The 57,671-nt window shown below is 52.5% G+C and carries 52 protein-coding genes and 1 rRNA gene (1 of these 53 running past the window's edge); 16 read left to right on the forward strand and 37 right to left on the reverse strand.

The window, feature by feature from the left end; all coding sequences use genetic code 11:
* Positions 1–10: 10 nt before the first annotated feature.
* Positions 11–1,552, reverse strand: a 16S ribosomal RNA gene (locus OGX89_RS02670).
* 369 nt (positions 1,553–1,921) lie between these two features.
* Complete coding sequence (gmhB, locus tag OGX89_RS02675) at positions 1,922–2,488, reverse strand: D-glycero-beta-D-manno-heptose 1,7-bisphosphate 7-phosphatase (RefSeq protein WP_003829138.1); 567 nt, start codon at positions 2,486–2,488, stop codon at positions 1,922–1,924.
* A gap of 189 nt (positions 2,489–2,677) precedes the next feature.
* Between gmhB and metN the strand changes: the two genes are divergently transcribed.
* The 6 genes from metN to proS all read left to right on the forward strand — a co-directional run bounded on the left by metN (position 2,678) and on the right by proS (position 8,272).
* Complete coding sequence (gene metN / locus OGX89_RS02680; RefSeq protein ID WP_003829140.1) at positions 2,678–3,709, forward strand: methionine ABC transporter ATP-binding protein MetN; 1,032 nt, start codon at positions 2,678–2,680, stop codon at positions 3,707–3,709.
* Positions 3,702–4,355 carry a methionine ABC transporter permease MetI gene (locus OGX89_RS02685; protein ID WP_003018471.1) on the forward strand — a complete coding sequence of 218 codons (654 nt, stop codon included), beginning with the start codon at positions 3,702–3,704 and terminating at the stop codon, positions 4,353–4,355. The genes metN and OGX89_RS02685 overlap by 8 nt, the downstream gene beginning before the upstream one ends.
* A 44-nt stretch (positions 4,356–4,399) precedes the next feature.
* Positions 4,400–5,215 carry a methionine ABC transporter substrate-binding lipoprotein MetQ gene (metQ, locus tag OGX89_RS02690; protein WP_003829145.1) on the forward strand — a complete coding sequence of 272 codons (816 nt, stop codon included), beginning with the start codon at positions 4,400–4,402 and terminating at the stop codon, positions 5,213–5,215.
* A 116-nt stretch (positions 5,216–5,331) separates the two neighbouring features.
* Positions 5,332–5,736, forward strand: a complete 405-nt coding sequence (gene rcsF, locus OGX89_RS02695; RefSeq protein WP_003018477.1) for an envelope stress sensor lipoprotein RcsF — start codon at positions 5,332–5,334, stop codon at positions 5,734–5,736.
* The gene (tsaA, locus tag OGX89_RS02700; RefSeq protein ID WP_003829147.1) at positions 5,733–6,440 is read left to right on the forward strand and encodes a tRNA (N6-threonylcarbamoyladenosine(37)-N6)-methyltransferase TrmO; all 708 of its coding nucleotides are present in this window, start codon (positions 5,733–5,735) and stop codon (positions 6,438–6,440) included. Before rcsF ends, tsaA begins: the two co-directional genes overlap by 4 nt.
* 113 nt (positions 6,441–6,553) lie before the next feature.
* Positions 6,554–8,272, forward strand: a complete 1,719-nt coding sequence (gene proS, locus OGX89_RS02705; protein WP_003829149.1) for a proline--tRNA ligase — start codon at positions 6,554–6,556, stop codon at positions 8,270–8,272.
* Positions 8,273–8,316: 44 nt separating this feature from the next.
* Here the strand turns inward: proS and nlpE are convergent, their stop codons facing one another.
* The 3 genes from nlpE to OGX89_RS02720 are packed head-to-tail and all read right to left on the reverse strand — an operon-like array spanning position 8,317 to position 10,010.
* Complete coding sequence (gene nlpE, locus OGX89_RS02710) at positions 8,317–9,015, reverse strand: envelope stress response activation lipoprotein NlpE (protein ID WP_085951559.1); 699 nt, start codon at positions 9,013–9,015, stop codon at positions 8,317–8,319.
* Between the two features lie 30 nt (positions 9,016–9,045).
* Entirely contained in the window at positions 9,046–9,468 is a 423-nt protein-coding gene (gene arfB, locus OGX89_RS02715; protein WP_003829151.1) for an alternative ribosome rescue aminoacyl-tRNA hydrolase ArfB, read from the reverse strand.
* Positions 9,465–10,010 carry a YaeQ family protein gene (locus OGX89_RS02720; protein ID WP_003018497.1) on the reverse strand — a complete coding sequence of 182 codons (546 nt, stop codon included), beginning with the start codon at positions 10,008–10,010 and terminating at the stop codon, positions 9,465–9,467. Before OGX89_RS02720 ends, arfB begins: the two co-directional genes overlap by 4 nt.
* A gap of 188 nt (positions 10,011–10,198) precedes the next feature.
* Between OGX89_RS02720 and OGX89_RS02725 the strand changes: the two genes are divergently transcribed.
* Positions 10,199–10,399 (forward strand): YaeP family protein, encoded by a 201-nt coding sequence (locus tag OGX89_RS02725; protein WP_126956847.1) that lies wholly within the window; start codon positions 10,199–10,201, stop codon positions 10,397–10,399.
* The gene (gene rof, locus OGX89_RS02730; RefSeq protein ID WP_003018503.1) at positions 10,386–10,646 is read left to right on the forward strand and encodes a Rho-binding antiterminator; all 261 of its coding nucleotides are present in this window, start codon (positions 10,386–10,388) and stop codon (positions 10,644–10,646) included. The genes OGX89_RS02725 and rof overlap by 14 nt, the downstream gene beginning before the upstream one ends.
* A gap of 42 nt (positions 10,647–10,688) precedes the next feature.
* Here rof and tilS read toward each other — a convergent pair whose 3' ends face one another.
* The 20 genes from tilS to rpsB form a co-directional block, all read right to left on the reverse strand.
* Positions 10,689–11,984, reverse strand: coding sequence for a tRNA lysidine(34) synthetase TilS (tilS, locus tag OGX89_RS02735; RefSeq protein ID WP_126956849.1), 1,296 nt, complete (start codon positions 11,982–11,984; stop codon positions 10,689–10,691).
* Positions 11,985–12,045: 61 nt separating this feature from the next.
* The gene (locus OGX89_RS02740; protein ID WP_008786273.1) at positions 12,046–12,435 is read right to left on the reverse strand and encodes a VOC family protein; all 390 of its coding nucleotides are present in this window, start codon (positions 12,433–12,435) and stop codon (positions 12,046–12,048) included.
* Positions 12,436–12,501: 66 nt separating this feature from the next.
* On the reverse strand, positions 12,502–14,640 hold the full coding sequence (gene ldcC, locus OGX89_RS02745) for a lysine decarboxylase LdcC (protein WP_003829162.1): 2,139 nt from the start codon (positions 14,638–14,640) through the stop codon (positions 12,502–12,504).
* A gap of 99 nt (positions 14,641–14,739) precedes the next feature.
* On the reverse strand, positions 14,740–15,699 hold the full coding sequence (gene accA, locus OGX89_RS02750) for an acetyl-CoA carboxylase carboxyl transferase subunit alpha (RefSeq protein WP_003829164.1): 960 nt from the start codon (positions 15,697–15,699) through the stop codon (positions 14,740–14,742).
* Between the two features lie 12 nt (positions 15,700–15,711).
* Positions 15,712–19,194 (reverse strand): DNA polymerase III subunit alpha, encoded by a 3,483-nt coding sequence (gene dnaE / locus OGX89_RS02755; RefSeq protein ID WP_008786271.1) that lies wholly within the window; start codon positions 19,192–19,194, stop codon positions 15,712–15,714.
* A 24-nt stretch (positions 19,195–19,218) separates the two neighbouring features.
* Positions 19,219–19,815, reverse strand: a complete 597-nt coding sequence (gene rnhB, locus OGX89_RS02760; RefSeq protein ID WP_003018518.1) for a ribonuclease HII — start codon at positions 19,813–19,815, stop codon at positions 19,219–19,221.
* On the reverse strand, positions 19,812–20,960 hold the full coding sequence (gene lpxB / locus OGX89_RS02765; RefSeq protein ID WP_063941139.1) for a lipid-A-disaccharide synthase: 1,149 nt from the start codon (positions 20,958–20,960) through the stop codon (positions 19,812–19,814). Before lpxB ends, rnhB begins: the two co-directional genes overlap by 4 nt.
* Entirely contained in the window at positions 20,960–21,748 is a 789-nt protein-coding gene (gene lpxA, locus OGX89_RS02770; protein WP_003018525.1) for an acyl-ACP--UDP-N-acetylglucosamine O-acyltransferase, read from the reverse strand. The genes lpxB and lpxA overlap by 1 nt, the downstream gene beginning before the upstream one ends.
* A 3-nt stretch (positions 21,749–21,751) precedes the next feature.
* Positions 21,752–22,207, reverse strand: a complete 456-nt coding sequence (gene fabZ / locus OGX89_RS02775) for a 3-hydroxyacyl-ACP dehydratase FabZ (RefSeq protein WP_003018528.1) — start codon at positions 22,205–22,207, stop codon at positions 21,752–21,754.
* Positions 22,208–22,310: 103 nt separating this feature from the next.
* Positions 22,311–23,336 (reverse strand): UDP-3-O-(3-hydroxymyristoyl)glucosamine N-acyltransferase, encoded by a 1,026-nt coding sequence (gene lpxD, locus OGX89_RS02780; protein WP_003018531.1) that lies wholly within the window; start codon positions 23,334–23,336, stop codon positions 22,311–22,313.
* Positions 23,337–23,339: 3 nt separating this feature from the next.
* A complete protein-coding gene (skp, locus tag OGX89_RS02785) occupies positions 23,340–23,825 on the reverse strand; it encodes a molecular chaperone Skp (protein ID WP_003018533.1) in 486 nt (161 codons plus the stop codon).
* A 122-nt stretch (positions 23,826–23,947) separates the two neighbouring features.
* A complete protein-coding gene (gene bamA / locus OGX89_RS02790) occupies positions 23,948–26,359 on the reverse strand; it encodes an outer membrane protein assembly factor BamA (protein ID WP_003829172.1) in 2,412 nt (803 codons plus the stop codon).
* A gap of 29 nt (positions 26,360–26,388) precedes the next feature.
* Positions 26,389–27,741, reverse strand: a complete 1,353-nt coding sequence (gene rseP / locus OGX89_RS02795; protein WP_126956851.1) for a sigma E protease regulator RseP — start codon at positions 27,739–27,741, stop codon at positions 26,389–26,391.
* 11 nt (positions 27,742–27,752) lie between these two features.
* A complete protein-coding gene (gene cdsA / locus OGX89_RS02800; protein ID WP_003829174.1) occupies positions 27,753–28,610 on the reverse strand; it encodes a phosphatidate cytidylyltransferase in 858 nt (285 codons plus the stop codon).
* A 12-nt stretch (positions 28,611–28,622) separates the two neighbouring features.
* On the reverse strand, positions 28,623–29,381 hold the full coding sequence (gene ispU / locus OGX89_RS02805; protein ID WP_126956853.1) for a (2E,6E)-farnesyl-diphosphate-specific ditrans,polycis-undecaprenyl-diphosphate synthase: 759 nt from the start codon (positions 29,379–29,381) through the stop codon (positions 28,623–28,625).
* Positions 29,382–29,568: 187 nt separating this feature from the next.
* Complete coding sequence (gene ispC, locus OGX89_RS02810) at positions 29,569–30,765, reverse strand: 1-deoxy-D-xylulose-5-phosphate reductoisomerase (RefSeq protein ID WP_003829176.1); 1,197 nt, start codon at positions 30,763–30,765, stop codon at positions 29,569–29,571.
* 183 nt (positions 30,766–30,948) lie between these two features.
* A complete protein-coding gene (gene frr / locus OGX89_RS02815; RefSeq protein ID WP_003018547.1) occupies positions 30,949–31,506 on the reverse strand; it encodes a ribosome recycling factor in 558 nt (185 codons plus the stop codon).
* A 139-nt stretch (positions 31,507–31,645) separates the two neighbouring features.
* Positions 31,646–32,371, reverse strand: a complete 726-nt coding sequence (gene pyrH, locus OGX89_RS02820) for a UMP kinase (RefSeq protein ID WP_003018549.1) — start codon at positions 32,369–32,371, stop codon at positions 31,646–31,648.
* Positions 32,372–32,516: 145 nt separating this feature from the next.
* Positions 32,517–33,368, reverse strand: coding sequence for a translation elongation factor Ts (tsf, locus tag OGX89_RS02825; protein ID WP_003018551.1), 852 nt, complete (start codon positions 33,366–33,368; stop codon positions 32,517–32,519).
* 136 nt (positions 33,369–33,504) lie between these two features.
* Positions 33,505–34,230 carry a 30S ribosomal protein S2 gene (rpsB, locus tag OGX89_RS02830; protein ID WP_003018553.1) on the reverse strand — a complete coding sequence of 242 codons (726 nt, stop codon included), beginning with the start codon at positions 34,228–34,230 and terminating at the stop codon, positions 33,505–33,507.
* Positions 34,231–34,679: 449 nt separating this feature from the next.
* Here rpsB and map point away from each other — a divergent pair, with 449 nt between their 5' ends.
* The 4 genes from map (at position 34,680) to OGX89_RS02850 (ending at position 39,612) form a co-directional block, all read left to right on the forward strand.
* A complete protein-coding gene (map, locus tag OGX89_RS02835) occupies positions 34,680–35,474 on the forward strand; it encodes a type I methionyl aminopeptidase (protein ID WP_003829182.1) in 795 nt (264 codons plus the stop codon).
* A 113-nt stretch (positions 35,475–35,587) separates the two neighbouring features.
* Complete coding sequence (gene glnD / locus OGX89_RS02840; RefSeq protein WP_003829184.1) at positions 35,588–38,260, forward strand: bifunctional uridylyltransferase/uridylyl-removing protein GlnD; 2,673 nt, start codon at positions 35,588–35,590, stop codon at positions 38,258–38,260.
* A 31-nt stretch (positions 38,261–38,291) separates the two neighbouring features.
* Entirely contained in the window at positions 38,292–39,116 is an 825-nt protein-coding gene (dapD, locus tag OGX89_RS02845) for a 2,3,4,5-tetrahydropyridine-2,6-dicarboxylate N-succinyltransferase (RefSeq protein ID WP_003829186.1), read from the forward strand.
* 109 nt (positions 39,117–39,225) lie between these two features.
* The gene (locus tag OGX89_RS02850) at positions 39,226–39,612 is read left to right on the forward strand and encodes a DUF3461 family protein (RefSeq protein ID WP_003018562.1); all 387 of its coding nucleotides are present in this window, start codon (positions 39,226–39,228) and stop codon (positions 39,610–39,612) included.
* Positions 39,613–39,705: 93 nt separating this feature from the next.
* On the opposite strand, the gene cdaR is transcribed toward OGX89_RS02850, so the two are convergent.
* From cdaR to dgt, 3 genes are all read right to left on the reverse strand, one after another.
* A complete protein-coding gene (gene cdaR, locus OGX89_RS02855) occupies positions 39,706–40,863 on the reverse strand; it encodes a DNA-binding transcriptional regulator CdaR (RefSeq protein WP_003829189.1) in 1,158 nt (385 codons plus the stop codon).
* A gap of 148 nt (positions 40,864–41,011) precedes the next feature.
* Positions 41,012–42,445, reverse strand: coding sequence for a serine endoprotease DegP (degP, locus tag OGX89_RS02860; RefSeq protein ID WP_003829191.1), 1,434 nt, complete (start codon positions 42,443–42,445; stop codon positions 41,012–41,014).
* A 129-nt stretch (positions 42,446–42,574) separates the two neighbouring features.
* A complete protein-coding gene (gene dgt / locus OGX89_RS02865) occupies positions 42,575–44,092 on the reverse strand; it encodes a dGTPase (RefSeq protein WP_126956855.1) in 1,518 nt (505 codons plus the stop codon).
* 83 nt (positions 44,093–44,175) lie between these two features.
* Between dgt and mtnN the strand changes: the two genes are divergently transcribed.
* From mtnN to OGX89_RS02880, 3 genes are read left to right on the forward strand one after another with little or no spacing between them, the layout of a single operon-like run.
* Positions 44,176–44,874 (forward strand): 5'-methylthioadenosine/S-adenosylhomocysteine nucleosidase, encoded by a 699-nt coding sequence (mtnN, locus tag OGX89_RS02870; protein ID WP_003829195.1) that lies wholly within the window; start codon positions 44,176–44,178, stop codon positions 44,872–44,874.
* Positions 44,867–45,667: a vitamin B12 ABC transporter substrate-binding protein BtuF gene (btuF, locus tag OGX89_RS02875; RefSeq protein ID WP_003829197.1), complete on the forward strand. Its 801-nt coding sequence runs from the start codon at positions 44,867–44,869 to the stop codon at positions 45,665–45,667. The genes mtnN and btuF overlap by 8 nt, the downstream gene beginning before the upstream one ends.
* A gap of 36 nt (positions 45,668–45,703) precedes the next feature.
* Positions 45,704–46,327 carry a TRIC cation channel family protein gene (locus OGX89_RS02880; protein WP_003829199.1) on the forward strand — a complete coding sequence of 208 codons (624 nt, stop codon included), beginning with the start codon at positions 45,704–45,706 and terminating at the stop codon, positions 46,325–46,327.
* A gap of 119 nt (positions 46,328–46,446) precedes the next feature.
* On the opposite strand, the gene erpA is transcribed toward OGX89_RS02880, so the two are convergent.
* The 3 genes from erpA to clcA are packed head-to-tail and all read right to left on the reverse strand — an operon-like array spanning position 46,447 to position 48,294.
* Entirely contained in the window at positions 46,447–46,791 is a 345-nt protein-coding gene (erpA, locus tag OGX89_RS02885; RefSeq protein ID WP_003829201.1) for an iron-sulfur cluster insertion protein ErpA, read from the reverse strand.
* Positions 46,784–46,849: a small protein YadW gene (yadW, locus tag OGX89_RS02890; RefSeq protein WP_122973801.1), complete on the reverse strand. Its 66-nt coding sequence runs from the start codon at positions 46,847–46,849 to the stop codon at positions 46,784–46,786. The genes erpA and yadW overlap by 8 nt, the downstream gene beginning before the upstream one ends.
* Before the next feature lie 23 nt (positions 46,850–46,872).
* Complete coding sequence (gene clcA, locus OGX89_RS02895) at positions 46,873–48,294, reverse strand: H(+)/Cl(-) exchange transporter ClcA (RefSeq protein ID WP_063941135.1); 1,422 nt, start codon at positions 48,292–48,294, stop codon at positions 46,873–46,875.
* Between the two features lie 168 nt (positions 48,295–48,462).
* Between clcA and hemL the strand changes: the two genes are divergently transcribed.
* Entirely contained in the window at positions 48,463–49,743 is a 1,281-nt protein-coding gene (gene hemL, locus OGX89_RS02900; RefSeq protein ID WP_063941134.1) for a glutamate-1-semialdehyde 2,1-aminomutase, read from the forward strand.
* Between the two features lie 113 nt (positions 49,744–49,856).
* Here hemL and fhuB read toward each other — a convergent pair whose 3' ends face one another.
* From fhuB to OGX89_RS02930, 6 genes are all read right to left on the reverse strand, one after another.
* Positions 49,857–51,839, reverse strand: a complete 1,983-nt coding sequence (gene fhuB, locus OGX89_RS02905; protein WP_126956857.1) for a Fe(3+)-hydroxamate ABC transporter permease FhuB — start codon at positions 51,837–51,839, stop codon at positions 49,857–49,859.
* The gene (gene fhuD / locus OGX89_RS02910) at positions 51,836–52,726 is read right to left on the reverse strand and encodes a Fe(3+)-hydroxamate ABC transporter substrate-binding protein FhuD (RefSeq protein WP_126956858.1); all 891 of its coding nucleotides are present in this window, start codon (positions 52,724–52,726) and stop codon (positions 51,836–51,838) included. The genes fhuB and fhuD overlap by 4 nt, the downstream gene beginning before the upstream one ends.
* Positions 52,726–53,523 (reverse strand): Fe3+-hydroxamate ABC transporter ATP-binding protein FhuC, encoded by a 798-nt coding sequence (gene fhuC, locus OGX89_RS02915; protein ID WP_003829206.1) that lies wholly within the window; start codon positions 53,521–53,523, stop codon positions 52,726–52,728. Before fhuC ends, fhuD begins: the two co-directional genes overlap by 1 nt.
* Positions 53,524–53,570: 47 nt before the next feature.
* Positions 53,571–55,745 carry a ferrichrome porin FhuA gene (gene fhuA / locus OGX89_RS02920; protein ID WP_126956860.1) on the reverse strand — a complete coding sequence of 725 codons (2,175 nt, stop codon included), beginning with the start codon at positions 55,743–55,745 and terminating at the stop codon, positions 53,571–53,573.
* A gap of 222 nt (positions 55,746–55,967) precedes the next feature.
* Positions 55,968–56,969, reverse strand: a complete 1,002-nt coding sequence (locus tag OGX89_RS02925) for a fimbrial protein (RefSeq protein WP_080470559.1) — start codon at positions 56,967–56,969, stop codon at positions 55,968–55,970.
* Positions 56,970–57,102: 133 nt separating this feature from the next.
* Positions 57,103–57,671, reverse strand: the 3' portion of a protein-coding gene (locus tag OGX89_RS02930) for a fimbria/pilus outer membrane usher protein (RefSeq protein WP_003829209.1). The gene runs 1,915 nt beyond the window's last position; only the last 569 of its 2,484 coding nucleotides appear in the window; its start codon lies beyond the right edge, outside the window — the gene reads right to left on this strand; its stop codon occupies positions 57,103–57,105.

Raw genomic sequence — 57,671 nt, forward strand, 5'->3', positions numbered from 1 at the left:
TTCTTTAAGGTAAGGAGGTGATCCAACCGCAGGTTCCCCTACGGTTACCTTGTTACGACTTCACCCCAGTCATGAATCACAAAGTGGTAAGCGCCCTCCCGAAGGTTAAGCTACCTACTTCTTTTGCAACCCACTCCCATGGTGTGACGGGCGGTGTGTACAAGGCCCGGGAACGTATTCACCGTGGCATTCTGATCCACGATTACTAGCGATTCCGACTTCATGGAGTCGAGTTGCAGACTCCAATCCGGACTACGACATACTTTATGAGGTCCGCTTGCTCTCGCGAGGTCGCTTCTCTTTGTATATGCCATTGTAGCACGTGTGTAGCCCTACTCGTAAGGGCCATGATGACTTGACGTCATCCCCACCTTCCTCCAGTTTATCACTGGCAGTCTCCTTTGAGTTCCCGGCCGAACCGCTGGCAACAAAGGATAAGGGTTGCGCTCGTTGCGGGACTTAACCCAACATTTCACAACACGAGCTGACGACAGCCATGCAGCACCTGTCTCAGAGTTCCCGAAGGCACCAAAGCATCTCTGCTAAGTTCTCTGGATGTCAAGAGTAGGTAAGGTTCTTCGCGTTGCATCGAATTAAACCACATGCTCCACCGCTTGTGCGGGCCCCCGTCAATTCATTTGAGTTTTAACCTTGCGGCCGTACTCCCCAGGCGGTCGACTTAACGCGTTAGCTCCGGAAGCCACGCCTCAAGGGCACAACCTCCAAGTCGACATCGTTTACGGCGTGGACTACCAGGGTATCTAATCCTGTTTGCTCCCCACGCTTTCGCACCTGAGCGTCAGTCTTTGTCCAGGGGGCCGCCTTCGCCACCGGTATTCCTCCAGATCTCTACGCATTTCACCGCTACACCTGGAATTCTACCCCCCTCTACAAGACTCTAGCCTGCCAGTTTCGGATGCAGTTCCCAGGTTGAGCCCGGGGATTTCACATCCGACTTGACAGACCGCCTGCGTGCGCTTTACGCCCAGTAATTCCGATTAACGCTTGCACCCTCCGTATTACCGCGGCTGCTGGCACGGAGTTAGCCGGTGCTTCTTCTGCGAGTAACGTCAATTGCTGCGGTTATTAACCACAACACCTTCCTCCTCGCTGAAAGTACTTTACAACCCGAAGGCCTTCTTCATACACGCGGCATGGCTGCATCAGGCTTGCGCCCATTGTGCAATATTCCCCACTGCTGCCTCCCGTAGGAGTCTGGACCGTGTCTCAGTTCCAGTGTGGCTGGTCATCCTCTCAGACCAGCTAGGGATCGTCGCCTAGGTGAGCCGTTACCCCACCTACTAGCTAATCCCATCTGGGCACATCCGATGGCAAGAGGCCCGAAGGTCCCCCTCTTTGGTCTTGCGACGTTATGCGGTATTAGCTACCGTTTCCAGTAGTTATCCCCCTCCATCGGGCAGTTTCCCAGACATTACTCACCCGTCCGCCACTCGTCACCCAAGGAGCAAGCTCCTCTGTGCTACCGTTCGACTTGCATGTGTTAGGCCTGCCGCCAGCGTTCAATCTGAGCCATGATCAAACTCTTCAATTTAAAAGTTTGATGCTCAATGAATTAAACTTCGTAATGAATTACGTGTTCACTCGTTGAGACTTGGTATTCATTTTTCGTCTTGCGACGTTAAGAATCCGTATCTTCGAGTGCCCACACAGATTGTCTGATAAATTGTTAAAGAGCAGTTGCGACGCGCTTTAGCGCTCTGTCGCGAGGTGGCGTATATTACGCTTTCCTCTTTCAGAGTCAACCCTCATTTTCAGGTTTTTCTCTTCAACCGAACCGGCTGTTTGTGTGAAGTGATTCACATCCGCCGTGTCGATGGAGGCGCATTATAGGGAGTCGACTCAGGAAGACAAGCGGAAAAATGCATTTTTGTTTCAACCGCTCACCTTTTATCCACAACGCTTACTTTTGCTGCTTTTTTATCGCCATTGGCAGGTCTGCCAGACTATTTATGACCAAATCTGCCGCATTTTCTGCTTCCGGCGTGACGGGTTTTCCTGTGCGCACCAATACCTTCGTGCCAACATTCGCAGCTGCCGCCGCCTGCATATCTTCAATTTTGTCGCCTACCATATAAGAAGCGGCCATATCGATGTGCAAGAAGTCTCGGGCGGAGATAAACATGCCAGGATGTGGTTTACGACAGTCGCAGACCTGACGATACTCTTCTACAGTACCCTGCGGGTGATGCGGGCAGTAGTAGATGCCATCCAGCTCAACGTCGCGATCGGCCAGCGACCAGTCCATCCATTCGGTCAACGTTTCAAACTGCGCCTCAGTAAATTTACCACGCGCGATACCAGACTGGTTCGTCACGATAATAAGCGCGTAACCCATCTTTTTAAGTTCACGCATGGCATCAATAACGCCGTCGATAAACTCAAACTCGTCGATCTCATGTACATAACCGTGGTCCACATTAATGGTACCGTCACGGTCGAGAAAAATTGCGGGTACAGACTTTGCCACCTTTTATAGCTCCTGAATAAGGCATGTGACTCTAGTATCGCATGTTTCAGCGGGCAAGAAAGTGCTCATCGTGCAAAGCCCGATTGATTTAGACGTCTGGATGCCTTAACATCCATCTTGTTGACGGCTTCGACCGTACCTGACAGACGAAAATGCCACGGCTAACTTAATTACGATAATAAATAACCAATGATTAAACTTTCGAATATCACCAAAGTGTTCCAGCAGGGGACTCGCACCATTCAGGCGCTAAATAATGTCAGCCTGCATGTTCCTGCCGGGCAGATTTATGGCGTTATTGGCGCCTCCGGTGCTGGTAAAAGTACGCTCATCCGCTGCGTTAACCTACTCGAACGCCCTACCGAAGGCAGCGTTCAGGTTGGCGGTCAGGAGCTGACCACGCTTTCTGAGTCGGAGTTGACTAAAGCTCGCCGCCAAATCGGCATGATTTTTCAGCACTTTAACCTGCTCTCTTCCCGTACGGTGTTCGGTAACGTCGCACTACCGCTGGAACTGGATAACACGCCAAAAGAAGAGATCAAACGCCGCGTAACAGAACTGTTGGATTTGGTTGGTCTTGGAGACAAGCACGATAGCTACCCGGCCAACCTTTCCGGTGGACAAAAACAGCGTGTGGCGATCGCCCGTGCGCTGGCAAGTAATCCCAAAGTGTTGCTGTGCGATGAAGCTACCAGCGCACTCGATCCGGCAACGACCCGCTCAATTCTGGAATTATTGAAAGATATTAACCGTCGTCTGGGACTCACCATTCTGCTGATTACCCACGAAATGGACGTTGTAAAACGTATTTGTGACTGCGTGGCGGTCATCAGTAATGGTGAACTGATTGAGCAGGACACCGTCAGCGAAGTTTTCTCTCATCCGAAAACGCCGCTGGCACAGAAATTTATCCAGTCCACGCTGCACCTGGATATTCCGGAAGATTATCTGGAACGTTTAAAAGCGGAGCCGGAAGCCGACAGCGTGCCGATGCTGCGTATGGAATTCACCGGCCATTCGGTCGATGCACCGCTACTTTCTGAGACGGCCCGTCGCTTTAATGTGAATAACAATATTATTAGCGCGCAGATGGATTACGCCGGCGGCGTGAAGTTCGGCATCATGCTGACTGAAATGCACGGCACACAGGAAGATACACAAGCAGCCATCAGTTGGTTGCAGGAACACCATGTAAAAGTAGAGGTACTGGGTTATGTCTGAGCCGATGATGTGGCTGCTGGTTCGCGGCGTATGGGAAACGCTGGCAATGACCTTTGTGTCCGGTTTTTTTGGCTTTGTGATTGGTCTGCCGGTCGGCGTGTTGCTGTACGTAACGCGTCCGGGACAAATTATTGAGAACGCGAAGCTCTACCGTACGCTCTCTGCGCTGGTGAACATTTTCCGTTCCATCCCGTTCATCATCTTACTGGTGTGGATGATTCCGTTCACCCGCATGATCGTAGGCACCTCTATCGGACTGCAGGCCGCTATCGTTCCGCTGACCGTCGGTGCCGCGCCGTTTATCGCCCGTATGGTGGAAAACGCGCTGCTCGAAATCCCGACCGGGCTGATAGAAGCCTCTCGTGCGATGGGCGCCACGCCGCTGCAAATTGTACGTAAGGTATTACTGCCAGAAGCGCTGCCAGGACTGGTCAATGCGGCCACCATCACCCTTATCACGCTGGTTGGTTACTCCGCGATGGGCGGTGCCGTCGGTGCCGGTGGTCTTGGACAGATTGGCTATCAGTACGGCTATATTGGTTACAACGCTACCGTAATGAATACAGTACTGGTATTGCTCGTCGTTCTGGTTTATTTAATTCAGTTATCCGGCGATCGCATCGTCCGGGCTGTCACGCACAAATAACGTTGCACACAACACTAAAAACTCATTAAGAAAAGGAAATAAGCATGGCGTTCAAATTCAAAACCTTTGCGGCAGTTGGAGCCCTGATCGGTTCTCTGGCACTTGTGGGTTGTGGTCAGGATGAAAAAGATCCTAATCACATCAAAGTGGGCGTTATTGTTGGCGCAGAGCAGCAGGTTGCAGAAGTCGCGCAGAAAGTAGCAAAAGAAAAATACGGTCTGGACGTTGAGCTGGTCACGTTTAACGATTACGTTCTGCCTAACGAAGCGCTGAGCAAAGGCGATATCGATGCTAACGCCTTCCAGCACAAACCATACCTGGACCAGCAGATCAAAGATCGCGGTTACAAGCTGGTTGCTGTAGGCAATACTTTTGTTTACCCGATTGCGGGCTACTCCAAAAAAATCAAATCACTGGATGAGCTGCAGGACGGTTCCCAGGTCGCGATTCCAAACGACCCGACTAACCTTGGTCGTTCCTTGCTGCTGCTGCAAAAAGTGGGCTTAATCAAACTGAAAGACGGTGTTGGCCTGCTGCCGACCGCGCTGGACGTGATTGAAAACCCGAAAAACCTGAAGCTGGTTGAACTTGAAGCACCGCAACTGCCACGTTCCCTGGACGATGCACAAATCGCACTGGCGGTCATCAACACCACCTACGCCAGCCAGATCGGCCTGACTCCGGCAAAAGACGGTATCTTTGTTGAAGATAAAGATTCCCCGTACGTAAACCTGATTGTGACTCGTGAAGACAATAAAGATGCTGAGAACGTGAAGAAATTCGTTGAAGCATACCAGTCTGACGAAGTGTACGAAGCAGCAAACAAAGTCTTCAACGGCGGTGCTGTTAAGGGCTGGTAATTTTAGGCTGTTTACAGAATCTGTAATATCATCAGGACGGGCGCTTGCCCGTCTTGTCATTTATGCAAGCACCTGATTCAATATCTGACGTTTAGATCATTCATTGAGGAAATATTATGCGTGCTTTACCGATCTGTTTAGTAGCACTCTTGCTGAGCGGCTGTTCTATGTTAAGCAGATCCCCTGTTGAACCCGTTCAAAGCACCGCAACCCCGCCGAAAGCGGAGCCGGAAAAACCGAAAGCACCGCGCGCTACGCCGGTAAGAATCATTACTAACGCTGAAGATTTAGTAGGCAAACCGTTCCGCGATCTTGGCGAAGTTAGCGGTGAATCCTGCCAGGCTTCAAACCAGGATTCCCCTCCGAGCATTCCAACCGCACGCAAACGCATGCAGATTAACGCATCAAAAATGAAAGCTAATGCGGTATTGCTGCACAGTTGCGAAGTGACCAGCGGAACGCCGGGTTGCTATCGCCAGGCGGTTTGTATCGGTTCTGCACTGAACATTTCGGCGAAATGAGCCATTTTCAGTTCGAGCAAATAGGCGTTATCCGCTCACCTTATAAAGAAAAGTTCGCCGTTCCACGCCAGCCCGGTCTGGTGAAAAGCGCCAGCGGTGAACTGCATTTGCTCGCACCTTATAACCAGGCCGATGCCGTTCGCGGCCTGGAAGCCTTCAGTCATTTGTGGGTGATTTTTGTTTTTCACCAGACAATGGAAGGTGGATGGCGTCCGACCGTGCGCCCTCCCCGCCTTGGCGGCAACGCCAGAATGGGTGTCTTTGCCACGCGTTCAACGTTTCGTCCTAACCCTGTTGGCATGTCGTTGGTTGAGCTACGGGGCATCCGCTGCCATAAAGAGCACGTGATCCTCGAACTCGGTGGGCTGGATCTCGTTGATGGCACGCCAGTCGTAGATATAAAACCGTATCTGCCGTTTGCCGAATCGTTACCCGATGCTCGTGCCAGCTATGCTCAGGATGCCCCCCAGGCCAGCGTAGACGTGACGTTCAGTGAAGATCTCGCGGAGCAGCTACCGAAGCTCGAACAACGTTACCCGCATCTTCGTCAGTTTATTGCCGAAGTGCTGGCGCAGGATCCGCGTCCTGCCTACCGTAAAAACGAGGAAGAAGGCAAAACCTACGCCGTCTGGCTGCTGGACTTTAACGTCCGCTGGCGCGTCACGCCGTCAGGATTTGAGGTCTTTGCTCTGGAAGCCCGCTAATTTGCGTCGCGTACTCTTTTGACATCCCTTTCTCGCTGGTAAACTAAACCACTTTTGTTTTGTGCCAGGCTCGTTTTGAGCCTGTTCGATCGTTCAACTGGAACCGTAACAACATGCGTACTAGCCAATATCTGCTCTCCACTCTGAAGGAGACACCTGCCGACGCCGAAGTCATCAGCCACCAGCTGATGCTGCGCGCCGGGATGATCCGCAAGCTGGCCTCCGGGTTATATACCTGGCTGCCGACCGGCGTGCGCGTCCTGAAAAAAGTCGAAAACATCGTGCGTGAAGAGATGAACAACGCCGGTGCGATCGAGGTGTTGATGCCGGTCGTTCAGCCTTCTGAACTGTGGGAAGAGAGCGGCCGTTGGGAACAATACGGCCCGGAACTGCTGCGTATTGCTGACCGTGGCGATCGTTCGTTCGTCCTCGGCCCAACGCATGAAGAAGTGATCACCGACCTGATCCGTAACGAGCTGAGCTCTTACAAACAGCTGCCGCTGAACTTCTATCAGATCCAGACCAAATTCCGTGACGAAGTCCGTCCGCGCTTCGGCGTGATGCGCTCCCGCGAATTCCTGATGAAAGATGCATACTCTTTCCACACCTCTCAGGAATCCCTGCAGGAAACCTACGACGCGATGTACGCTGCGTATAGCAAAATCTTCAGCCGTATGGGGCTGGATTTCCGTGCAGTACAAGCGGATACAGGTTCTATTGGCGGCAGCGCCTCTCACGAATTCCAGGTGCTGGCGCAGAGCGGCGAAGACGATGTGATCTTCTCCGATTCCTCTGACTATGCGGCGAACATCGAATTTGCCGAAGCCGTTGCGCCGAAAGAGCCGCGCGCGGCAGCAACCCAGGAAATGACGCTGGTAGATACGCCGAACGCTAAAACCATCGCCGAACTGGTTGAGCAGTTCAACCTGCCTATCGAAAAAACCGTGAAAACCCTGCTGGTGAAAGCGGTTGAAGGCAGCAGCTACCCGCTGGTCGCCCTGCTGGTTCGTGGCGATCACGAGCTGAACGAAGTCAAAGCAGAAAAACTGCCGCAGGTTGCCAGCCCACTGACCTTTGCCACCGAAGAAGAAATTCGTGCGCTGGTAAAAGCAGGTCCTGGCTCGCTCGGTCCGGTGAATATGCCAATTCCGGTGGTTATCGACCGTACCGTTGCAGTAATGAGCGATTTCGCTGCCGGTGCCAACATCGACGGTAAACACTATTTCGGTATCAACTGGGATCGCGATGTGGCCACCCCGGAAGTTGCTGACATCCGTAACGTGGTCGCCGGCGACCCTAGCCCGGACGGCAAAGGTACGCTGATGATCAAACGCGGTATCGAAGTCGGCCACATCTTCCAGTTGGGTACCAAGTACTCTGAAGCGATGAAAGCCGCTGTTCAGGGCGAAGATGGCCGTAACCAGACGCTGACTATGGGCTGTTACGGTATCGGGGTCACTCGCGTGGTTGCCGCGGCTATTGAACAGAACTTTGACGATCGTGGCATCGTATGGCCAGATGCCATTGCCCCGTTCCAGGTCGCTATTCTGCCGATGAACATGCACAAATCCTACCGTGTGCAGGAGCTGGCTGAAAAGCTGTACGCTGAGCTGCGCGCGCAGGGTATCGAAGTGCTGATGGACGATCGTAAAGAGCGTCCGGGCGTGATGTTTGCCGATATGGAACTGATCGGTATCCCACACACCATCGTGCTGGGCGACCGTAACCTCGATAACGACGATATCGAATACAAATACCGTCGTAACGGCGAGAAAGAGCTGATTAAAACCGGCGACATCGTCGACTTCCTGGTCAAAGCCATTAAAGGCTAATACCAACAAAAAGGCCCTGATTATCAGGGCCTTTTTTCTATCGATTAATTACACGCTTTACCAGGGATAAATTTCGCATCTTTATCCGCCATCAACGTTTTCACTTTCTCACCCGTATCCGGGTTTGACTCCAACGTGAAATGCGCCTCAAGCGTCAGCAGTACGGACTGTCCGTTTTCCGCACGAGCGGCTAAATAGTCGCGTTCAAGCTGAGCGTTATTCGCCACCGGCATCCGTTTACCCGTTGCGCAGTCGGTAAAGATTGCCGCGTCAGCCATATAGAAATACATGCCTCGCATCGGCATTGGCGTCACCGGTAAGCTGGCGGAAACCGGCTGGAGCGTGTAATTAAACTGTGACTCAATCGGGTTACCTTCACGATCGAGCATTTCCAGCGCCTCGCCTTTAGCCCGGTAGTACGACTTCTCACCTTTGCTGTCGGTCAGCACCAGTTTGTCGGCTGTACGCGCCCATGTGCCATAAGAGGCAAATGAAGACGGTTCATCCCGCACGCCCTGATAGCGTTCGTTCATCACCCATGTGCCGTCTTTTTCCAGAAACAGAGAGGTTTCAATCCCTTCGCAGTCCGCACAAGGTAAGATGCCACGCCAGCTTTGCTGCATCGGTTTTAATTCTGCCGCCCGCGTCGGCTGTAGTACTTCAACTTCAGTACGGTTATTACAGCCAATCAAGGAAAAAAGCGTGCATGCAGCGACCACGGACAATATTGCTGTTTTCACTATCAATTCCTTATTTATTTTTATTCCCGCTCGTCAGTCTTGCGTTCGACGAACTCTCCCGCGCAGTGCTTTCACTGTGGATTTTTGCGCCTTCGATGACAACCTGCGCTCTTTCGAGGCGCGCGTAGGACGAGTTGCCTGTCGGCTTTTTTGCACCGCGGTTAATTCTTTTATCACCGCCACCAGTCGGGAGATTGCCGCTTCCCGATTGAGCTCCTGGCTACGGTATTCCTGCGCCTTAATGATAATAATGCCATCGCCGCTAATCAGATGATGGCTGGCAGCCAGCAGGCGTTCCTTGTAATACTCTGGCAGGCTCGAGGCCCGAATGTCAAAGCGCAAATGGATAGCCGTCGAGGTCTTGTTAACGTGCTGACCACCCGCGCCTTGTGCCCGAATCGCCGTGATTTCCAGCTCATTATCAGGGATAGAGACGTTTCGGGAGATAACAATCATGAACGCGGCTGCCACGCGGTCAGATGAATTTCCAGATTGTTCTGAGAGTCGGACAGCCAAATAGCGCCGTCCTGAATAGTCGCCTGAAGCGCCATTGTACGACCAGCAAAATCACTCAGTTGCGCCAGCTGTTCATCATCCAGATACCACACGGTGAGATTTTTAAACTGCGCACATTTGTTCTGGTTTTGCTGCCACCAGATCTGAGCCGCACGGCTGTTGTAGGCAAACAGAGCAACCTCACCAGACTGGGTACAGGCTTTCTTGATACGGCGCTCATCCGGCAGACCCAACTCAATCCAAAGATCGATGCCCAGATGGTCGTTACGCAGCCATGCTTCAGGCTCGTCTTCCGCGCTCAGGCCACGCGTGAACTGCAGCCGCTCATCGGCATATTTAATCCAGGCAAGCAGGCGCAGCATCATGCGCTCCTGGGTTTCAGAGGGGTGACGCGCCAGCGTCAAGGCCGCGTCAAGAAACTGGTTGCGGTCAAGATCCGCTACGTTGACGACGGCTTTATAAATTGTCGCTTTAAGCGCCATGGGAGAACTCCTTTCGAATCAGGCGCACATTGTAGCGAAAACTGCGGCAAAAGGCTGCTAACTGCTCATCTATCAAGACGCTGATATTGCTTGAATGAGTATGGTATAGTCACCTTGCTAAACAGAGTTTATCTTCGTAGGCTTAGACTTGCATCCACGGTTAAGTCAGAGTGCTGACAGGAGGGCATGTGGAAAAATATTGTGAGTTAATACGCAAGCGGTACGCGGAAATCGCCAGCGGAGACTTAGGGTATATCCCGGATGCGCAGGGTTGCGTATTGAAGGTGCTTAATGAAGTGGCGGCAGACAGCGCCCTTCCAGAGTCGGTCAGGGAAAAAGCGGCCTATGCTGCCGCGAACTTACTGGTGAGCGATTATGTCAATGAATGAAACGTATCAACCCATCAACTGCGATGATTACGACAATCTTGAACTCGCCTGCCAGCACCATTTGTTACTGACGCTGGCGTTAAAAGATGGCGAAGTTTTGCAGGCGAAAGCGAACGACCTGGTTTCACGCAAAAACGTGGAGTATCTGGTCGCAGATGTCGCAGGTGAAACCCGGGAGCTTCGCCTCGACAAAATTGCCAGCTTCAGCCACCCGCAGATCGGTACTGTGGTGGTCAGCGAATCCTGATTATTTTGGTGCCGGATGACGGTGCAAAGCATCTTATCCGGCCTACTTTCCACGCCAAACCAGACTCACGCCTTCTTCATCTTCCGCCGCTCCCTCACGCGTCACGAAAACACCCGCAGCCGCAATCAACGTTTCGCCGTAAAACAGCAGCGGTGTGGTATCTCGTCGCCAGGGCGGGATCCCCTGCTCCTGCCAGATTTTCTTTAATTTCCGTCCACCGTTACGCCCGACAATATGCAATAAGCCTGGTGCTTTGAAACGAATGCTGACGGTTTCATCCTCTTGCGGCATGCGCAATTCACCCGCAGAGATTAACTGAACCGAACCCAATCCGGCAGGCAGCGCCAACGGTGTTTTCCACTCTAACCATGGGATAATGGTTTCGCTTTGCCCATCGACTGACTTCACCCACCACAGCTGTGACTGATAACGACGGACCTCGTACTCCCCAAGGCGAAAACAGGGTGAGGCATCTTCCCGCGCCAGCGCCACTTCCTGCCAGATACGTTCCAGTCCATCACGAGAAGGCATCGGCGCATTTAACCCCGCCAGCCAGCGACGAAGCAGCGCGGCACGACGCACGTCGCTCACCATCATTAACGGTACCAGTAACAATGTGCCGTGGGCTGTGATGCAATCGGCTAAATCGCTGGCCAGCAGTTCATCCAGTAAACTCTCCTGCTCAGCACACAGCGCGGCGCTGCGGGCTACGGCTTGCGCGAAGTGCGGCCAGCGCTGTTGCAGCAATGGGGTAACGCGCAATCTGAGGAAATTGCGATCGTAGGTATCATCCTGATTGCTTTCATCTTCAATCCAGCATAATTCATGCTGCCGCGCCCATGCTTCTAGCGCCTCTCGCGTTTGCGCCAGCAGCGGTCGAATCAGCTGGGTTCCGGCGAACGGTGAGTTTTCGCCCATGGCGGAAAGTCCGGCAGGACCACTACCGCGCTTAAGCGCCAGCAAAAAGGTTTCACACTGGTCATCGAGATGCTGGGCGGTCATCAGCACCTCGCCCGGTAGTAAGGTCTGCGCAAATGCCTGATAGCGCGCGCGTCGTGCCTGAGCTTCGATGCCCAGACCATCATCCTCAAGGTGTACCCGCTCAACCACCAGCGGCACCTGCCACTGCATACATACTGACTCACAGTGCTGCACCCAACTGTCTGCATGTGGGCTTAATCCGTGATGAATATGGATTGCGCGTAAAGCGACCTCAGGATGCTGCGCTCGCCACTGCACCAGCTGATGCAGGAGTACGGTTGAGTCCAGCCCGCCGCTAAAGGCGACCAAAATCGATTGAAAATTCAGCAGTGAAGTGTTCAGCGTGAGTGTCGTCATGATGGTTACTTACAATGGCATTGCCCGGCACGTTACCGGGCTAACACCACAATGACAAGCCTTACATCTCGTACAGTTCGAGGGGCAATCCGTCCGGATCGTTGAAAAACGTAAAGCGTTTACCGGTAAATGGATCGATACGTATGGATTCACACTTCACGTGGTGTGCTTCCAGATGCGCGATCGACTTTTCCACATCCTCCACACTGAACGCCAGATGACGCAAACCGCAGGCTTCCGGTCGGCTCGGACGGCAAGGTGGAAACGGGAAAGAAAAAAGCTCAATCACATACTGGCCGTTCAATGCCAGATCGCCTTTCCACGAGTCTCTCTCTTCCCGATAGGCTTCGCTCATCAGTGTAAAGCCAAGCACATCGCAGTAAAATGCCTTACTCGCCGCGTAGTCCGTCGCAATAATGGCAATATGGTGAACCTGTTTTAATCCCAGCATAGCGTCATCGCCTCTTTCATTTTTCTGTCAGCACGTTACTCGTACGTCTTAGGGTCAGGCAAGTCGTTATGCCATTTTTAAGACTCTCACGCGATACACACCATCCTCGCCCAGTTTAGCGCCATGGATATCGGTTTCAAATCCCGGGTAGCGCTGCCCCACTGAGCACAGCATCAGAAGAAAATCGAGGACAGCCCGGCTTTTAGCAGTGATCATTTCCCCGGGCATCAAGAGCGGCACGCCGGGAGGATAAGGCAGGATCATATTGGCGGACACGCGTCCTACCAGTTGATCAAGCGCCACGGTTTCCACCTCACCTTTGATCTGCCGCTGCCAGGCCTGGTGCGGTGTCATTTTCATTTCCGGCAAGGTATCAAATGCCCGCAGCATCAGTCCGGAGAGATCGTGCTGGCGGATCAGCTTATGGATCCCCTGTGCCAGATCCTGAATACGCATATTGCGATAGAAATCGGGATCTTCAGCATACAGATCCGGCAGCATATTTTTCACGCGTAAATTCAGATCGTACGAGCGCTTAAATTCCGTCAGGCCACGTAGCAGCCCCATCGCCCGGGTTTTATCAATGCCAATACTGAACAGGAACAACAGGTTATACGGTCCCGTTTTTTCGACGACGACGCCGCGTTCATCAAGGAATTTCGCCACCAGCGCCGCAGGGATCCCCTCTTCGCTCATATTTCCCTGTTCATCCATTCCCGGCGTCAGAATCGTGACCTTCACCGGGTCGAGGAACATGTGGTCGGCATCAGCATCAATAAATCCGTGCCAGTCTTCACCTGGCGCTACCGGCCAACATTCTGCTTCATCGACCTTTTCCGGCTGCCAGATATCAAAGAACCAGCCATCCGACTCTTCGCGCAGACGCTGCACTTCTTTACGGAAATGCAACGCCCGTTCCACCGAACGATTGATTAACCGCTTGCCGGAATTGCCACGCAGCATTGCCGCCGCCGTTTCTATCGACGCCACAATCGGATAGCTCGGAGACGTGGAGGTATGCATCATAAAGGCTTCGTTAAACGTGTCTTCATCATAGTCACCCTTAATGTGGATCAGCGAAGCCTGTGACAACGCCGCCAGCATCTTGTGGGTGGACTGGGTTTCAAAAATCAGCTTTCCCGGTACCCGTTCGCCGCTCATCCCGCTTTTCCCCTGATAGATCGGATGAAAATGGGTATACGGCACCCAGGCTGAATCAAAATGGATGGAGGGCACATCCAGGGTTTGCTTGATCCAGTTGGTGTTATAAAGCAGCCCGTCATAGGTGGAGTTAGTGATCACCGCGTGTACCGGCCATTGCGCCTGAGTCGTCTCTTCTACCTTGCGTTCAATACTTGCGCGGGTAAATTCCCGGCGGGGTATACCGCCGAGGATCCCCAACGCGTTACGCGTAGGCTTCAGCCAGATTGGCACCACATCGCTCATCATCAGCAAATGCGCCAGCGACTTATGGCAGTTGCGGTCAATCAGTAACGTACTGCCTGCAGGCGCAGCATACATGCCGACAATCTTGTTCGATGTCGAGGTGCCGTTGGTCACCATATAGCTCTGCTCAGCACCAAAGGTGCGAGCGATGTACTCCTCCGCCTCGAGGTGTGGTCCGGTATGATCAAGCAATGAACCCAGTTCGGTTACGGAAATGGACACGTCGGCTTTCAGCGTATTGCCGCCAAAGAAATCATAGAACAGGCAGCCGACCGGGCTTTTCTGGTACGCCGTACCCGCCATGTGCCCGGGCGTACAGAAGGTATACTTTCCTTCCTTCACATAGGTAAACAGCGCCTTGGTGAACGGAGGCGTGATGTTATCGAGGTATTCGCTGGTGTACTGACGGATGCGGGTGGCAATATCTTCAGACTGACCCAGCGCATACTCAAAAAACCACAGCGCCATGCGCAGGTCGTGCGCACTGACATCCATCGTCGAATGGGTATTAATAAAGGCGTAGAGCGGGAGATACTCGTTGAGCTGGTTGATGTCACTGCACAGCTCCAGGCTATATTCATCCCAGTCAAAAATGACGCCGCAAATTCGCGGGTTATGTTCGATAAACTTCAGCAGGTCAACGCTATTCTGCGGCCAGATAATCTGAAATCCCTGCTGTTGCAGCGCACGCTCAAGTTCCTTGATGGGCTCATCTTTATAAAAGACGCCATGCGGTCCCATGATGGCAATGATATTCATGCGTTCCTCCTGGAAAAACCTTAGTTAATCATAGCCTGGTCAAACCGCAGGTAAAAAAAAGGGCCACAACGTAGCGGCCCTTTTCGGAATTAATGCAGTTTACGCGTAACCGTAGCTCATCAGGCGCTGGTAACGACGGTTTTTCAGATCGTCTTTGCTTAACACGTCGAGATCGGCGAGATCAGCCAGCAGCTGTGCTTTCAGGGACGCAGCCATCACTTCCGGATTGCGGTGTGCGCCGCCTAACGGTTCCGGAATGATAGAGTCGATAAGCTTCAGCTCTTTCAGACGCGGGGCAACAATTCCCATCGCTTCTGCGGCCAGCGGCGCTTTGTCGGCGCTTTTCCACAGAATGGAAGCACAACCTTCCGGGGAGATAACGGAATAGGTGCTGTATTGCAGCATATTCACTTTATCGCCTACACCGATCGCCAGCGCGCCACCGGAACCACCTTCACCGATAACGGTACAGATTACCGGTACGCTCAGACGCGACATTTCACGCAGGTTGCGCGCGATCGCTTCTGACTGACCACGCTCTTCCGCGCCCACGCCCGGGTAAGCCCCTGGGGTGTCGATGAAGGTAATGATCGGCATGTTGAAACGCTCGGCCATTTCCATCAGACGCAGCGCTTTGCGATAGCCTTCCGGCGCTGGCATGCCGAAATTACGGCGAATCTTTTCTTTGGTCTCACGGCCTTTCTGATGACCAATGATCATCACCGGACGGCCATCAAGACGCGCGATACCGCCGACAATAGCTTTATCATCCGCATAGGCACGATCGCCCGCCAGCTCATCAAATTCATCAAACGCCAGGCGGACATAATCCAGGGTGTACGGACGCTGTGGATGGCGCGCCAGTTGGGCTACCTGCCATGCGCCAAGATCGGCGAAGATTTTACGCGTCAGTTCTACGCTTTTTTCACGCAGGCGATGCACTTCTTCATCGATGTTAATATCCAGTTTCTCATCCTGACGGCTAACCGCAGTCAAAGAATCGATTTTTGCTTCCAGCTCTGCAATCGGCTGTTCAAAATCAAGGAAATTCAGACTCATAGTATTCCTGTATTAGTCAAACTCCAGTTCCACCTGCTCCGAACCAATAAGGCCACGGAGATCGTTTAGCAAACGATCGCTCGGAGAGACACGCCACGTCGCGCCAAAACGCAACCGCGCACGTGCATCCGCCCTCTGATAGTAGAGATGTACTGGAATTGTCCCCGAGCGGTGGGGTTCCAGAGACTGACGGAGTCGGTTTAAAAGCTGGTCATCAATTTGCCTGTCCGTCAGCGAGATAGCAAGCCCGCGAGCATATTTTTCCCGGGCTTCGTCAATATCCATGACTTCACGGGCCATCATTTTAAGCCCGCCGCTGAAGTCATCAAAGCTGACCTGTCCGCTGACGATAAGTATGCGGTCTTTTTCCAGCAATTGCTGGTATTTATCCAGAGCATCGGTAAACAACATAACTTCCAGACGTCCGGAACGGTCATCCAGTGTACAGATGCCGATACGATTGCCGCGCTTGGTGACCATTACCCGCGCAGCAATGACGAGCCCCGCAGCCGTGGTGACTTTACCACGTTCTGTCGGATGCATGTCTTTCAGCCTGTAGCCTCCGACATAGCGCTCAATTTCTTTTAAATACTGGTTGATGGGGTGTCCCGTCAGGTAAAGCCCCAACGTTTCACGCTCACCATCTAATACCACCTGCTCCGGCCACGGTTGGCAACTGGCATAGGATTGTTCAATTTGCTCCGGTTCTTCCGCCAGCACGCCAAACATATCGGCCTGACCGATGGCTTCGGCTTTTGCATGCTGATCGGCGGCTTTTAGCGCATCGTTGAGCGAATTCATCAACGCCGCGCGATGCGGGCCAAGGCGATCAAACGCCCCGGACATAATTAACTTTTCCAGCACCCGGCGGTTAAGTTTTTTGATATCCGTGCGCGCACAGAGATCAAACAGCTCACGGAAGTAACCGCCTTCGTTACGCGCCTCAATAATAGCTTCAATTGGTCCTTCACCCACGCCTTTTATCGCGCCGATGCCATAAACAATCTCGCCATCATCATTCACGTGAAAATGGTAAAGCCCGGAGTTGATGTCCGGCGGCAGGATTTTGAGCCCCATACGCCAGCATTCATCTACCAGCCCGACCACTTTCTCAGTGTTATCCATATCGGCGGTCATTACCGCCGCCATAAACTCAGCAGGATAATGCGCCTTCAGCCACAGCGTCTGGTAAGAGACGAGCGCATAGGCTGCGGAGTGCGATTTGTTAAATCCGTAACCGGCGAATTTCTCCACCAGGTCAAAGATTTTCATCGCCAGTTCGCCGTCTACGCCGCGCTTTTTCGCCCCTTCTTCAAAGGTGCCGCGCTGCTTAGCCATCTCTTCCGGCTTTTTCTTACCCATCGCACGACGCAGCATATCCGCGCCGCCAAGGGTGTACCCGGACAACTCCTGGGCAATCTGCATAACCTGTTCCTGATACAGGATAATGCCGTAGGTCGGCTCCAGTACCGGTTTCAGACACTCATGCTGCCATTGTACGTCCGGGTAGGAAATCTCTTCGCGACCATGCTTACGGTCGATAAAGTTATCTACCATCCCCGACTGTAGCGGACCAGGGCGGAACAGAGCCACCAGTGCGATCATGTCTTCGAAGCAGTCAGGCTGCAGACGTTTGATCAGGTCTTTCATACCGCGGGATTCAAGCTGGAAGACAGCCGTGGTCTCCGAGCGTTGCAGCATATCGAAGCTTTTCTTGTCATCCAGCGGGATAGCCGCAATATCCAGCGGTGGCTCACCGTTCTTTTCACGGCGCGCGTTGATCATTTCCAGCGCCCAGTTGATGATGGTGAGCGTACGCAGGCCGAGGAAGTCGAACTTCACAAGACCGGCATATTCCACGTCGTTCTTATCAAACTGAGTAACCGGGTGCAGCCCCTGCTCATCGCAGTACAGAGGCGCAAAATCAGTAATCTTTGTCGGTGCGATAACCACACCACCGGCGTGCTTACCGGCGTTACGCGTGACGCCTTCCAGCTTACGCGCCATATCGATCAGCGCTTTAACCTCTTCATCTGCCTCATAGATTTCCGGCAGTTGCGGTTCGGCTTCAAAGGCTTTTGCCAGCGTCATGCCCGGATCGGGCGGCACCAGTTTCGAAATACGGTCAACGAAACCGTACGGATGCCCCAGCACGCGGCCCACGTCGCGGATAACTGCTTTTGCAGCCATCGTACCAAAGGTAATAATCTGCGAAACCGCATCACGACCGTACATTTCCGCCACGTGCTCGATAACCTGGTCGCGTTTCTCCATACAGAAGTCAACGTCGAAGTCGGGCATTGAGACACGTTCCGGGTTAAGGAAACGTTCGAACAGCAGGTCAAATTCCAGCGGATCGAGATCGGTAATTTTCAGCGCATAGGCGACAAGTGAGCCAGCGCCGGAACCACGTCCCGGGCCTACCGGTACGCCGTTATCTTTCGACCACTGGATAAACTCCATAACGATCAGGAAGTAGCCAGGGAATCCCATCTGGTTGATAACTTTAAGTTCAACTTCCAGACGTTCATCGTAAGGCGGGCGCTTCTGCGCACGAACTTCAGGGTCAGGGAACAAAAATTCGAGACGTTCTTCCAGACCTTCGCGTGATTTCGCCACGAGGAAATCCTCGGTGGTCATATCGCCGGTCGGGAACTGCGGCAGGAAATATTCGCCCAGACGCACCGTCACGTTGCAGCGTTTGGCTATCTCGACAGTGTTTTGCAGTGCTTCCGGAATATCGGAGAACAGCTCGCACATCTCATCTTCGCTGCGCATGTATTGCTGCGGCGAATAGTTACGCGGGCGTTTCGGGTCATCAAGGGTGAACCCGTCGTGGATCGCTACGCGGATTTCATGCGCGTCGAAATCTCCGGTTTCCAGGAAGCGGACATCGTTAGTCGCCACCACCGGTAGACCACGCGTTTCGGCCAGTGCTACGGCTGCGTGCAGATAATTTTCTTCATCTTGCCTGCCGGTGCGAATCAATTCGAGGAAATAGCAATTGGGAAAATGTTCTTCGTAAAACGCCACGCACTCGTCAACCAGTGCGCTATTGCCGCGCAGCAGGCTGCGTCCGACATCGCCCATGCGACCGCCGGAGAGCAAAATCAAACCTTCTTTTAGCTCGACCAACCAGTCCCGGTCGATAACCGGTCCTTCTGCGCCATAGCCGCGCTGATAGGCTTTCGAAATCAACAACGTCAGGTTCTGATAGCCGGTATTATTTGCGGCCAGCACGGTGAGCTGCGTGAGTTCATCGCCCAACAGCTCACTGCGGACATGAAAATCTGCGCCAACTATCGGCTTGATACCCGCGCCGTGACCAGCTCCGTAAAACTTCACCAGACCACACAGGTTGGTAAAATCGGTGATCGCCAGCGCAGGCATGCCTAACGCGGCCGCCTTTTTTACCAGCGGCCCGGTTTTCGCCAGCCCATCGATCATGGAGTAGTCGCTGTGCACCCGTAGGTGGACGAAACGTGGTTCAGACATCTTCAGATTCCTTCGACACAAGAATCAGGACGAGAGTCCCAGTGCGCGTTTGACGGGGCCAAAGCTGCGGCGATGGTGCTCAGTCGCACCATGCAGTGCCAATTTTTCCAGATGAAATGCGGTTGGATAGCCTTTGTGCTGTGCAAAACCATACTGTGGAAAAACCGTATCCAGCGCCGCCATTTCAGCGTCACGGGTCACTTTTGCCAGAATCGATGCGGCGCTAATCTCCGCCACGCGGCTATCGCCTTTGACCACCGCCATCGACGGTACCGGTAATGCCGGGCAACGATTGCCGTCAATCAGCACGTATTCGGGCGCAATATGCAATCCCGCAACCGCACGCTGCATGGCCAGCATGGTGGCATGCAAAATGTTCAGCTCGTCGATTTCATGCGGTTCCGCCCGACCAAGGCTCCAGCTTAACGCTTTTTCTTTAATTTCATCAAACAGCGCCAGGCGACGTTTTTCTGACAGTTTTTTTGAGTCGTTAAGACCGATAATAGGGCGAGCCGGATCCAGAATGACGGCAGCAGTGACGACCGCACCGACCAAAGGGCCGCGCCCGACTTCATCCACACCCGCCACTAAATGCGTATGCGGATACACAAATTCAATCATTGCGCTAACTCCAGGACCGCATCCGCCGCCTGCTCATCAGCATTGCAACGGATCTGCTGGTGCAGTTCACGGAATGTGTCGTGCATCGCATGGCTGGTTTTACCATTTGCCAGCAACGGCAACAGCGCTTGCGACAGCGCCTGCGGTTCACACTCTTCCTGCAACAGCTCTTTAACCAGTTCTCTTCCCGCCAGCAGGTTCGGTAGCGAAACGTAATCCGTTTTCACCAGGCGCTTCGCCAGCCAAAAGGTGAAGGGTTTCATACGGTAGCCAACCACCATCGGGCATTTTGCCAGCATACATTCCAGCGCGGCGGTACCAGAAGCCAGCAGTGCGGCATCGCTGGCCACCATTGCTTCACGTCCCATCCCATTGAGCAGATGTACAGAAAGCTCCGGTGCAACTTCCGCTTTAATGCGTTCAAACTGCTCGCGACGTTTGGCATTCACCAACGGCACCACCACTTCGAGATCCGGATAATGCTGGCGTAATAGCTGCGCCGTTTTCAGAAAATCGGCGCTGAGCATTTCCACTTCTGCACCACGGCTTCCTGGCAGTAGCGCCAGGCAGTGAGCGTCATGAGGAATGCCCAGAACATCACGCGCCGCATTTTTATCCGGGTCCAACGGCATGGCATCTGCCATGGTATGACCGATAAAGCGGCACGGGACGTTAAATTTGTCATAAAACGCCTTTTCGAAAGGCAGAAAGGCCAGCACCATGTTGGTGGATCTGCCTATTTTGAAAACGCGTTTCTGTCGCCACGCCCAAACGGACGGACTGACATAATGAATGGTTTTAATGCCCTGTCTTTTCAAATTCCCTTCGAGGGTAATATTGAAATCAGGTGCATCAATGCCGACGAAAACATCCGGCTTTAAGTCGGTGAATCGGCGAGTGAGGTCGGCACGAATATGCAGTAAACGGCGCAGGCGTCCGAGCACTTCAACAATGCCCATGACCGCCAACTCTTCCATTTCGTACCAGGCTTCACAACCTTCGGCCTGCATCAGCGGCCCCGCAACGCCAACAAAGCGCGCATTGGGAACGCGAGCCTTGAGTGCACGGATTAACCCTGCACCAAGAATATCGCCGGAGGTTTCTCCGGCGACGAGGGCAATCGTTAAAGGACGCTGTTCAGTCATTAACGAATCAGGCCACGCGTTGAGCGCTCAAAGAAGTCGCTGAAAGCCTGAACTTCGGGGTACTGTTTCGCCAGTTCCGCGATTTCTGGTTTCACTTCTTCCAGCGTTTTACCGCTACGGTACAACGCTTTGTAGGCGTTACGAATCGCGGTAATCGCTTCGCGGGTGAATCCACGACGCTTCAGACCTTCGATATTGACGCCAAACGGCGTCGCGTGGTTGCCCTGGGCGATAACGTACGGAGGCACGTCCTGGGCTACACCAGAACAGCCGCCAACCATCACATGCGCACCGATGATGCAGAACTGATGCACCGCAGTCATGCCGCCGATGATAACAAAATCATCAAGCGAAACATGTCCGGCAAGCGTGGCGTTATTCGCCAGAATACAGCGGTTGCCTACCGTACAATCATGCGCGACGTGCGCATTAATCATCAGTAAGTTATCGCTGCCCACCTTCGTCACTCCACCGCCCTGCACTGTGCCACGATGAATGGTGACGCTTTCGCGGATGCGGTTGCGATCGCCAATTTCCACACGGGTCGGTTCGCCAGCATATTTAAGATCCTGGTTAACTTCACCGATGGAGGCAAACTGATAGATCTCGTTATCGCGACCAATTTTTGTATGGCCATTCACGACAACGTGAGACTTCAGTACGGTACCCTCACCAATTTCAACATGGGGTCCAACAATACAAAATGGGCCAATGTGAGCATTGGCACCAATGCTGGCGCCCTCTTCTACAATGGCGGTCGGGTGAATAAAGGCGGATTTATCAATCACGTATCAGGCCTCCCGGCTACGGGCACACATCATCGTTGCTTCGCACACAACTTTACCGTCGACCAGCGCAACCCCTTTAAAACGAGTCAGGCCACGGCGCGTTTTCTCGAAAGTCACTTCCATGATCATCTGATCGCCAGGCACGACAGGACGCTTAAAGCGTGCTTCATCAATACCCGCGAAATAATACAGTTCGCCTGGTTCCAGTTTTCCTACGCTTTTAAACGCGAGGATACCGGTAGCCTGTGCCATCGCTTCCAGAATCAATACGCCAGGGAAAATAGGTTTACCCGGGAAGTGGCCCTGAAAGAAAGGCTCGTTAACGGATACATTTTTCACTGCGCGCAGAAAACGACCTTCTTCAAAATCCAGCACGCGGTCAACCAGCAGAAACGGAAAACGGTGCGGCAGAAGTTCTAAAATCTCTTCAATATGCAGAGTATGAGTGTTAGTAGTCAAAATACTCTTCCTGTCAAAATATACTAAAAGGCAATAATAACACGGCCTGTCGCAATCGTATGAATGGGACAGGCCGAAAAGTCAGACATGCAAAAACGGTGCTTTAGTCTTGTTGATTAACCTTGCGCTCAATCGCTTTGAGGCGCTTGCTCATATCATCAATATTCATCACCAGTGCAGCTGTTTTACGCCATACCTTGTTGGGTTGTAGCGGAATGCCTGAGGAATAGACGCCAGGTTCAGTGATAGGACGCATCACCATACCCATGCCAGTTACCGTAACTTTGTCGCATATTTCCATATGCCCATTGATCACGCTGGCACCGCCAATCATGCAATAACGGCCAATCTTCAGGCTACCCGCCATAATGACGCCACCGGCTACCGCCGTATTGTCGCCAATCACAACGTTATGCGCAATCTGGCACTGGTTATCAATGATAACACCATTACCGATCACAGTATCGTCCAGAGCACCACGGTCAATGGTGGTACAAGCGCCGATCTCGACGCGATCGCCGATAATCACGCGACCAAGCTGGGGGATCTTCACCCAGTTACCACGATCGTTCGCGTAACCAAATCCATCAGATCCAACGACGGTGCTGGACTGGATCAGGCAATTTTCACCGATCTGGATGTCGTGGTAAATCGTCACATTCGCCCACAAGCGTGAACCTGCACCGATTTTGGTATTTTTTCCGACGAAACAACCTGCACCGATAACCACGTTATCGCCCAGTTCTACGCCAGACTCAATGACCGCATTTGCGCCCACAGAGACATTATTACCCAGCTTCGCCGTTGCATCGATCACTGCACTGGGTGCAATGTTCTGTGCAGGCTGAGGCGTGGTATCTAAAATTTGCGCCATACGTGCATAGGTCAGGTAGGGATTCTTCACTACCAGCGCCGCACTCTTAGCAAAAGGAAGATCGTCCTGCGTCATCACAACGGCAGACGCCTGGCATACGCCTAAGTGTTCACGGTATTTAGGATTCACCATGAACGTGATATTGCCAGTTTGCGCAGATTGCATGGACGCTACGCCGGTGATGACGATATCGCCATCACCGTGTAATTCTGCATCCAACTGCTCTGCTAAATCAGCCAGTCGAATTGAAGGCATTACTTATTTAACCTGTTTCAGTACGTCAGCGGTGATGTCTTTTACATCGCTGCTGTTGTATGCAACGGTGTTTGCGTCAACGACCAGATCGATGCTCTGGCTGCTGGCAACAGATTTCACAGCTGTCTGGATACGAGTAACCAGTTTGCCACGTTCTTCGTTGGAACGACGTGCACGATCCTGCTCGAAAGCCTGAGCTTTCTGAGAGAAAGTCTGGCGCTGAGCCATAACGTCTTTTTCCAGCTTGGTACGATCGCTACCCGCTTTCATTGATTGCAGACGCTGCATTTTAGATTGCAGATCGGATTCCATACGCTGCAGTTCGCTGGCACGGCCTTTGAACTCGTTTTCCAGCGTAGCAGAAACACCCGTCTTCTGTGCAACCTGTTGGAACAGGCTACCCATATTGACGATTGCAATTTTGTCAGCAGCCTGTGCGGACGTTGCCATCGCTAAACCGAGACCTGCAGCTAATAACCACTTTTTCACAATTAACTCCTTACCATCCCATTTGCACCCGAAGGTGCAGTTCTTTGCGTGGCCAGGCGATCCCATACAAGATCGCCTAAAGTCATCGCTACACTACCACTACATTCCTTTGCGAAGAACAGTTACCAGGTTTTACCAATGTTAAACTGGAACTGTTCCGCTTTGTCTCCATCGTACTTCTTGAACGGCTGGGCGTAGGAGAAAACCAACGGCCCCAATGGGGACATCCATTGTAACGCGATACCAGCTGACATACGGATATTGCTCGGATCACTATAGTCCGGCACATCCGACGGCGCAGATGACGGATCCCAGTTAGTATCCCAAACGGTACCCATATCCCAGAAGAAGGAAGTACGGACCGAGTTAGCATACTTATCGCTGATAAACGGCGTCGGGGTAATAAATTCCAGGCTGGCGACAGCCATGGCGTTACCACCTACCGCATCATCTGATTTACAGCCTGAATCCTGAGTACATTCTTCGTTATCGCCGTCATTCCAGTCTGTGCTAGCACCCTTTTTATAGACCGCTTTCGGACCAATGGTGTTGGACTGGAAGCCACGCACGGTACTGGAACCACCGGCGTAGAAGTTCTCGTAGAACGGCATCTCTTTGCTGCCAATGCCATCCCCATAACCTACCTTGGTACGACCCAGAACAACCCACTTGTGGTCGTCATCGATCGGCATATAGGTCGCGGTATCCATCGACAGTTTGTAGTATTCGTTGTCAGAACCCGGAATGGTGACTTTACCGTTCAGGTTGACACGCGAACCGTCTGTCGGGAAATAACCACGGTCTAACTTGTTGTATGTCCAACCGTAGTTAAAGGTGAAATCATCAGCGGCAAAACTGCTGGTATCAGCGGATTGTCCCATCGACTCAAGATAACGATCCATTGCGATCTGCGGCTGCATATTGGACAGTTTGTTATGTACATAACCCAGGCCCGCGCGCAACGTGTTGTATTCGTTGACCGGGAAGCCCAGCGTCACGTCTGTACCATAACTTTTGTTGGTATAGTCGGACAGGTCTGCATCATCCGCTTCAAAGTCGTTATAGAAGACGCGGCCACCAAGGCTCACACCATCAACGGTGAAGTACGGGTTAGTGACAGACAACTCAGTATAGGTCTGGTAATCGTTTTTGGTGCCGTTAATCCCGACAGAATAACCGGTACCTAACCAGTTATCCTGCTGAACGCCAGCCTGGAAGCTCACGCCGCTCTCGGTACCGTAACCGACGCCGAAGTTAAAGCTACCGGTGTTACGCTCTTTAACCTTGTAGACTACATCAACCTGATCCGGGCGGCCCGGAACACGCTGAGTATCAGTATCAACGGTTTCAAAGTAACCCAGACGGTTCAGACGCTCTTTACCCTGGTCGACAAGATCGCTGCCCAACCATGCGCCTTCCATCTGACGCATTTCGCGACGCAGAACGGAGTCTTTAGAAGTGTCGTTACCTTCAAAACGGATCTTACGCACATAGAAACGGTTACCCGCATCCACGTTTACACGCAATTTAACGGTTTTGTCAGCGTCGTTGATTTCAGGCTGCGACTGAACGCGCGGATAGGCATAGCCATAGCGACCCAGAAGCTTCTTGATGTCATCTTCCATTTTGGTCACTTTGGTGCCGTTATAGAGTTCACCTGGCTCGATCTTCGTCAGGGTCTCAATTTCGGCGGAGTGCCCGGCCAGGTTACCGCTCACCTGAACCCCAGAAAGCTTGTACTGCTCGCCTTCAGTGATGTTAACGGTGATGTAGATGCCTTTTTTATCCGGCGTCAGGCTGACCTGAGTGGAATCAATATTGAAGCGAGCATAACCGCGATCCAGATAGTAGCTGCGCAGGGTTTCAAGATCGCCCGCCAGCTTCTGTTTCTGGTATTTACGATCGCCTACCACGTTCCACCACGGCACTTCGTCACGCAACTGGAAGTGAGAGATAAGTTCGTCAGTTGAGAAGGCATGGTTGCCGACGATATTGATCTGTTGGATCTTCGCCGAAACACCTTCCTGGAAGACCAGCTTGAGGTCAACACGGTTACGCGGCAACGGCGTCACCACCGCTTTCACACTGGCGCTGTACTTACCGACGCTATAGTAGAAATCTTCCAGGCCCTTTTCGATATCGGCAAGCGTTGTGCGATCCAGAGACTCGCCAACACGCACGCCAGACGCCTCGAGGTTTTGCTTCAGCATGTCATCTTTCACCGATTTGTTACCGGAGAAAGTGATGCTGGCAATCGTCGGACGTTCTTTTACCTGAACCAGAAGGGTATCACCATCGCGCAGGACGCGGACATCCTCAAAGTTACCGGTGGCGAACAGAGCACGAATGGTATTACTGATGTCTTCATCATTAACCGTGTCGCCTGTGCGCACCGGCATACTGAGGAGAGCCGCACCAACGGCGACTCGCTGTAGGCCTTCGAAATGAATGTCCTTCACTACGAACCCTTCAGCACCGTATACGGTGGCGCTGCTAAACAGCAGCGACGCTATGAGCAACTTTTTCATCGCCATCGTTATTATGCGTTCTTCCTAACACTCTCTTACAACCGAGAGAAATCATTGAAAAGTGCAAGCCCCATTAACAACACCAGCAAGATAGAGCCAATGCGATAACTAAAGTCTTGAACCCGCTCGGATACCGGACCGCCCTTCAGCTTTTCAATCGCCAGGAACAGCAGATGCCCCCCGTCAAGAACGGGCAACGGAAACAGGTTGATTATCCCTAAGTTCACGCTGATAAGCGCAAGGAACATCAGGTAATAAATAATCCCAAACTCCGCTGACATCCCAGCCCCCTGGGCGATAGAAATCGGCCCACTGAGGTTGTTCAGTTTTACATCACCGGTAATCAATTTTCCCAGCATACTGACCGTCAGCTTCATCAACTGCCACGTTTTATCCGAGGCTTCGAGGATGGCGCTGAATGGCCCATACTGGCGTACAGTCTTATACTCATCAGGCAGAGGAATAACTTTAGGCACCACGCCCGCAAACCCTTCTGCCTTCCCGTTAACCTGTTTTGAATCTGGGGTTAACGTTAAAGACAAGGAACTTCCTTGTCTTTCAATATCTAGCGCTAACGGCGTATCCGGATTATCGCGCACCAGCGTCACGAACGTCATCCATTGCGTCAGTGACTGACCATTGACTTTAACGATCCTGTCGCCAGCTTGCAAACCTGCCTTACTTGCAGCGGAATCAACCTGCACTTCTGACAGTACCGGTTCAATCTGCGGACCACGCGGACGCATGCCCAAACTAGAGACAGGATCCTCTTTGTCTGGCTCAAATGCCCAATTGCGTAAATCCAGCGTTTTGTCCTGCCGCTGGTTGCTGCCAAACTGCGCCACGCTGAGGGTTGTATGCTCATCGCCGATTTTGGATACCAGTTGCAATCGCACTGCATCCCAATCAGGGGTTTCGATGCCATCAACCGCTTTTAGTTCCGTACCCGGCTGAATTTGCGCCTGTGCAGCAATCGAGTTGGGTGTTATTTCACCAACAACAGGACGAACGCCAGGGACACCAATGATAAACACCAGCCAATAAGCAAAAATAGCAAAAAGGAAGTTTGCAATCGGACCCGCGGCGATAATAGCAGCACGTTGTCCAACCGTTTTATTGTTGAAGGCGTAATGGCGCAATTCCGGTGCGACCGGTTCAGCGCGCTCATCCAGCATTTTGACGTAACCGCCGAGGGGAATCATGGCGATGACGTATTCCGTACCTGATTTATCGGTACGCCGCCAAAGCGCTTTTCCAAAGCCAATGGAAAAGCGTTCGACGCGGACTCCGCAGCGCCGCGCAACCCAGAAATGACCAAATTCATGCACGGTGATAAGCACACCAAGTGCGATGATGAACGCAGCCAAATTCCAGAGAATACTCAGCATAAGACCATCCGTTAGAGCGTCCTGAACACCAGTAACAACAGGCAGGCAAAGACCGGTACCGCAGCCGTCAGGCTATCAATACGATCCAGAATACCACCGTGTCCTGGAATTAAGTGACCACTGTCCTTAATACCTGCTTCACGCTTAAACATACTCTCGGTCAGGTCACCCAGCACGGAGGCCAGGGCTGCAACGATGGAGCAAATGAGCAAGGTGACAGGCGCAACTTCAAGATTCGCCCACATGCCATAACCCCATGAGATCACGGCCGCAGTGGCGAGTCCGCCAATAAAACCCTGCCAGGTTTTACCAGGAGAAACCTTCGGTGCCAGCTTATGTTTGCCAAACAGCTTACCAAACATATACGCACCAGAGTCTGCTCCCCAAACGAGGATCATGACATATAGCAGCCATAGCGCGCCACTATAATGATTCTCATCATAGTGCCATGCACGTAACGCCAGCATTCCCCAAAAGAACGGGACAATGGTTAACACGCCGAAAATTATGCGTAATGTTTTGGAATTACGCCAGACCGACGCAGACCCTGGGTAAAACAATACCAGTAATAGCGCTACGACCCACCAGCCCAGCGACGCCCACAGCGATACTTCAACCAGCGGTTGATGGATATCGCGATGGTATTCTGGCAGCAAAAATAGCATCAGTGCCAGCAATAGCCCGCACAAAACCGCCAGCCAGACTCGCTGCGTACGCGTGGTAAAACCGCTTAACTGTCCCCATTCCCAGGCGGCCAACATACAGACGACCAACGTAACAATGGCGAACCCCACCGGCGGCAGCAAAAACAGCGCCGCGATGACAACGGGTATTAAAACAAAAGCAGAAATCAGGCGATACTTCAGCAAAAGCGACCCCCATCAGGCTTTTTCATCACCGGGTTCGGTGCCGCCGAAACGACGCTCACGATTAGCAAAGGCATGCAGCGCACCTTCAAAGTCTTGTTCATCGAAATCGGGCCAGAGAACATCGGTAAAGTAAAGTTCGGCGTAGGCAATTTGCCACAACAGAAAATTACTAATTCGGTGCTCTCCCCCAGTCCTTATCACTAAATCCACAGGAGCCAGCTCATGCATACAAATTTGCTGCCCAAGCATCTCTTCATCGATTTGCTCAGGATGCAGCACACCGTCCTGCACCTGTTGTGCCAGTTGCCTGACTCCCTGGACAATATCCCACCGTCCACCGTAATTCGCTGCAATATTCAGCGTCAACCCGGTATTCTGGGCGGTAATCGCTTGTGATTTGCGAATCCGTTCTTGCAAACGTGAGTTAAATCGACTGATATCCCCGATAATACGCAGGCGTACGTTATGGCGATGCAGGTTTTTCACTTCGCTATCAAGTGCCCACACAAACAGTTCCATTAACGCGCTCACTTCCTGCGCAGGTCGGTTCCAGTTCTCACTGCTAAAGGCATACAGCGTTAACGCATCAATACCGTTATTTGCAGCAAAAGAGACAGCCCGGCGGACGGATTTTGCTCCAGCCTTATGCCCAAAGGCGCGAATCTTCCCTTGCTTTTTCGCCCAGCGGCCATTGCCATCCATGATAATTGCGACATGGCGACAACCATGTGCTGGCAAATTTTCGCTTAATGGTTTAGTTGCAGACAACATAACGCGTTATTAGTCCCTGAAAGGATTTACGGTACTCAGGAATACTGAAGCCTATCCACAAAAAAGCCGTGTCAAACCACGGCTTACCCGACCGAAAAAAAGCAAATACCCGCGATCGGGTGGCGCAGACTATATCACTGAAGCCCAACGCTAACAAATAGCACGATTCTCCGTAGAGGGATTATCATCAGCTTGAGAGTCGCATCACTTCTTTTCTGGCGACTTCCCGCGCGATGGCATCGACCTTCAACACGTCGTCAACGCTCTGTGGTTCCTGCAAATCCATCTTATCCAGTACGGATAAATTGAGATCGGCAATATCGGTAAATCGGATCTGCTGCGCCAGGAATGCGGCAACGGTAATTTCATTCGCGGCATTGAGTGCGGTCGTCGCCGCCTGACCTTGCTCAAACGCGTCCATCGCCAGTTTCAGGCACGGATAACGCTGGTAATCAGGTGCGGAAAACGTCAACGCACTGAGTTTGCAAAAGTCGACAGGCTTAACACCAGACGTCACACGTTCTGGCCATGCCATCGTATGGGCAATAGGTGTACGCATATCAGGTTCACCCAACTGCGCCAGAACACTACCATCCTGATAACGGACCATCGAATGAATAACCGACTGCGGGTGGATCAGCACTTCCATCTGGCTTGCACTGGCATTAAATAACCAACGCGCTTCAATATATTCCAGACCTTTGTTCATCATGGTGGCGGAATCGACAGAAATTTTTCGTCCCATCGACCAATTCGGATGACGACATGCCTGATCGGGGGTCATAGAGACCAGATCGCGCAATGGCGTTTCACGGAATGGGCCACCAGACCCGGTAAGCAGAACTGACATGACGCCATTTTGCTCAAGGTCAGCGTATCCCAGATTGTGTTGGATAGGTTGCGGTAAACTCTGAAAAATCGCGTTATGCTCGCTATCTACCGGCAAAAGCTGCGCTTTGTGGCGTTTCACGTCGTCCATAAACAGACGACCGCAGGTCACCAGCGATTCTTTATTCGCCAGCAAAATGCTTTTACTCGCACGAATTGCCGCCAGCGTCGGCAGCAAACCCGCTGCGCCGACAATCGCCGCCATGACCTGATCAACATCATCCAGCGCAGCCATATCACAGGCAGCCTGCTGCCCGCTCATCACCTCGGTACGGCTACCCTGTGCCAAAAGAGCAGCTTTTACCTGTGCCGCGCTTTTTTCATCATCCATTACCGCATAGCGAGGCGCAAACTCCAGGCATTGCTCTACCATACGGGCAACATTTTTACCCGCCACCAACGCAGCAACACGAAATTTTTCCGGGTTATGGCGTACTACATCCAGCGTACTGCAACCAATGGAACCGGTTGATCCCAGGATGGTTAATTGCTTCATCGGACATCCAGAAGAATTTTACTCGTCATACTTCAAGTTGCATGTACGTTGGCTTTACTCGGCCTTTGGCGTCACCGCCTTCCTGCAACTTGAATTATTTAGAGTATGTAGACAGAAAAAAGCAAAACGCCGCCATCCAGCCTTCTCAGGCCTTCTAAGCGGCGTTTTTAGCGTACAGGCGAATCAGAACTGCATCAGTTCTGCTTCTTTCTCTGCCAGCGCCGCATCAACTTTCTTGATTGCTGCGTCAGTCAGTTTCTGTACGTCGTCCTGAGAACGGCGATCGTCATCTTCGCTGATCTCTTTTTCTTTCAACAACGCTTTCACTTTGTCGTTTGCATCACGGCGTACGTTACGTACCGCAACACGCGCGCCTTCAGCTTCACCACGTACGATCTTGGTCAGATCTTTACGACGTTCTTCGGTCAGCGGCGGCAGCGGAACGCGGATGTCAGAGCCCGCAGAGCTTGGATTCAGACCGAGGTCGGAAGCCATGATTGCTTTCTCAACGGCTGGACCCATAGAACGGTCAAATACGTTGATTTTCAGGGTACGGGAATCTTCAACCGTTACGCTTGCCAGCTGGCGCAGCGGAGTCGGCGTGCCGTAATATTCCACGACAATACCATCCAGCAGGCTAGGAGAAGCACGACCCGTGCGAATTTTGCTGATTTGGTTTTTGAACGCTTCGACGCATTTGTCCATGCGTACTTCAGCATCTTTTCTGATATCGTTGATCACGTTACGAATCCTTGAAAGCTTGTTTCAGTCAGACCATACCCGCCACGCAAGATGTGACAAGTATAGTCTTGATTAATTTTGAGGGACGTATCCCGCGACATTAAAGCGGAATATTACCTGCATTTAGCCGCAACGGGAATTATTCCGTGATTAACGTGCCTTCTTTTTCACCCATAACAACACGGCGCAGTGCACCTGGTTTGTTCATGTTAAAGACACGAATCGGTAATTTGTGGTCACGAGCCAGCGTGAACGCGGCAAGATCCATTACTTTCAGCTCTTTATCCAGTACTTCAGTGTAGGTCAACTGTTCGTACATAGTCGCCGTTGGATCTTTAGCCGGGTCGGCAGTAAATACGCCATCGACTTTGGTGGCTTTCAGAACCACATCCGCTTCAATTTCAATACCGCGCAGGCAGGCTGCAGAATCGGTGGTGAAGAACGGATTGCCGGTACCCGCAGACAAAATAACAACGCGGTTGTTACGCAGCAGGCTGATAGCTTCAGCCCAGCTGTAGTTATCACACACGCCGTTCAGAGGAATTGCGGACATCAAGCGAGCGTTCACATAGGCGCGGTGAAGCGCATCGCGCATCGCCAGACCGTTCATTACGGTGGCTAACATGCCCATGTGGTCGCCCACAACGCGGTTCATCCCCGCTTTCGCCAGACCAGCGCCACGGAACAGGTTACCACCACCAATCACTACGCCAACCTGAATACCCAGCTCAACCAGCTCTTTGATTTCCTGAGCCATGCGGTCGAGGATGCTTGCATCAATACCGAAGCCTTCTGAACCTTGCAGAGCTTCGCCACTTAACTTAAGCAGAATACGTTTGTAGACGGGTTTTGCATTGGTAGCCATGTTTCTTTCCTGAGACTGTCAACGAATGAGATGAGTTAATTCCGGCGACATTGTATGTCGCTTTTCAGCATGACCACTATAGCGGTTCGCTGAATTTACAAGCCAGACACAAAAAGAAGCCGCCCTCAGGCGGCTCCTTTAAAAATTAAGACTGCTTGGACATCGCAGCAACTTCTGCTGCAAAGTCAGTCTCAACTTTCTCGATGCCTTCACCCACTTCAAAGCGGATGAAACCAGTTACGTCAGCGTTATGCTCTTTCAGCAGCTGACCAACAGATTTGCTCGGTTCCATGACGAAAGGCTGACCGGTCAGAGAAACTTCGCCGGTGAATTTCTTCATGCGGCCTTCAACCATTTTCTCTGCGATTTCTTTCGGCTTGCCAGACTGCATAGCGATGTCCAGCTGAACCTGGTATTCTTTTTCTACCACTTCAGCGGAAACGTCTTCCGGCTTAACAAATTCTGGTTTGCTTGCAGCAACGTGCATTGCCAGCTGTTTAACCAGTTCTTCGTCAGCGCCAGTTGCAGCAACCAGAACACCGATACGAGCACCGTGCTGGTAGTTACCCAGAACTTCGCCTTCCAGGGAAGCAACGCGACGGATGTTGATGTTCTCACCGATTTTAGCAACCAGAGCAACACGTTCTTCTTCGAACTGTGCTTTCAGAACTTCAACGTCAGTGATTTTGCCAGCAACGGCAGCGTCCAGTACTTTGTCAGCAAATGCCTGGAAACCAGCATCTTTAGCAACGAAGTCAGTCTGGCAGTTAACTTCCAGAATGAAAGCGATGTTGCCGTCGATTTTGGTTTTGATTACGCCGTCAGCAGCAACGTTGCCTGCTTTTTTCGCCGCTTTGATTGCACCGGACTTACGCATGTTTTCGATTGCCAGCTCGATGTCGCCATTAGCTTCAGTCAGTGCTTTTTTGCAATCCATCATGCCTGCGCCAGTACGCTCACGCAGCTCTTTTACCAGGGATGCGGTAATTTCAGCCATTCTAAAATCCTCGGAAGATTTGATCTGCCCGGCATGAAACCGCACAGATTTAAAAGTGAAAAAGGGGGCCATATACAGGCCCCCTAACCAAACGTGATACTACCTGGTCTATAAGGGCTCTAACGAGCGTGCCTTATTATTCAGCTTCTACGAAGCTTTCTTCCGCCTGGGAAGCCAGATCCTGAGAACGGCCTTCACGAACGGTAGTAGCTACAGCGCCCAGGTACAGGGTCACAGCACGGATTGCGTCGTCGTTACCCGGGATAACGAAGTCAACACCGTCCGGATCAGAGTTGGTATCAACGATAGCAAATACTGGGATACCCAGGTTGTTTGCTTCTTTGATAGCAATGTGCTCGTGGTCAGCATCGATTACGAACAGAGCGTCCGGCAGACCGCCCATGTCTTTGATACCGCCCAGGCTGTTTTCCAGTTTCTCAAGCTCACGAGTACGCATCAGCGCTTCTTTCTTGGTCAGCTTTTCGAAAGTACCGTCCTGAGACTGAGTTTCCAGATCTTTCAGACGTTTGATGGACTGACGAACGGTTTTCCAGTTAGTCAGCATACCGCCCAGCCAGCGATGGTTCACGAAGAACTGGTCGCAGCTGTTAGCAGCTTCTTTCACCGCTTCGCTTGCAGCGCGTTTAGTACCAACGAAAAGGATTTTACCTTTACGAGCAGAGATCTTGTTCAGTTCAGCCAGAGCTTCGTTGAACATCGGTACAGTTTTCTCAAGGTTGATGATATGAACTTTGTTACGCGCACCGAAGATGAACGGCTTCATTTTCGGGTTCCAGTAACGGGTCTGGTGACCGAAGTGAACACCAGCCTTGAGCATGTCGCGCATGGAAACAGTTGCCATGATTAAAACCTCTATATATAAAAGTTGGGGTTAAGCCTCCACGCATCCCATATTACCGACCCCAAAGGGCACCCCGGAATATGTGCCGATACGTGTGTGTTGTTACACAAAGTGAGATTTGTCGCTCCCGTCCATCGTGTGTAGTCTTCGAATGGATCGGAAGTCCGGCGCGCTTTATACCACAAATACGCCACCGACACCAATAATTGTTGGCGGTCTGTGCTGAATGAACGATGAATTTCGTGTTACAGGAAGGCGGCAAAATTTTGAATCCCCGGGAGCTTACAACCAGTAAGTGACTGGGGTGAAAAAATGTAGCCAACGCATTTGTGGCACGAAAGGCGAAGTTCAGAATGATTCTCAATTTGGCAGGGTACACCCCAGACTGATACCATTGACAGCACTTACACAATTATTGTCGAAATAATCGACACTGATGGACAGAATTTATGGCTATCTCAATCAAGACCCCTGAAGAAATCGAAAAAATGCGCGTCGCTGGCCGCCTGGCCGCTGATGTACTGGAAATGATCGCGCCGTTTGTTAAACCGGGCGTCAGCACCGGCGAGCTGGATCGCCTCTGTAATGACTATATCGTGAATGAGCAGCAGGCCATTTCCGCCTGCCTGGGCTATCACGGCTATCCGAAATCCGTATGTATCTCTATTAATGAAGTGGTGTGCCACGGGATCCCGGACGACGCCAAACTTCTGAAAGACGGCGACATCGTCAACATCGACGTAACCGTGATTAAAGACGAGTACCACGGCGATACCTCGAAAATGTTCATCGTCGGCAAACCTACTATTCTGGGCGAGCGTCTGTGCCGCGTCACACAGGAAAGCCTGTATCTGGCGCTGCGAATGGTAAAACCGGGCATTCGCCTGCGCACGCTGGGCGCTGCTATTCAGAAATACGCGGAAGGCGAAGGTTTCTCTGTCGTTCGTGAATACTGCGGTCACGGTATCGGTCGCGGCTTCCATGAAGAGCCACAGGTTCTGCACTACGATGCAGACGACGGTGGTGTGGTACTGCAACCGGGCATGACGTTCACCATAGAACCGATGCTGAATGCCGGTGATTACCGCATCCGCACCATGAAAGACGGCTGGACGGTGAAAACCAAAGACCGGAGCTTGTCTGCACAGTACGAGCATACTATTGTAGTGACGGAAAACGGCTGTGAAATTCTGACGTTACGCAAGGATGACACCATCCCGGCGATCATCACACACGGCGAATAATGTTTTGCCTGATGGCGATGCATTCGCATCTTATCAGGCCTACAAATTGTACTACTTAGTAGGCCGGATAAGGCGTTCACGCCATCATCCGGCTTTTTAATGGGTGGCGCATAATGAATACTCTTCCTGAACAGCACGCAAATACTGCCCTCCCCACCCTGCCTGGCCAACCGCAAAACCCAGGGACATGGCCACAGCAAGATCTCAACTGCTCCGGCATTAAAGCGCATATTGACACCTTCCAGAACTGGTTAGGCGAAGCGTTTGACAGTGGAATTTCCGCAGAACAGCTCATTGAGGCCCGCACCGAATTTATTGACCAACTGCTACAGCGTTTGTGGATAGAAGCTGGGTTCGGGCAAATAGCCGATCTGGCGCTGGTTGCCGTTGGCGGCTACGGGCGAGGCGAATTGCACCCGCTTTCCGATATTGACCTGCTGATCCTGAGTCGTAAAAAGCTGCCTGATGCGCAGGCCGAGAAAGTCGGTGAGCTGTTAACGCTGCTATGGGACGTGAGGCTGGAGGTTGGACATAGCGTGCGTACGCTGGAAGAGTGTCTGCTGGAAGGATTATCAGATTTAACCGTCGCCACCAACCTGATTGAAACTCGCCTGCTGATCGGCGATGTGGCGCTGTTTCTAGAGCTGCAAAAGCATATTTTTAGCGAAGGTTTCTGGCCTTCCGACAAGTTTTACGCCGCCAAAGTGGAAGAGCAGAATCAGCGCCACCAGCGCTATCACGGCACTAGCTACAACCTGGAGCCGGATATCAAAAGCAGTCCCGGCGGCCTGCGCGATATCCATACCCTGCAGTGGGTGGCCCGTCGCCATTTTGGCGCCACCTCACTGGACGAAATGGTCGGTTTCGGCTTTTTGACGCTGGCAGAACGTGCCGAGCTCAATGAATGTTTGCATATCCTGTGGCGGATTCGCTTCGCCCTGCATCTGGTCGTTAGTCGTTACGACAACCGCCTGCTGTTTGACCGCCAGCTCAGCGTGGCGCAACGGCTAAACTACGGCGGCGAAGGCAACGAACCTATCGAGCGGATGATGAAAGACTATTTCCGCGTCACCCGACGGGTCAGCGAACTGAATCACATGCTGTTGCAACTGTTCGACGAGGCGATCCTCGCCATGCCCGCCGATGAAAAACCTCGCCCGATTGATGACGACTTCCAACTGCGCGGCACGTTGATCGATCTGCGCAACGACGATCTGTTTATCCGCAAACCCGAAGCGATACTGCGGATGTTTTACATCATGGTGCGTAACAGCGCGATCAGCGGGATTTACTCCACCACGTTGCGCCATCTGCGTCATGCCCGCCGTCATTTAACCCAACCGCTGTGCTACATCCCGGAAGCACGATCGCTGTTTCTCAGTATGTTACGCCATCCGGGCGCGGTGAGCCGCGGTCTGCTGCCGATGCATCGCCACAGCGTGTTGTGGGCCTATATGCCGCAATGGTCGCATATTGTCGGCCAAATGCAGTTTGACCTGTTTCATGCCTATACGGTGGATGAACACACCATCCGCGTAATGCTCAAGCTGGAAAGTTTTGCCAACGAAGAGACCCGTCAGCGCCATCCGCTGTGTGTGGATCTATGGCCGCGTCTGCGACAGCCGGAGTTGATTCTGATTGCCGCGCTGTTCCACGATATCGCCAAAGGCCGCGGCGGCGATCACTCGGTGCTCGGCGCTCAGGACGTGCTCAAGTTCGCCGAACTGCACGGCCTGAATTCCCGCGAAACGCAGCTGATCGTGTGGCTGGTGCGCCAGCATTTGCTGATGTCGGTGACCGCTCAGCGCCGCGATATTCAGGATCCCGAAGTGATCAAGCAATTCGCCGAAGAGGTACAAACGGAACACCGTCTGCGCTTTTTGGTGTGTCTGACCGTCGCGGATATTTGCGCCACCAACGAAACGCTGTGGAATAGCTGGAAGCAAAGCCTGCTACGCGAGCTGTACTTCGCAACGGAAAAACAACTGCGTCGTGGCATGCAAAATACGCCGGATATGCGTGAGCGTGTACGCCATCATCAGCTTCAGGCGCTGGCGCTACTGCGAATGGACAACATTGATGAAGAAGCGTTGCACCACATCTGGTCACGCTGTCGCGCCAACTACTTCGTGCGTCACAGCCCAAATCAGCTGGCCTGGCATGCGCGCCATCTGCTGCAACACGATCTCAGCAAGCCGCTGATCCTGCTCAGCCCACAGGCCACGCGCGGCGGGACAGAAATTTTCATCTGGAGCCCTGACCGTCCTTACCTGTTTGCCGCCGTCTGCGCTGAACTGGACAGGCGTAATCTTAGCGTCCACGATGCGCAGATTTTCACTACCCGCGATGGGATGGCGATGGATACGTTCATCGTACTGGAACCGGACGGCAGCCCGCTGTCTTCAGACCGACATGAAGCGATCCGTTTTGGACTGGAACAGGCCATCACGCAGCGCAGTTGGCAGCCACCGCAACCGCGTCGCCAGCCGGCAAAATTACGCCACTTTACCGTCGATACTGAGGTCACCTTTTTGCCGACCCATACCGACCGAAAATCATTCCTGGAGCTTATCGCTCTCGACCAGCCCGGCCTGCTGGCGCGGGTCGGGCAGATTTTTGCCGATCTGGGAATTTCGCTGCATGGCGCCCGAATTACAACCATTGGCGAGCGAGTAGAAGATTTATTCATAATCGCCACCGCCGACCGGCGCGCCCTTAATAATGAGCTGCAGCAGGAAGTGCATCAACGGTTGACAGAGGCCCTCAATCCAAACGATAAAGGGTGATGTTTTTATTTATTATGGAAAGAGTTTAACAATGCAGCAGTTACAGAACGTTATTGAGTCCGCTTTCGAGCGCCGTGCCGACATTACTCCGGCAAATGTAGATACCGTAACCCGCGAAGCGGTGAATCAGGTTATTTCTTTACTGGATTCCGGTGCACTGCGCGTCGCAGAGAAGATTGAGGGTCAGTGGGTCACGCATCAGTGGCTGAAAAAGGCGGTCCTGCTCTCTTTCCGTATTAACGATAATCAGGTCATCGAAGGTGCGGAAAGCCGTTACTTCGATAAAGTACCGATGAAATTCGCCAACTATGACGAAGCGCGCTTCCAGAAGGAAGGTTTCCGTGTGGTTCCGCCTGCGGCCGTGCGTCAGGGTGCGTTTATCGCCCGTAACACCGTGCTGATGCCATCTTACGTAAACATCGGCGCTTATGTTGATGAAGGTACGATGGTTGATACCTGGGCGACAGTCGGTTCCTGCGCGCAAATCGGTAAAAACGTACACCTGTCCGGCGGCGTTGGCATCGGCGGCGTACTGGAGCCGTTACAGGCTAACCCGACCATCATCGAAGACAACTGCTTCATCGGCGCACGTTCTGAAGTGGTTGAAGGCGTAATCGTCGAAGAAGGCTCTGTTATTTCTATGGGCGTGTACATCGGTCAGAGCACCCGTATTTACGATCGTGAAACTGGCGAAGTGCATTATGGTCGCGTTCCGGCAGGCTCCGTGGTCGTCTCCGGCAACCTGCCGTCGAAAGATGGCAAATACAGCCTGTACTGCGCGGTGATTGTGAAGAAAGTCGATGCCAAAACGCGTGGCAAAGTGGGAATCAACGAGCTGTTACGCACCATCGACTAACAGCGATTTGAAAAAGCGGGCTTAGCCCGCTTTTTTTACATCTGCGAGTGGCATAAACAAGGCTTTTCGTTAATTATTCAATGGTTATAGTGAGCTTAAGGGTACCGCTATGTATGACAATCTGAAAAGTCTGGGCATTACTAATCCTGAAGAGATCGATCGTTACAGCCTGCGGCAAGAAGCCAACAACGATATCCTGAAAATCTATTTCCAGAAGGATAAAGGCGAGTTTTTTGCCAAGAGCGTGAAGTTCAAATATCCCCGTCAGCGCAAAACGGTGGTTGCCGATGGCGTCGGCCAGGGTTACAAAGAAGTGCAGGAGATCAGTCCCAACCTGCGCTATGTGATCGACGAACTGGATCAGATCTGCCAGCGCGATCGCAGCGAAGTCGATCTTAAACGCAAGATCCTTGATGATTTACGTCATCTTGAAAGCGTTGTGACCAACAAGATCAGCGAAATTGAAGCCGATCTCGAAAAACTGACGCGTAAATAAGCCGTTTGTTGCCGGATGGCGGCGTCTTACGCCTTATCCGGCCTACAGGTATATCCTCGTAGGCCTGATAAGCTAGCGCCATCAGGCAATTAGTCAATGCTGTTCATCCAGTTGTAACGCCACATACAGCAGCAGTCGGTCGTCAAAGTTCCCCAGATCCAGCCCGGTCAGTTCTGAAATACGATTCAGGCGATATTCCAGCGTATTGCGATGAATAAACAGTGCCTTTGATGTCGCCAGTGGCTGGACGTTATGACGAAACCATGCCGCCAATGTCCGACGCAGCAACCCGTTGTTATCCATCGCCTTCAGCCTCACCAAAGGACGCGCCAGCTCATTGGCCTGCCAGCCACCGCGCAGGCTGTCCAACAGCACTGGCAGCATCAAGTCCTGATAGAAATAGCTACGGCTTTCCGGCATCCGCTGTTTACCGACCATCATGGTAGTGCGCGCCGTACGATACGAACGGGCAATGCTACCGGGCCCGGTAAAATAGTTGCCCAGCGATACGCGAAACCGCAGCTGTCCGTTTTCTTTCATACGGGCAATAAGCTGCTCAACGCGCTTACGATGATCTTCAGCGTCCCAGCGGCCAAACTGATTGAGCGCCGGTTTCAGCACCACCATCTCAGTCAGAGAAACAATCGCAATCAGATTATTACGTTCGGGCGTAGTCAACGCATTCTGCAATTGCTGTAGCTCCGCCATTGCACTGTCGACGCCAAGCTGGCCACTATCGACCTCCAATACCGCCACCACGCGCGGCTGGTTCAAATCAATGCCTAAACGCTGAGCCCATTCCATCAGCGCTGGCGTATTCTCTTCCGCCTGAATCAGGTTCATCACCAGCTCTTCACGCAGACGGCTATCCTGCGCTAACAGATGCATCAAGCGCGACTGTTCCAGCATCATCTCGGCGGTCATACACACTAACTCGCCGTATTTGCGCAGATGTTCCGGCTCGCCGGTAAGGCCGATAACGCCAACGATTTCGCCTTCCAGACGCAGAGGCAGGTTTATCCCCTGTCGTACACCGTGCAAGTGACGTGCCACCGCATCGTCGATATCGACCACCCGCCCCTGCGAAAGCACCAGCAGCGCGCCTTCGTGCAATTCACCAATACGTTCGCGATCGCCGCTGCCGATTATCCGCCCACGGGCATCCATTACGTTGATATTGGTATCAATGATGCGCATGGTACGCGCCACGATATCCTGCGCCATTTTGGTATCAAGATGCCAACCAGCCATAAAACCCTCCTGTGAGCAGAGCTCAAGCATAGGGAAGATAATAAGCGGCGACATTGTGCAAATGCACAAAGCGAAAGGGAGAAGTATGGAGTTGTGGGAAGTATCACAAAAAGAAACCCCTTCCTGTGCAGGAAGGGGTTCAGGGAGATTACTGCATCAACAGATAGATGGAGCTGTCACCACGCTGAATGTTCAGCGCCAGTACAGCCGGTTTGCTGTCGAGGATTTTGCGCAGTTCAGCGATGTTTTTCACCGGTTGCTGGTTCGCGCCGATAATCACATCCCCTTTCTTCAGGCCAATCTGTGCAGCCGGAGAATTCGGTTTCACGTCGCTTACCACGACACCTTTGTCCTGGCCTTTGTTGCTCATATCGGCACCTTCGATGCCTTTAAAGATAGAGCTGGAGTCAACCTGAGTCTGGCTGCTCTGCTGCAATTCCAGGTTCACGGTGACCGGCTTACCGTCACGCAGCAGACCCAGGGTGATTTTGCTGCCAACCGGCATCGTACCGACCTGCGCACGCAGGGCGGCGAAGCTGCTGATCGGTTTGCCATTCAGGGAGGTAATCACATCCCCAGCTTTAATCCCCGCTTTCGCTGCGGAAGAGTTCGGCATCACCTGGCTGACGAATGCGCCACGCTGGGCGTCAACTTTCATCGCTTTCGCCAGCTCAGAGCTCAGCTCGGTACCCATAATGCCCAGCTCACCGCGTTTAACTTGGCCAAACTCAACCATCTGCGAGGTCAGGTTTTTCACCATGTTGCTTGGGATCGCAAAACCGATACCGATGTTACCGCCGTCCGGTGCGAGGATCGCGGTGTTAATACCGATCAGCTCACCGTTCAGGTTGACCAGCGCACCACCGGAGTTACCCCGGTTGATCGCAGCATCCGTCTGAATAAAGTTTTCGTAGTTCTCCGCGTTAAGGCCACTTCGTCCCAGCGCAGAAACAATGCCGGAAGTCACCGTTTCACCGAGGCCAAACGGGTTACCAATTGCCACGGTGTAATCACCCACGCGCAGCGCATCGGAATCTGCCAGCTTAATCGCCGTCAGGTTTTTCGGATCCTGAATTTGGATCAGCGCGATATCGGAGCGCGGATCTTTACCCACAATCTTCGCGTCAAATTTACGACCATCGCTCAACTGAACTTTAATCACCGTGGCGTTATCTACCACGTGGTTATTGGTCACGACATACCCTTTCGCGGCATCAATAATTACGCCGGAACCGAGTGCCATAAATTTCTGCTGCTGGCCGCCGCCATTGTCAGCGCCCGGTGCGCCGCCCTGGCAGAACGGTGAACTCTGGAACGGAGAACCGTCCTGGCAGAACGGTGAATTATCACCGAAGAACTGCTGGAAATTACGCGGCATGCGCGGCGTATTTACCGTCGTGCTCCCCTCGACGTTAATACTTACCACCGATGGCATCACTTTTTCGAGCATCGGGGCCAGGCTTGGCATCTGTTGGGCGGTCATTGCTGAAGACGACGTCTCAGCCGCTGTAGCAGACAGGGGGGACAACGCCAAACCTAAACTCAGAGCCAGTGCACTCATTGCTAATGTGGTTTTTTTCATGTGTTTCGTTCTCGATTAACAGGTAACGCAAAATTGCTGTATACGTCAGAGTCGTTTTATAGCGCTAAGTTCCAGAATTAAGTTTAAGGAAAAAGTAAAATTTTATTGTCCGTCTTTACAAATGAGTATTTATTGTTCTACGGCCATCAAGCGACGATATTCATCCCAGGCATACAAATCTGTCATTCCGCTGATATAATCCTGGATCAGTCGGCAGCGATAATAATATTCCAGAACCGAATACTCGGCGCACCCCGTCGATATTTTACTAACTGCCTCAACATACGCAAGACGATGGCGGGTAGACAATTTCTGAAATAAACGGGACTCGATAGGAAAACGTTTTACTCTTTCATTGTCGACCAGTTCAGAAAAATCTGACTGAGACATTTTTAATAACGGCTGATAGATCTCCAGCAACCCGCTGATCACCCGATAGCCCTGTAGTTCCAGTTGTTCAACATCCGGATGGCTAAACACATGTTTTACCGCCACATTTTTATAAACACCCAGTAACTGGCTGAAGCTACTGGCATCTTCTAGCAGCGCATGATTAAAGCTGCCTTCATAAATCTGCGGCAAATTATCAATAAACCGCTGGGCCGCATATGGCACCAGTTTATTCAGCGTATTGACGCGTAAATACATAAAGAACTGATCTTCGGTACTCCGGCTTAATGTATTTGAACGTGACTTCTCCCAGGCGTTCTCAACAACCTGGCTAAACAGAGAACCTTTTTCATGCTGCCCCCACGCCTCATGCAGGTGGTGATAAAGTTGCTCGACGCTAAAGATTCTTTTCTCAACGGCATCTTCCAGATCCGCCACGCAATAAGAGATATCATCGGCAGCTTCCATAATCCAGGTTAATGGAAAGCGACTGTAAGGCGCTAATGATAATTCTTTACGCAACCGCTCAATATACGGTTCTTCAGAAAGGTAATAACCCGGTTTCTTCATTAAATAGTTGTGCGTCTCGGGTGCACTGCCGCGCCACCACGCCGGACGGGTATATTTTAAAATACCGCCGACCTGCGCCCAGGTAAGGTTCATACGCATCAACGTATGCACAAGGCGAATACCCTGCGCATTGCCTTCAAAATGGCACAGGTCCTGGCGCACCTTGCGGCGAATATCATTCAGCGACTCCTCGCCTTCACGCAATCGTAATGCCGTCACCTGGCAACGGTCATCACTTAGGGGCTGGCTTTCTGCGTCTGCGGGATACAGTCGCTGGCGAAACCAGTCATTAATTGCCGCCTCCCCGAAATGGCCAAACGGCGGATTGCCAATGTCATGCATCAGGCAGGACATTTCGACAATACTCTCAAATGGCCCTGTCAGTTCATCCAGGCCATACTGCTCCAGCAGCTTTAGTTCTTTCAGTCGGCTGAGGATCTCTTTCGCGATATAGCGCCCAACCTGCTGAACTTCCATCGAGTGCGTCAAGCGCGTGCGTACTGCCGCATTACGCTCCAGCGGAAAGACCTGCGTTTTTTGTTGCAGTCGGCGAATGGCCGGTGAATTGATAATACGTCCGCGATCGCTTTCGAAAATACGCAGGATCTCATGCTCAGTCTTCACGCCCTGCGGCGAACGGTAACGACGATGCCAGTTTATTTTTTTTCGGAAATCGATCTGTGCCATGTCCTCTCCCGCCTGAGAAATGCGCTACCCCTTAAGCGCATGATAGACTATGCCCTCAAATCTGGCTTATCGCGAGTAAATCTATGAAAATCGGCATCATTGGTGCAATGGAAGAAGAAGTTACGCTGCTGCGTGACAAAATCGAAAACCGTCAGACCATCGCGCTCGGCGGTTGTGAAATTTACACCGGCCAACTGAACGGTACAGAGGTTGCGCTGCTGAAATCGGGTATCGGTAAAGTGGCTGCGGCACTGGGCGCTACGCTGCTGCTTGAACGCTGCAAGCCGGACGCCATCATTAATACCGGTTCTGCGGGTGGCCTGGCCTCTACGCTGAAAGTCGGGGATATCGTAGTTTCTGACGAAGCGCGCTATCACGACGCCGACGTCACTGCCTTTGGCTATGAATTTGGTCAGCTACCGGGCTGCCCGGCTGGTTTTAAAGCCGATCCTGCGTTGATTGCTGCCGCAGAGTCTTGTATCGCCGAACTCAATCTGAACGCCGTTCGCGGACTTATCGTCAGTGGCGATGCCTTCATTAATGGTTCCGTGGGACTAGCTAAAATTAAGCATAACTTCCCGCAGGCGATTGCCGTTGAGATGGAAGCGACCGCAATTGCGCACGTTTGCCACAACTTTAACGTGCCATTTGTCGTGGTTCGCGCTATCTCTGACGTTGCCGATCAGCAGTCCCATCTCAGCTTTGACGAATTCCTGGTGGTTGCCGCGAAGCAGTCAAGTCTGATGGTTGAAACGCTGGTACAGAAACTGGCGCATGGCTAAATTACTCTCCAGGGCGCTGGTCGCCCTGCTTTTCACTCTCCCGGCGTTCCTTTACGCCGCGCCGCGTGTTGTGACGCTTTCTCCTGCCAATACTGAACTCGCTTTTGCCGCTGGCATTACCCCCGTTGGCGTCAGCAGCTATTCAAACTACCCGCCAGAAGCCAAAAATATTGAGGAAGTCTCAACCTGGCAAGGGATGAATCTTGAACGTATTGTGGCGCTGAAACCTGATTTGGTTGTCGCCTGGCGCGGGGGAAATGCTGAGCGGCAGGTGAATCAACTGACCTCTCTGGGTATTAAGGTCATCTGGGTGGACGCCGTTACTATTGAGCAGGTTGCCGATGCGCTACGCCAATTAGCGGCATGGAGCCCCAAGCCTGAACAAGCTAAACAGGCGGCGCAAACCATGCTTGATGACTATGCTTTACTTAAATCTCAGTATGCCAACAAACCGAAAAAACGCGTGTTTCTCCAGTTTGGTGCCAATCCTCTGTTTACCAGTGGAAAAGGTTCTATTCAGCACGAAGTTCTTGAGGTATGCGGCGGAGAAAACATCTTTGCCGGTAGTCGGGTTCCCTGGCCGCAGGTTAGCCGTGAGCAGGTCCTGGCACGAGCCCCCCAGGCTATTGTTGCCACAGGCGGTCCGGGTGAAACTCTGAAAATTGAGCAATACTGGGGAAACCAGCTAAAAATACCCATTATTACACTTAATAGTGACTGGTTCGAACGCGCGAGCCCGCGTATTATCCTCGCCGCAAAACAACTCTGTAATGCGCTTTCACAGATAAATTAGCGCCTGCCCCACCAGGTCTGTTGTGAGGATTTAAAAATGCTCGTCTATTGGCTTGATATTGTCGGCACCGCGGTATTTGCAATCTCTGGCGTATTACTGGCCGGAAAATTACGTATGGATCCGTTTGGCGTCCTGGTACTCGGCGTGGTTACCGCCGTTGGTGGTGGTACGATCCGCGATATGGCGCTGGATAATGGACCAGTTTTTTGGGTTAAGGATCCGACCGATCTGGTGGTTGCGATGATCACCAGCATGCTGACGATCCTGTTGGTACGTCAACCAAGACGCATACCGAAATGGATCCTTCCGGTGCTGGATGCCGTTGGCCTGGCGGTGTTCGTGGGTATTGGCGTCAACAAGGCATTTCTCGCAGGAACAGGGCCGCTGGTGGCGATTTGTATGGGGGTGATTACCGGCGTTGGTGGTGGGATCATTCGCGATGTGTTAGCTCGTGAAGTCCCGATGATTTTGCGCACCGAGATCTACGCCACAGCCTGTATTATCGGCGGGATCGTGCATGCAACGGCGTTTTATACCTTTGATGTTTCACTGGAAAACGCCAGTATGATGGGGATGATTGTCACCCTGCTGATTCGGCTTGCCGCCATTCGCTGGCATCTGAAATTGCCGACGTTTGCGCTGGATGATAACGGGCGTTGATGTGACGATACAGAACATGTAGGCCGGATAAGGCGTTTACGCCGCCATCCGGCACATTGCCCGGTGGCGCTACGCTTACCGGGCCTACACCATCAGACCATCGGTATTACAGACAGCAATCAGATGCTGAAAGAAGAACCACACCCGCAGGTGCTTTTCGCATTCGGGTTAGTCACAACGAAGCGGGAACCTTCCAGACCTTCGGTATAATCAACCGCACCGCCCACCAAATATTGCAGACTCATCGGATCAACGACCAGACCAACACCTTGTTTTTCAATGGTCATATCACCTTCATTCACCTGGTCATCAAAGGTGAAACCGTACTGGAAACCGCTGCAACCACCGCCAGTGATATACACGCGTAATTTCAGATTCGGGTTTTCTTCGTCAGCGATCAAGCTTTTTACTTTATTGGCTGCTGCTTCAGTAAATTGCAGTGGCAGCGCTACGTCATCACTCATATTTTGCTCCAAACGACATCGGCAATTGGGTAAATTTCAACCCAATATTTTGGGCCATTATCTAATACCCTGGTATTTCGTTCAAGTATTCTCGCCAGCGGCAGTCCCCTGGCTTTTCGCCGCCTGCTCCGCTTCCTGTTTTGCCAGCGTACGAGCCAGGATAGTCGAGTATAGCGGCTTTCCGCCCATAAATTGGGCTAATAGTGTTGCGCCAAGACAGGTAATAATCATTGGCAAAATGAGCTGATAGTTATCAGTCATCTCCAGCACCAGCACAATACCCGTTAGCGGCGCACGCACCGAAGCAGCCAACAAAGCCCCCATTCCGGCAATGGCAAAGGTTCCGGCCTCCAGGTGATACTGCGGAAAAGAGGCTGCCGCAGCCATACCGAACGCTGTACCAAGCAACGTGCCCAACGCCAGCATCGGGGCAAAGATCCCACCGGGCGCGCCGGATGAGAAGCACAGCAGCGTGGTGATCACCCGGGTGATAAATATAAACAGCAGTAGACCGACGCTAAAATTGCCTGCTGCGGCAATCGGGATCAGGTTAAAGCCACCGCCTGCCGCTTCAGGTTGAATTAATCCGAGGATCCCGCACAGGCCACCGATCGCGCCGCCCATCAGCACCCATTTTTTAATTTCACCGCCGTGAAAGCGCTGGAACATATCCTGGGTACGCAACACCATAGTGTTGAACAACGGCCCGACACAGCCAAAAATAAGTCCGAGCACCAGATACAGCCACAGTGTATTTACTGGCGCATTAGACAACTTTCCGACTTCAATAATCGGGGCTTCGCCGTTGAAAATACGAAACACAATGCTCGACATTATAACGCCGGTAAACACGGCTTTGATCGACACGAGGTTATAGCGAAACTGCGGGCGCATCTCTTCAATAATGAACAGGATCCCCGCCAGCGGAGCGTTAAACGCCGCCGAAAGACCCGCTGCCGCACCGGTAGCCAATAAGGTATGTCGCGCTTCTGCGCTACGCATACGGAAAATATCCAGCACCATGCGCCCGAGGTTACCACCAATCTGCACGGTCGGTCCTTCTCGCCCAAGCACCATGCCGGCTCCCAGCGTGCCCATGCCGCCAATAAATTTCACCGGCAGAACGCGCCACCAGCGCACCGGTCGCAGCTCTTCCAGCGCGCCTTCAATCTCTGGGATCCCCGAACCACCGGCTTCCGGCGCAAACTTACGCACCAGGAAATAGCCGACCATCGCCAGCAACGCGGAAAGAATAAACGCCAGCGGCCACAGCAGAATGTCATGGTCCGCAACCTGAGCCAGCGTGCCAATGCGCTGATTCTGCACCCAGGTCACCGCTTTCTCAAATGCCACGCCAACAAGCCCTGTCACTGTACCCACTACGGCAGCCATCAACAGGATCGCCAACGGCGTTTTGTCTCGTTCCAGGAGACGACGAATTTGATCCCTGCGGCGTAAACGCACAATTTGTTGTGCTTCAAAAGAGGGAGTGTCTGTCTTCATCAGATGATCATTAATTGGTAATACAAATACGGAATCGGCATTCTACTCGCACATTTCACGAAAATCCCCTGCAAATCGTATTGTTTCAAATGCGTAAAACTTTCATAACCTTCTCTGAATAACTAGAATAGCGGGCATTTACTTTTTCTACGAACCAGGACCCCATCCATGAGTAAGTCTGAAAATCTCTACAACGCAGCACGCGAACTTATCCCAGGCGGCGTTAACTCCCCCGTTCGCGCCTTTACTGGCGTGGGTGGTACTCCGCTGTTTATCGAAAAAGCCGACGGCGCGTATCTGTACGATGTCGATGGTAAAGCCTATGTTGACTACGTCGGTTCCTGGGGACCGATGGTGCTGGGCCATAATCACCCGGCAATCCGTAATGCGGTGATTGAAGCAGCGGAGCGCGGTTTAAGCTTCGGCGCACCGACCGAAATGGAAGTCAAAATGGCGGAGCTGGTCACTGAACTCGTGCCGACCATGGACATGGTGCGTATGGTGAACTCCGGTACGGAAGCGACGATGAGCGCCATCCGTCTGGCGCGCGGTTTCACCGGTCGCGATAAAATCATCAAATTTGAAGGCTGCTACCACGGCCACGCCGATTGCCTGCTGGTTAAAGCCGGTTCCGGCGCGTTAACGCTGGGTCAGCCGAACTCTCCGGGCGTTCCGGCCGATTTCGCGAAACACACCCTGACCTGCACCTACAACGATCTCTCTTCGGTACGTGCGGCATTTGAACAGTATCCGCAGGAGATCGCCTGCATCATCGTTGAGCCGGTCGCCGGCAACATGAACTGCATCCCGCCGCTGCCGGAATTCCTGCCGGGCCTGCGTGCCCTGTGCGATGAGTTTGGCGCGCTGTTGATCATTGATGAAGTAATGACCGGTTTCCGCGTGGCGTTGGCCGGAGCGCAGGATTATTACGGCGTTGTGCCGGATCTGACCTGCCTCGGTAAAATCATCGGTGGTGGGATGCCCGTTGGCGCATTCGGTGGCCGCCGCGATGTGATGGATGCGCTGGCGCCGACCGGTCCGGTTTACCAGGCGGGTACGCTTTCCGGTAACCCAATCGCGATGGCGGCAGGTTATGCCTGTCTGACCGAAGTCGCCCAACCGGGTATTCATGAAACGCTGAACGAACTGACGACGCGTCTGGCGGAAGGTCTGCTGGAAGCTGCCGAAGAAGCGAATATTCCGCTGGTGGTTAACCATGTGGGCGGGATGTTCGGGATTTTCTTCACCGATGCAGAAACCGTAACCTGCTATCAGGATGTGATGGCATGTGACGTTGAACGCTTCAAGCGTTTCTTCCACATGATGCTGGATGAAGGAATTTATCTGGCGCCGTCCGCGTTCGAAGCAGGCTTTATGTCCGTAGCGCACAGTGAAGACGATATCAATAACACCATCGACGCCGCGCGCCGGGTGTTTGCGAAATTGTAAAAAAGAGAACGTGCAGATATGTAGGCCGGGTAAGGCGAAGCCGCCACCCGGCTTTTTTATTGCCGGATGTCGACGCAAAGCGTCTTATCCGGCCTACATAAAAGGGGTCAACCTCAGCGGCTTTGCTTTCTCAGCAGATAGATAAAGTACGGCGCGCCAATAAACGTCGACAATAACCCCGCCGGGATCTGATACGGAAACAGCACCATTCTGCCGCACCAGTCAGCAAAGACCAGAAGTACGCCTCCCGCCAGCGCCGAAATCAGCATATGCGGCATCGCCCGACGAAAACCCATCATTCGGGCAATATGCGGAGCCATCAACCCGACAAAGCTCAACGGTCCAATGGTCATGGTTGCTGTCGCCGTCAGCCCTGCAGCCAGGAGCAGTAACCCTACGCGCGACGGCGTGATTGCCATCCCCACCGCCCGCGCCGTATCACCGCCGAGCGGTAAAATCGTCAGCCAACGACGGCACAGCGGCGTCATCGCCAGCAGGATAACCATCACAATCCCTGTGCGCAGTACCTGTTCACCCGTCGCGTTATAGGTTGAGCCGGAGATCCAGGTCAGTACGCCCGCCATACGCGGATCGCCGCTGGCCTGCAGCATCATCAGCAACATTGTAAACGCCGTGCTGAGCGCCATCCCTGCCAGCAGCATACGGTGCGGCGAAAAACCACCGCGCCCGGCGGCAATCATAATGATAAGCAAGGTGGCCGCAGCCCCGAGACTCCCGGCAGGCATCAGCCAGCCAAAGGCATTTCCAGGGACCAAAAACAGCATGAGCACCACGCCAAATGCCGCACCGGAGCTAATGCCCAGCACTTCCGGACTGGCCATCGGATTGCCAGTCAGACGCTGAATAATACAGCCCGCTACCGCCAGCATCACCCCGGCAATCAGGGCCGCCAGAATGCGAGGCCAGCGCCAGGGCATCAGCTCATCCAGCATCGCACCGCTGGCCCAAGTCCAGCCATGTGCGTCGCGGCCAAATGACAGCGCCACCACAAGGGTTAGCAGTAAAATTACGCCACCTGCCAGCGCAAACATCAGCACATTCTGACGTTCAGCGGCGATGCGATTACTGGCGTTCATATCCGGGGCGCTCATACTCCTTAAGCGCGGCAGCAACCACAGCAGCAACGGTGCGCCAATCAGCGCCGTCACTGAACCGGTGGAGACTTCCATCCATACGCGGGTCAACCACAGAATGATTTGGTCGGAGAGCCAGAGGATCAACGCACCAATCAGCGGGGCCAGCACCAGACGAGCCAGCAAACGACGCGCACCGAGCATTTTCGCCAGCAGCGGTGCAAACAGGCCAATAAAGCCGATAATCCCAACCGCGTTAACCAGTAAGGCGCTGATAACAATGGCCAGCGATAACGCCGCCAGACGCGCCAGCGACAATGCCAGACCGAGGTTACGCGCCACGCCGTCATCCAGTCCCATCAGCGTCATTGGGCGTAATAACAACAGAGTCAGCATCACGCCGCCCAGCAGCTGCGGCCACAGACGTTGTACGCCGCTCCAGTCGGTTTGCGTTAGCGTGCCGCTGCTCCATAAAAACATGCTTTGCAGTTGATCGTGATGGAAGATAACCATCAACTGGTTAATCGCCCCGCAGTACAGGCTGACCACCAGCCCGGCAAGGATTAACGTCACCGGAGAAAGGCGCTTGCCCCAGGCAACGCCAAACACCAGCGCCCCAACGACACATGCTCCCGCCAGCGCCGCAAATTGCGTGGTCAGCGCACCTGGAATAGCCCACAGCGTGGTAACCGTAATGCCCAACTGCGCCCCGGTCGCAACGCCCAGTGTGGTTGGCTCCGCCAGAGGGTTACGCAACACCTGCTGAAACAATACGCCGACCAGCCCCAGCCCGGCGCCGACCAGCAGAGAAATCGCCAGCCTCGGCAGCAGGCTATAGTGAAAAACCATCTGCTCAATGATGTCGATATCCGGTGACCAGATAGCCTGTTGCCACTGACTGCGCGGTAGCGCAACGGAGAAGTTAACCCATGTCAGCCAGCAGGCAGCAACAAACAGAACAGCCAGCAGGAAAGTTGGGAACAACGCAATACGTTTACTCACGCTTTGCCTCCCAACGCATTATCCAGAATACGGGCAAAATGCATGGCCGATAGCGTTGCGCCATAAAACCAAACGGCAGGCACACGTTGAAAACGTCCGCTACGGACAAACGGCATCGCCTGCCATAATGGCGTAGACATCAGCGCAGCCATCTCTTTATCGTTGCCGTGATCAAAGCACAGCACATCGACATCCTTATAAGCAGCCAGACGGTCAATACTCACGGCAGTGCTACCCCAGAAGTTTGTTTCTCCCTGCCAGGCATTTGGGATCCCATATTCGTCCAGTACGTCCTGGAACAGGCTGTTTGAGCCAAACACCAGCATATGTCGCGAATCAAGCAAGGACGTAAGCAATACGGGGCGCGCGCCACGTTGAATGAAGCGCGGTTTCAGGCTGGCGATAAAACGATCGTACTCAGTCAAATGGCGTTTAGCAGAGGCTTGCAGATTGAACAATTGCGCCATTTCCTGCAGCGATTGTCGCGCAACGGCCAGCGGCTTTTTGCCATCGCTGAAGTTAAATCCCCGGCCAGGTGCAATTCGCGCCAGCTTTTCAGGGGAAGGACCATAGCCTGCCGACCAGAGCAGAAATGAGGGTTTCATTTCGGTAAGCAGTTCGAGATTGGGCTCCGTACGTAGTCCGACGTCAATCACCGAATCAGGCAGAGGAGGTTCACTGACCCACAGCTTGTAGTTAGGGATATCTGCGATGCCGTACGGCGTAATCCCCAGCGCCAGCAGCAGCTCTACCGGCAGCCATTCCAGCGCTACAATGCGCTGTGGATCAACCGCCGCGGCGTGTGCCGTATTCATCCGCCACAGCAGAGGCGACAGCGCCATTGCCGTAAGCAATCGCCGACGGGTAATATGATGTAATCCGATCATTAATAGACAAAACTCACGGGTGCGGCACCGGCCGGATGCGGCAAAATGCCCATCGGGATACCGTAAATTTGTTCCAGAGTTTCACTGCGCATCAGTTCAGCTGGCGTTCCTTGAGAAATCATCTCACCGCCGCGCAGCGCAACGAGGTAATCGCAGTAGCGGGCCGCCATATTGATATCATGCAGCACCGCAACCACCGTCAGCCCGCGCTGCTGGCTTAAGCGGTGCACCAGCGCCAGCACGTCAACCTGATGGGCGATATCCAGCGCGGAAGTCGGTTCATCAAGCAGCAGACAGCGGCTGTCCTGCGCTACCAGCATGGCAATCCACGCGCGCTGGCGTTCACCACCGGACAGGCTATCGACCAGACGGTGCGCCAACGGTTTTAAACCGACCAGCGAAATCGCTTCTTCTACTTTCTCTCTGTCGGCAACGCCAAAACGCCCCAGCGCCCCGTGCCATGGATAACGACCAATCGCCACCAGTTCACGCACTGTCATCCCTTCCGCCTGCGGTAACTGCTGCGGCAGATAGGCGACCTTGCGGGCAAACGCTTTGCTGCTCCAGCTCTCCAGCGGCTGTTCATCGAGCAGGATTTCACCTTCTGACGGCGGCTGATGACGTCCCAGCATTTTCAATAACGTCGATTTACCGGAACCGTTGTGGCCGATAAGACCAGTCACTTTTCCCACAGGAAAAGTTAATGAGAGAGGATGCAATAGCGTGCGGCCAGGCACACGAAAGGAGACATTACGCAACGCAAAAGTGGTGTCGGGATGGGATCTGTTTTCCTGCATAGCAGCCAACTTGTAAAACGGGCACGCAAAGCGTGCCCAAAGAGAAATTAGAAACGGAAGGTTGCAGTCGCAACGACCTGACGTTCTGCGCCCCAGAAGCAGCCATAGGTATCGAAGCAGCTGGCAACATATTCACGGTCAAACAGGTTTGTAACGTTAACGGCAACACTAGAACCTGCCATACCCAGGCGCGCGAGATCGTATTTAACGACTGCATCCATCACGGTTGAGCTACCCACTTTGAAGGTGTTCTTCGGATCGCCATAGCTAGAGCCAACATAACGACCGCCTGTGCCCAACGTTAACCCTGACAGCGGGCCTTCGTAGAAGGTGTAATCCCCCCACAGAGAAGCCATGTTTTTTGGTACTTGCACAGGTGTTTTACCTTTAAGCGTCGTGTCTTCTGTATATTCCGCATCGGTATACGTATAAGACGCTGTCAGGTTAATGTTCGCATTCACTGCGGCTTTTGCTTCTAATTCAACGCCACGAGAACGAATTTCACCCGCCGGAACCTGCGCATACGGATTAAGCGGGTCGGTAGTCAGGTTATTCGTTTTCGTCAGCTCATATACCGCGGCAGTAACAACAACGGGCAGATCTTTTGGAACATATTTTACGCCAGCTTCATATTGCTTACCTTTTGACGGTGCATAAGCAACGTTGTCGGCAGGTGTTGCTGCCCATGCTTTAGAAGGATTCGGCTCGAACGATTCGCTGTAGCTAAAGTATGGCGTAATACCATTGTCAAAGAGATAGTTTATCCCACCGCGCCAGGTGAACTGCTCATCGTTACGTTCAACTTTCTGATTACTGGAACGAATAGTTGTTGCCTGCTGAGACCAGTCATAGCGGCCTCCCAGCGTTGCAACCCATTTATTCCATTCCAGTTGGTCCTGTACATACACACCTGTTTGGTGCTGCGTGTTAAGCTGGAACGGTTTCGCGTCAGGGAAGTCAACATCGTCATACACCGGATTATTCATATCTAAAGGCGGTGCACTTCCGTAGGCATTATCGATATCGTTTCGCAGACGCGAATAGTCGACACCGGTAAGCAGAGTATGTCCAACATCTCCCGTCGCGAACTTGCTTTCCAATTGAGTATCTACGCCAAAATCATTATAGCGTTCATCGGCGACGATAATCTGACGGGTCAATTGATTCCCCACTGCGCCGAAGCCGTACACACTCTGTTGAGATGTTTTGATTTGGCTATAACGCAAATTTTGACGCACAGTGAAGGTGTCATCAAAACTGTGTTCAAAGCTGTAACCAACCATTCGCTCATAACGCGAATAGGTATTATTCGGCGCATAATCCGTAAAGCTCACAGGCAAACGGGAACCATCAGGTAACGGCTCAACCGTACCTTCTTTCGGCAGCCAGCCGTAATAACCTGTTGAAGGCTCATTCTGAATGTTTGCTCGCAGAGTCAGGTTGGTTCGGTCATCAGGCTTCCAGCTAAACACGGGAGCAATGGCATAACGCTTCTGCTTCGCAAAATCTTGTTGTTCGTCATTAGAACGTGCCAACCCTGTCAGGCGGTATGAATACACGCCGTCGTCATCCAGGGAATCGCTGAAATCAAAACCGGTTTGGAACAGATTATCCGAACCCATTTTGAATTGAATTTCTTTTAACGGCTCTGATGTCGGGCTTTTGCTAACCATGGAGATCAAGCCACCCGGATTACTTTTCCCGTAAAGTACAGACGTTGGCCCGCGCATAAGCTCGACGCGTTCAAGCATGTAAGGATCAACAACGGCAGAGCTGTAGTAATCACCCTGTAACTTGACGCCATCAAGGTAATTGTTTGGTGTTGGGCCTGGCGTGTAGAAGCCACGAATAATAACGAAATCATAAGTACTGGAAGCGCCACGCGTAGAAACGGCAGCACCAGGGGTATAGGCTAAAGCCTCTTTTACCGACCCAGGTTGATGCATATCCATCTCTTCACGCGTAACAACCGAAACAGACTGTGGGGTCTTTTCGATAGGCGTATCAGTCTTTGTGGCAGTGGCGGAACGTTTCGCGGCAATCGTCGGCGAAGGCCCCCATGCGCTTTCCTGCGGAGCAGGTGCAGCAGTTACGGTGATGGTTTCTTCTTTCGGGTCAACCGCCGCCTGTGCATAGACAGACATGCCGCTAACCGCTGTGGCTACCACTACTGCGATTTTACGCAGCGATGAACTTGGCTGAGCAGTTTTAAGACGCGCCATTGGTATTTCTCTGATGAAAGTGAATGATAACGTAAACGAGAATTATTATTATAACGGCAGCATAATATTCGAAACTCTGGCGAGATAGCAAGCAATACGCGTCCCTACTAAAACTGAGGGGTTAAGAAATAACCAGATGAAAAGAAAGGGTTAATAAATTAGGCTGGAATGTTAGGGCTCGGAAAGAGCCCTGTCGTACTGCTGCGTATATACGCCTGCAAATTAACGGTAATACACTTCAAAGGTGGCCACCGCATCGACCTGACCTCCCTTCACCGTTCCGGTTTTAGCGTATCGCGCTTTCAGGGGGATCTCCTCTGTTCCCCGCCCGGTTGCGCTTTCGATCCCCGTATATTCCTGATCAAAACTCAGCACATGATTATCTTTGTCGAGGATCTGGATCCCCACACCGCTGGCAGCCCCTTCCCCACTGGCAATGTTCAGAATATTGCCGTCGGTAACACCGGTTGAACCGGCGCTGGTAAACTTATAATCAATGTGCGTTCCGGTAGTACAATCGGCGACTTCAATTTTAAAGCTGTCATCGGTGAGTACGGAAGAATATCCCTGAGATAAACTGCCTGAGGTTACCGAGTCCATTAGAACGGCAATATCTTTACTGACCAAATTACAAGTATTGGTTAGCACATCGACCACCGTTGGGCCAAAACGCAGTTTTGCCGCTATCAGGTTCCCCATTTGATAATCGGCATTAAATAAGCTGGTATCCAGCGTACCAGACTGAACGGTGTCAATAACGACCAACTCAACCCCCACATGATAGGTTGAGTCAAAAGAAGCCCAACTCCCTAATCTACCAATATAGTGCCGGGGAGTAATGAGATTATCGCCAGTGAATGTCGCTGTCTTATTCTCTGCGCGAGCAGCGCGAAAACCAATACCAGGTACTGTTGTTTTATAAACTCCCGGCAATACTCCTGAATAATCAGCATCAGTCAATACCAAATAGCCGTCATACACCCGCTCATTGCCGTCACAGCTTAAGCCGTGTGATTCTCCAACTGTTTCTCCGGAATAGACTACAGTTCCTACAGCTGCATCAGACTCAATCACAATCTGCGCGGGCATGGTAAACATAATCGTTGGATTCGCATCCGGATTGGTAAACGAGCATTCAGCCCTGGCCTGCTGAAAACAGACGCTAATAATAGCTAACATCAGCGTGATGAAGAGCCTGACAACAGGCTTTATTCCTTTTTGCATCTGGTCATTTCCCTGTTAGCTAAACAACAACATCCACCGTTGCCACTACCAGTGGTAGTACGGCAAACATAGCCATCGCATACCACTATCCAGCACCTGCTGCTTGTCCGCTTTTGCATATCTCCTCCATTTATCAACGGCAGTTGAGCGTTGCGGTGAAAATTCCCGGTTCAGGTTGTGCCGGAACCGTCACCTCCGCCGAGCAGCGCTGCTGCGCCGTATCACCCCATTGCGCGGTCACACGCTGCGTCCCTTTTAACCCAGTGATAAACACTTCACCGGCATCGCCCACGATAGAGGTTGCGCCGTCCATACTCAGCATCGCCCCAAAAGGCACCATACCCTGACCATATCGCAACGTCAGCAAGGCACGCTTACCCGCACGCGCGGTAAAGTCCGCCGCCACTACCGCCCCCTTGGTCGGATTCACGTCCAAAGACGCATCCTTAATATCTAAATCATCGCGCCCCATGGTATTCACGGTGATGGTATTACGCCGATAGTTGGTTAAGGTCGGCACAATGGCATTGCCCCAACGGTCGGTATACACCCCTTGTGAATTTTGGATTTTGACGTTATCGCCATCGACAATATGCACCACCGCAAAAGCATCCTGGATCGACTGTCCCAGAGTTATTCCTTGCGAGTGCGCGACAACGGAGCCCTGTGCACTATAGCCCCACTGCTTGCTGTCTTGCTGAT

Source organism: Citrobacter sp. Cpo103 (assembly GCF_030332605.1).
Lineage (GTDB): Bacteria > Pseudomonadota > Gammaproteobacteria > Enterobacterales > Enterobacteriaceae > Citrobacter > Citrobacter portucalensis.

Coding starts and splice junctions, on each gene's coding strand:
- metN (WP_003829140.1), top strand. CDS start 2,678: ATGATTAAACTTTCGAATATCACCAAAGTGTTCCAGCAGGGGACTCGC.
- OGX89_RS02685 (WP_003018471.1), top strand. CDS start 3,702: ATGTCTGAGCCGATGATGTGGCTGCTGGTTCGCGGCGTATGGGAAACG.
- metQ (WP_003829145.1), top strand. CDS start 4,400: ATGGCGTTCAAATTCAAAACCTTTGCGGCAGTTGGAGCCCTGATCGGT.
- rcsF (WP_003018477.1), top strand. CDS start 5,332: ATGCGTGCTTTACCGATCTGTTTAGTAGCACTCTTGCTGAGCGGCTGT.
- tsaA (WP_003829147.1), top strand. CDS start 5,733: ATGAGCCATTTTCAGTTCGAGCAAATAGGCGTTATCCGCTCACCTTAT.
- proS (WP_003829149.1), top strand. CDS start 6,554: ATGCGTACTAGCCAATATCTGCTCTCCACTCTGAAGGAGACACCTGCC.
- arfB (WP_003829151.1), bottom strand. CDS start 9,468: ATGATTGTTATCTCCCGAAACGTCTCTATCCCTGATAATGAGCTGGAA.
- OGX89_RS02720 (WP_003018497.1), bottom strand. CDS start 10,010: ATGGCGCTTAAAGCGACAATTTATAAAGCCGTCGTCAACGTAGCGGAT.
- rof (WP_003018503.1), top strand. CDS start 10,386: ATGTCAATGAATGAAACGTATCAACCCATCAACTGCGATGATTACGAC.
- tilS (WP_126956849.1), bottom strand. CDS start 11,984: ATGACGACACTCACGCTGAACACTTCACTGCTGAATTTTCAATCGATT.
- OGX89_RS02740 (WP_008786273.1), bottom strand. CDS start 12,435: ATGCTGGGATTAAAACAGGTTCACCATATTGCCATTATTGCGACGGAC.
- ldcC (WP_003829162.1), bottom strand. CDS start 14,640: ATGAATATCATTGCCATCATGGGACCGCATGGCGTCTTTTATAAAGAT.
- accA (WP_003829164.1), bottom strand. CDS start 15,699: ATGAGTCTGAATTTCCTTGATTTTGAACAGCCGATTGCAGAGCTGGAA.
- dnaE (WP_008786271.1), bottom strand. CDS start 19,194: ATGTCTGAACCACGTTTCGTCCACCTACGGGTGCACAGCGACTACTCC.
- rnhB (WP_003018518.1), bottom strand. CDS start 19,815: ATGATTGAATTTGTGTATCCGCATACGCATTTAGTGGCGGGTGTGGAT.
- lpxB (WP_063941139.1), bottom strand. CDS start 20,960: ATGACTGAACAGCGTCCTTTAACGATTGCCCTCGTCGCCGGAGAAACC.
- lpxD (WP_003018531.1), bottom strand. CDS start 23,336: ATGCCTTCAATTCGACTGGCTGATTTAGCAGAGCAGTTGGATGCAGAA.
- bamA (WP_003829172.1), bottom strand. CDS start 26,359: ATGGCGATGAAAAAGTTGCTCATAGCGTCGCTGCTGTTTAGCAGCGCC.
- rseP (WP_126956851.1), bottom strand. CDS start 27,741: ATGCTGAGTATTCTCTGGAATTTGGCTGCGTTCATCATCGCACTTGGT.
- ispU (WP_126956853.1), bottom strand. CDS start 29,381: ATGTTGTCTGCAACTAAACCATTAAGCGAAAATTTGCCAGCACATGGT.
- ispC (WP_003829176.1), bottom strand. CDS start 30,765: ATGAAGCAATTAACCATCCTGGGATCAACCGGTTCCATTGGTTGCAGT.
- pyrH (WP_003018549.1), bottom strand. CDS start 32,371: ATGGCTACCAATGCAAAACCCGTCTACAAACGTATTCTGCTTAAGTTA.
- tsf (WP_003018551.1), bottom strand. CDS start 33,368: ATGGCTGAAATTACCGCATCCCTGGTAAAAGAGCTGCGTGAGCGTACT.
- rpsB (WP_003018553.1), bottom strand. CDS start 34,230: ATGGCAACTGTTTCCATGCGCGACATGCTCAAGGCTGGTGTTCACTTC.
- map (WP_003829182.1), top strand. CDS start 34,680: ATGGCTATCTCAATCAAGACCCCTGAAGAAATCGAAAAAATGCGCGTC.
- glnD (WP_003829184.1), top strand. CDS start 35,588: ATGAATACTCTTCCTGAACAGCACGCAAATACTGCCCTCCCCACCCTG.
- dapD (WP_003829186.1), top strand. CDS start 38,292: ATGCAGCAGTTACAGAACGTTATTGAGTCCGCTTTCGAGCGCCGTGCC.
- OGX89_RS02850 (WP_003018562.1), top strand. CDS start 39,226: ATGTATGACAATCTGAAAAGTCTGGGCATTACTAATCCTGAAGAGATC.
- cdaR (WP_003829189.1), bottom strand. CDS start 40,863: ATGGCTGGTTGGCATCTTGATACCAAAATGGCGCAGGATATCGTGGCG.
- degP (WP_003829191.1), bottom strand. CDS start 42,445: ATGAAAAAAACCACATTAGCAATGAGTGCACTGGCTCTGAGTTTAGGT.
- dgt (WP_126956855.1), bottom strand. CDS start 44,092: ATGGCACAGATCGATTTCCGAAAAAAAATAAACTGGCATCGTCGTTAC.
- mtnN (WP_003829195.1), top strand. CDS start 44,176: ATGAAAATCGGCATCATTGGTGCAATGGAAGAAGAAGTTACGCTGCTG.
- btuF (WP_003829197.1), top strand. CDS start 44,867: ATGGCTAAATTACTCTCCAGGGCGCTGGTCGCCCTGCTTTTCACTCTC.
- OGX89_RS02880 (WP_003829199.1), top strand. CDS start 45,704: ATGCTCGTCTATTGGCTTGATATTGTCGGCACCGCGGTATTTGCAATC.
- erpA (WP_003829201.1), bottom strand. CDS start 46,791: ATGAGTGATGACGTAGCGCTGCCACTGCAATTTACTGAAGCAGCAGCC.
- clcA (WP_063941135.1), bottom strand. CDS start 48,294: ATGAAGACAGACACTCCCTCTTTTGAAGCACAACAAATTGTGCGTTTA.
- hemL (WP_063941134.1), top strand. CDS start 48,463: ATGAGTAAGTCTGAAAATCTCTACAACGCAGCACGCGAACTTATCCCA.
- fhuD (WP_126956858.1), bottom strand. CDS start 52,726: ATGATCGGATTACATCATATTACCCGTCGGCGATTGCTTACGGCAATG.
- fhuC (WP_003829206.1), bottom strand. CDS start 53,523: ATGCAGGAAAACAGATCCCATCCCGACACCACTTTTGCGTTGCGTAAT.
- fhuA (WP_126956860.1), bottom strand. CDS start 55,745: ATGGCGCGTCTTAAAACTGCTCAGCCAAGTTCATCGCTGCGTAAAATC.
- OGX89_RS02925 (WP_080470559.1), bottom strand. CDS start 56,969: ATGCAAAAAGGAATAAAGCCTGTTGTCAGGCTCTTCATCACGCTGATG.